Source organism: Bradyrhizobium sp. USDA3010, from assembly GCF_056429065.1.
The window spans coordinates 1-53751 of sequence record NZ_JBWJZD010000039.1 but is presented as its reverse complement, the minus strand read 5'-3'; the positions used below and the strand labels follow the sequence as shown (position 1 = coordinate 53751).

The following is a 53751-nucleotide window of genomic DNA, read 5'->3' as shown; positions in this document are numbered from 1 at the left end:
CGTTGCAAAGTACCGGTCGTCAGGCGGTGAAAAGCCGAAGGCAATCCTGTGCGCCTCGTCAGAGCAGATGTACGGCCGCATCAATCGGGCCCAAAAGCCGCACTCTCACGAATAGGACGGGCTAGATGATTCAACGACGGCACGTCTTCCACATTGGCGGTTATGATCCAATCACCCCAGAAGAGCAGGTCGAACGGTTGCGCCGCTCGCTGTCGAGCTTCGAAAAGGTTTGGGGCGCCTCTTCACGGCTGTCGGAAATCTCGAACACATCTGCAATCAATGCTTCGTGCGACCTGGAAGCATGGGGACCAAACTGGAAAACCGACACCACCTTCGAGATGCTGCGCTGGGACGATCTCATCCGGCGCGATTCGGGAGTTAGGCTGGTGCCTCGCCTCGTTCAGTCCCTGAAAGCGCTATTCAACTTCATCCTTACCGGAACACTATTCAGATATGCGGTCGCAAGCTGGAAATATGCTCTCTTCTTTGTCTTTCCATATTGCTGTTTGCTGTTGATTGCATGCTGCGGCATTGGGCTGTCATATCTGCTTGTCAGGCTCATACCCGCTACATTCTGGGTTGAAGAATTGCTGCTTGGTATTTTCCTATCGCTTGCCATCTTCATCAGCTCGATGCTCTGGATTGGACCCAAGCGTCGGATAAACCACATCCTTGATGATGCCATTTTCTCCTACCAGTTTCTTTACGGGCAAAAAGGCGAGCTTGATAAGCGCCTCGGCGATTTTGCGGCCTTGATATTGAGAACAGCTCGGGCCGCAGATGTTGATGAAATTCTGATTGTTGGCCATTCCCTTGGCGCCGCGCTCTCGATAGCGGCTGTCGCGCGCGCGCTGAAGCTGGATCCTCTGCTTGCAACGCACGGACCGAAGCTATGCATTCTCACAGTGGGCGCCACGATTCCCAAATTCTCATTGCATCCGATGGGCGGCCAGATACGGGAAGCGGCACAACTTGTGGCCGGAACGTCTGCCATCGACTGGGTCGAGTACCAGGCACGAGATGACGCAATCAGCTTCTATCGCTTCGATCCCGTCACGCTGAAACGCACCAGTCGAGACTATTCAGGAGAGCACCCGAAGATTCGGCGCGTCCAAATACATTCAATGATCGATCCGGTCCGCTTCAGACGTCATCGATTCAACTTCATGCAAATTCACTATCAGTTTCTAATGGGAAACGATCAGCGCTCGGTTTACGACTATTGCGTGATTACTTGCGGCCCGCTCGCGTTCAACGTCGCGACTTCACCGTCCGGGGCTGTTGGACTATTCGAGGCAAACGGTTCGGTGATGACAGCCCGAGGTTGCTGAGAAGACCCTTCACCAAGCTCAAACATGGCGCGTTGGCACCGGACGTCAGACGCGTGGTTGCGCACCCCGGTTCGATGCCGGCGCATCGCCCCGAAATGACGCGCCGCCGCGCGCTATCCGGCAGCTTTGAGATCCAGCGGCACCGCGGCCTCATATTTCGAATTGTGCAGCACCAGCGACGTCCTGACGTTGCGCACATGCGGCGCGGCCGTCAGGTGGGTGACGAAGTCCTGGAAGGTCGCCATGTCGGGGGCAACGCATTTGAGGATGAAATCGACCTCGCCGGACAGCATCCAGCATTCCCGCACCAACGGCTCGGCGCGCACGAAATTCTCGAAGGCGCGGAGATCGGCATCGGCCTGGCTCGACAGATGCACCGAGGCGAACACCGTGACGTCGTAGCCGAGGCGGCGCGGATCGAGCAGGCCGCGGTAGCCCTGGATGTAGCCCTCCTCCTCCAGCGCCCGGACCCTGCGCAGGCAGGGCGGCGGCGAGATCCCGACGCGTTTGGCGAGTTCCACATTGGTGATTCGGCCATCGGCCTGGATCTCGGCGAGGATTTTGAGGTCGATCTCGTCAAGGTTCTTCGACACGCGACTTGGGTTCCCTCAGAGTTTGGACGGCTTGGCAGGTCTGCCGGCAACTCTCATAGCGCAGCCGGACTGCATTGCGCAATTTTATTGCGCGTGCAGCGCACGATTTCGCGAATGTGACTTCAGTTCCGGGGAAAAATCGCTGCCATGGATTGCAAATCTTGCATAGCTTCCCAGATATCCTAGACTTGGATTTGACACTTTTGGCGCCGCCGTGACGCGTTTCCGGGGCGCTTCCCGCACAAGTCCTTGATCAAAATCCCCAAAACAGAGGGATCTCACAATGCCCGCGCCTACCCATGCCAAGGTCGTCATCATCGGGTCCGGCCCCGCCGGTTACACCGCAGCGATCTACGCGGCGCGCGCGATGCTCGAACCGATCCTGATCCAGGGCATTCAGCCGGGCGGGCAGCTCACCATCACCACTGACGTCGAGAACTATCCCGGCTTCGCCGATGTGATCCAGGGCCCCTGGCTGATGGAGCAGATGGAGAAGCAGGCGGCCCATGTCGGCACCAAGATCGTCACCGATCTTGTCAACAAGCTGGAACTCGGCCAACGCCCGTTTCGTCTGACCTGCGATTCCGGCGACGTCTATCTCGCCGAGACGGTCATCCTCGCCACCGGCGCCCAGGCGCGCTGGCTCGGACTGCCCTCGGAAGAGAAATTCCAGGGCGGCGGCGTGTCGGCCTGCGCGACCTGCGACGGCTTCTTCTACCGCGGCAAGGACGTCGTGGTGGTCGGCGGCGGCAACACCGCGGTCGAGGAAGCGCTGTACCTGACCAATCATGCCTCGCAAGTCACCATCGTGCATCGCCGCGATCATTTCCGCGCCGAGCGCATCCTGCAGGAGCGGCTGTTCAAGCATCCCAAGATCAAGGTGGTATGGGATTCCGCGATCGACGAGATTTGCGGCACGGAGAACCCGAACAAGGTCACCCATGTGCGGCTGAAGAACGTCAAGACCGGCGCACTGACCAACCTCAAGACCGACGGCGTCTTCGTTGCGATCGGCCATGCGCCGGCGACGGAGCTCGTCAAAGGCCAGATCAAGCTGAAACCGTCGGGCTATGTCGAGGTGGCGCCGAACTCCACGGCGACCTCGATGCCCGGCCTGTTCGCCGCGGGCGACGTGGCGGACGAAACCTTTCGGCAGGCGGTCACCGCCGCCGGCCTCGGCTGCATGGCAGCGCTCGAGGCGGAACGCTTCATTGCTCTTCGCGCGAGCGATCGCGCAGCGGCGGAATAATCATGGCACGCTCTCGCGACGGATTTACGGATATGGATTGGGACAAGCTGAAGGTCTTTCACGCTGCGGCGGAAGCGGGCAGCTTCACGCATGCCGGCGAGCAGCTCGGCCTGTCGCAATCGGCGGTCTCCCGCCAGGTCAGCGCACTGGAGCAGGAGCTCTCGGTGTCGCTGTTTCACCGCCATGCCCGCGGCCTGATCCTCACCGAGCAGGGCGACCTGCTGTTCCGTACCGCGCATGACGTGTTCATGCAGCTGCAAGCGGCGCGCGCAAAGCTCACCGACAGCCGCGAGCGGCCGAGCGGCGATCTCAAGATCACGACGCCGCCGGCGCTCGGCATCAACTGGCTGATCCCGCGGCTCGACGAGTTCGTCGCGCTCTATCCGGACATCCGGATCTCGCTGATCGTCACCGACGAGGACCTCGACCTGTCGATGCGCGAGGCCGACGTCGCGATCCGCACCCGCAAGCCGACCCAGCCCGACCTGATCCAGCGCAAGCTGTTCTCGATCGGCTTCCATGCCTATTGCTCGCCGGAATACATCAAGCGCTTCGGCACGCCGCGGACGCTGGATGATCTCGACTCGCACCGCATCATCATGCTCGGCGACTCGCAGGTGCCGCCGCATCTGCAGAACCGCAGCTGGCTGATCGATGCCGGCCGCAACGGCTCCGGTCCGCGCGAACCCTACTTCAAGGTCAACAACATCCTTGGCCTGGTGCGCGCCTGCCAGCAGGGCCTCGGCATCGCCGCGTTGCCGGACTATCTGGTCGAACAGAACAACCTCGTGCAGCTGTTCGGCGAGTCCGACTCGATCGCGCTCGACACCTACTTCGTCTATCCGGAAGAGCTGAAGACAGTGGCCCGGGTGCAGGTGTTCCGCGACTTCGTGGTCAGCAAGGCGCAGCGCTGGCCGTCCTGATTAAGCTGCCCTTATAGGGCTGGTTTATAGGCTTTCCGCGCTGCCCCAAGAGGCCCCTGAATCTCCGCATGACTGACATGCGACCTGGATAGTTGCTGCAGGGCATCGATGGGGATCATAGTGCTTACACGCTGAGCGGTCGCGTCGCGCATATGTCCCCCTCCTCCAGTGGCGCGGAAGTTCAGTAATCCCTCTTGGAAGGTGATTGTGTCGGCCTCACGTGGCCAATACCTTAAGCCGGGCTCACTCGAGCCCGGCTTTTTTTCATCTCCATGTCTTTCACCTCCATGTCTTTCACCTCCAAGTCTTTCACCTTCAGGTCTTTCGCCTTGATGTCACGCCCGAACGTGCCGCACGTCACGGTCAGCATGTGGATTGACAACAACCTCGCAGCGCAGCATCATTATCCAATGATCACGACTTCGTGCGCCGTTCTGTCGTCGAAAAAAGCTCCCCTCCCGGGGACACGAGATCGCGCGCGATAAGATCACCTTCGCATTCAACCGATCCCGAAACCCCGCCGCCTGGACGGGGTTTTTTGTTGGTCCCGTCTCCGGCCTTGCCCCCTTAGGAGATGGAACATGACTGAGCTACACCAGCAATTGCAGGGCCTCTGGCTGCCCCTGATCACGCCGTTCCGCGACGGCGAACTCGACGTCACCTCGCTGCGTCGCCTGGTGCGGCACTATGCCAGCGGCCCCGTCGACGGCTTCATCCTCGGTGCAACCTCCGGTGAAGGCATGGCGCTCAGCACCGATGAGTGGGAGGGTCTGGTCAGCGTCGTGCTCGACGAGCTCAGTGCCAACTCCCGCCATTTGCCGGTCTGCCTCGGGCTCTCCGGCGCCTCGACGGCCAGGATGAAGGATGCGCTTGACGATACGGCCGACTGGCCGATCAACGGCTACCTGATCGCGAGCCCCTATTACATCAGACCCTCGCAACGCGGGCTTGTGCAGCACTTCAACGCGCTGGCCGATCACGCGTCGTGGCCGGTGGTGCTCTACAACATTCCCTATCGCACGGCGGTGAACCTGACCAATGAGACGCTGCTGGCGCTCGCGGAACATCCCAACATCGCCGGCATGAAGGATTGCTGCGCCGACCGCGCGCAGTCGATCGACTTCCTCAACCGCCGGCCCGCCGGCTTCCGCGTGCTGACCGGCGAAGACGCGCAGACCTTCGACGCGCTCTCGGACGGCGCCGACGGCGCGATCCTGCTCTCAGCGCATCTGCAAACAGACACGTTCGCTTCGATCCGCACATTGCTGAAGCAGGGCAAGCGCGACGCGGCGCTGGCGGCCTGGCAGAGCGTCGTCGGCCTGACCCGGCTGCTGTTCGCGGAACCGAGCCCGGCGCCGGCCAAGCACTGGCTGTGGCGGCAGGGGCTGATCGATAGCCCCGAGGTGCGGCTGCCGATGGTGGAGGTGAGCGAGGATCTCGCGACCTGGCTCGATGCCGAGATGGAGCGGCGTGCGCAGCTTCTGCTGCCGGCGTGAAGAGGGTTGGGGTGAGGGGCCGCTTCCGCAATATCGGAGGGAGATGGATTCGCTGAGAGTCCCCCTCACCCGGATCGCATCTTACGATGCGATCCGACCTCTCCCCGCAAGCGGGGCGAGGTAAGAGACGCCTAATCCAGCTTCACCCTCGCCAATCGCAGCGCGTTGCCGATCACGCTGACCGAAGACAGCGCCATCGCGGCGGCGCCGACCATCGGCGACAGCAGGATGCCGAACAGCGGATACAGCACGCCGGCCGCGATCGGCACTCCGGCGGCATTGTAGACGAAGGCGAACGCCAGGTTCTGGCGGATGTTGCGCATGGTTGCGACCGACAATCGCCGCGCCCGGACGAGGCCCATCAGGTCGCCGGTGAGCAGCGTGATGCCGGCGCTCTCGATCGCGACATCGGTGCCGCCGCCCATCGCAATGCCGACGTCGGCAGCCGCCAGTGCCGGCGCGTCATTGACGCCATCGCCTACCATCGCGACGGTGCGGCCCTCGCCGCGCAGCCGCTGCACGACCTCGCTCTTGCGCTCCGGCAGCACGCCGGCCTCGACCTCGTCGATGCCGAGCGTCTTCGCCACCGCGCGCGCGGTGGTCTCATTGTCGCCGGTCAGCATCACGATGCGCAGGCCCTCGGCACGCAGCGCCTGCAGCGCGCTGGCCGCCGACGTCTTGACCGGATCGGCGATCGCGATCACGCCGGCGACGCGGCCATCGACCGCGACGTAGATCGCCGTCGCGCCATCGCGCCGTGCAGCTTCGGCCGCCTGGTCCAGCGCAGCCGTCGCGATCTTCAGTTCGGCCATCAGCACCGCATTGCCGAGTGCAACCTGCTTGCCTTCGACCGTGCCGGTCGCGCCCTTGCCGGAGGGCGAGGCAAAATTGCTGACGGCCACCGATGCCAGCTTGCGCTCTTTGGCGGACGCGATGATCGCCTGCGCCAGCGGATGCTCGCTGCCCTGTTCGACACTGGCGGCTAGGCGCAGCACGCCGTTCTCGTCGAACCCTTCGGCCGCAATGATGCGCACGACCTTCGGCTTGCCTTCGGTGAGCGTACCGGTCTTGTCGATGACCAGCGTGTCGATCGCCTCCATCCGCTCAAGCGCCTGGGCGTCGCGGATCAGGATGCCGGAATGCGCGCCGCGGCCGACGCCGACCATGATCGACATCGGCGTTGCGAGCCCCAGCGCGCAGGGGCAGGCGATGATCAGCACCGTGACCGCGGCGACCAGCGCAAAAGTCAGGCGCGGCTCGGGGCCGAACATCGTCCAGGCGATGAAGGCGAGCACGGCCGCGGCGATCACCGCCGGCACGAACCAGCCGGCGACGCGGTCGGCAAGCCGCTGGATCGGCGCGCGCGAGCGCTGCGCCTTCGCCACCATGTCGACGATCCGCGACAGCATGGTGTCGCGACCGACCTTCTCGGCACGCATCACGAGGCCGCCGCTCTGGTTGACGGTGCCGCCGATCACGCTGTCGCCTTCGGCCTTCGTGACCGACATCGATTCACCCGTGACCATGGATTCGTCGATGACCGCGCGGCCCTCGATGACGACGCCGTCGACCGGTACCTTCTCGCCCGGGCGCACGCGCAGGCGGTCGCCGACCTTGATCGCGTCGATGTCGATGTCCTCGTCGCCATGATCGGTAATGCGCCGCGCGGTCTTGGGCGCGAGACCAAGCAACGCGCGGATCGCGCCCGAGGTCTGCGCGCGGGCGCGCAATTCCAGCACCTGGCCGAGCAGCACCAGCACCGTGATCACGGCCGCCGCCTCGAAATAGACCGCGACCGCACCATGCATGTCGCGGAACGCCGGCGGGAACAGCTGCGGCGCCAGCGTCGCGACCACGCTGTAGAGATAGGCGACGCCGACACCCATGGCGATCAGCGTGAACATGTTGAGGTTACGCGTGACCACCGACTGCCAGCCGCGCACGAAGAACGGCGCGCCGGCCCACAGCACGACCGGCGTCGCCAACACGAACGAAATCCAGTTCGACCAGGGCTGCGGCACCAGATGCATCAGCCCGAGATGGCTGCCCATCTCGAGCACGAACACCGGCAGCGTGAGCGCCAGCGCGATCCATAACCGCCGCGTCATGTCGATCAGTTCAGGATCCGGCCCGTCGTCGAGCGAGATCTGCTCCGGCTCCAGCGCCATGCCGCAGATCGGGCAGCTGCCGGGGCCGACCTGGCGCACCTCGGGATGCATCGGGCAAGTGTAGATCGTGCCGGCCGGCATTGGCGGCTCGGGCGCGTGCGGCCTGAGGTACTTGTCCGGCTCGGCCTCGAAGCGCTCGCGGCAGCGGCTGCTGCAGAACAGATATTCCTCGCCCCGGTAGCTGAAACGGTGCTTGGCGGTCGCCGGATTGACCTTCATGCCGCAGACCGGATCGATCGCGAACGCTGCTTCCGCCGGCACGGCGTCGTGATCATGCTTGCCGCCGCAGCAGGAATGCGCGGCTGCGCCATGATGGTGATGATCCGCGTGCGAACGATCGTGCTCTGCGTGTGCCACGAGACTCTTCCCGGCCGCTATCCCGGCCTCTTGATTTGTATACCCTAGGGGGGTATATGAGACCTATGAGAGACGAGGTCAAGACATCCTGTTTAAAACGGCTCAAACGGATCGAGGGTCAGATCCGCGGGTTGGCCGCCATGGTCGAGGAAGACCGCTATTGCATCGACGTGGTGACGCAGATCGCGGCCGCGCGCGCGGCGCTGCGCCGCGTCGAGGAAGAGGTCCTGCGCGATCATGTCGCCCATTGCGTCGAACATGCGATTTCGTCCGGCGACAAGGCCGACCAGCGGCGCAAGATCGCCGAGCTGATGGATGTGATCGGCCGCGCGGACCGGTGAGAGCTGTTTCGCTGTGCCCCGTCCGCACACTCGGTGTCGTCCCTGCGAAAGCAGGGACCCACAACCACAGGACGTGGGGATGAAGCGAGCTGGGGCCACAGCGTCGCGCAACAACAGTGCCCTGTGGTTATGGGTCCCGGGTCGCGCTTCCGCCTTCGCTCGTTGAGCTACGGCGGACAAGTCGCTTGCCCGGGACGACGTGGGGATAGAGCGGTGCTTAATTCGCTGCTGCTGCGCGCACGGCTGAACAGCGCGCTCAGGTATTGAAGCGGAAGTGCATGACGTCGCCGTCGGCAACGACGTAGTCCTTGCCTTCGAGCCGCAGCTTGCCGGCGTCGCGCGCGCCGGCTTCGCCGTTGCCGGCGATGTAATCCTCATAGGCGATGGTCTCGGCGCGGATGAAGCCCTTCTCGAAATCGGTATGGATCACGCCGGCGGCGGCGGGCGCCTTGGTGCCGCGGTCGATGGTCCAGGCGCGGGCTTCCTTCGGGCCGACCGTGAAATAGGTGATGAGGTCGAGCAGCTGGTAGCCGGCGCGGATCAAGCGGTCGAGACCGGCCTCTTCAAGGCCCAGCGTTTCCAGGAACTCGGCGCGCTCGGCGCGCGACAGCGTCGCGATCTCGGATTCGATCTTGGCCGAGATCACCACCGCGACCGCGCCTTCCTTCTGGGCTTGCTCGAACACCGCCTTGGAGAAATTGTTGCCGTCCTTGGCCGAGCCTTCCTCGACGTTGCAGACATAGAGCACGGGCTTCGAGGTCAGAAGCCCGAGCATGCGGAAGGCGCGCTCCTCTTCCGGCTTGCGCTCGAGCGCACGCGCCGGCTTGCCGTCGCGCAGCAGCACCAGCGCGCGGTTGACGAGCTCGAGCTGCTCCTTGGCTTCCTTGTCGTTGCCCTTGGCCTTTTTCGACAAATTGTCGACGCGCTTCTCGAGGCTGTCGAGGTCGGAGAGCATCAGCTCGGTCTCGATGGTCTCGATGTCGGCGAGCGGCGCGATCTTGCCTTCGACATGGGTGATGTCGGAGTCTTCGAAGCAGCGCACCACATGGGCGATCGCGTCGACCTCGCGGATGTTGGCGAGGAACTGGTTGCCGAGGCCCTCGCCTTGCGAAGCGCCGCGGACCAGGCCCGCGATGTCGACGAAGGTCAGCCGGGTCGGAATGATCTGCCCGGATTTCGCGACCGTCGCGAGCTTCTCCAGCCGCGGATCGGGCACCGCCACCTCGCCGACATTCGGCTCGATGGTGCAGAACGGATAGTTCGCCGCCTGCGCGGCGGCCGTCTCGGTCAGCGCATTGAATAGCGTCGACTTGCCGACGTTAGGCAGCCCGACGATCCCGCATTTGAATCCCATGTCTTCCTCTGTCCATCTTCGTCATGTCCGGCCTCGCGCCCGGCATGACGACAAGGGAGATCACGGCTTCTCGCCGCCGTTCTCACCCTTGTCGAAAAATCCCTTGGCCTGCATCGTCAGATGCACCTTGTTGGCGAACGAGGCGTCGTGCCCCGCAGCCAGCAGGCCGGCATTGTCGGCGACGGCCTGGCACAAGGCCTCCACCCACGCCCGGTCGCTCTTGGCGAAGTCCGACAACACGTGGCTGTGCACGAGCTCCTTGACGCCGGGATGACCGATCCCGAGCCGCACCCGCCGATATTCGTTGCCGATATGCGCGGAGATCGAGCGCAGCCCGTTATGGCCGGCGATCCCGCCGCCGATCTTGACCCGCACCTTGCCGGGCGGCAGTTCGAGCTCGTCCTGGAACACGGTGATGTCGGCGGGGGCGAGCTTGAAGAAGTTCGCCGCTTCCTGCACCGCGCGCCCGGACTCGTTCATGTAGGTGGCCGGCTTCAGCAGCACGACCTTCTCACGATCGACCACGCCTTCGGACGCCTCGCCCTGAAAGCGACGGCGCCATGGTGCGAAACCATGACGCCGTGCAATCTCGTCGACCGCCAGAAAACCGATATTGTGCCGATTGCTGGCGTATTTCGCGCCAGGATTACCGAGACCGACAAAAAGGCGCATGGCGCGGCATCCCGCGTCGGCGCGCCATCAGACGATCGCGCGCCGACCTGATCGATTACTTCTTCTTGTCGCCACCGCCGGCGGGAGCCTTGGCACCCGCGGCCGGAGCCGCAGCACCCGCAGCCGGAGCCGCCGCAGCGGCCGGAGCTGCAGCACCCGCGGCCGGAGCCGCGCCACCGGCAGCCGCCGCAGCTGCGGCCTTCTGCTCTTCGGCGTAGCCGGACGGCGGCACGATGGTGACCAGCGTCGCGTCCTCACGGGTCAGCGACTTCACGCCCTTGGGCAGCGTGACCTCGGAGAGATGCAGCGAGTAGCTGATCTCGAGGCTGCCGACGTCGACTTCGATGTATTGCGGAATGTTGTCGACCGCGCACTCGAGGTCGAGCGCGTGGGTGACGATGTTCACGGTGCCGCCGCGCTTGATGCCGGGGGCGGTTTCCGCGTTCACGACGTGCAGCGGCACGCTGACGCGGATGGTCGCGCCTTCGCCGAGCCGCATGAAGTCGACATGGAGCGGGAAGTCCTTCACCGGGTCGAGGTGGAAGTCGCGCGGAATCACGCGGTGCTTCTTGCCCTCGAGGTCGATGTCATAGATCGTGGTCAGGAACCGGCCCGCCAGGATGCGCTGGCGCAGTTCACGATCGTCGACCGAGATGGTGACGGGGGGCTGGTTGTCTCCGTAGATCACTCCGGGAACTCTCCCGGCGCGACGCTCTGCCCGGGCGGCCCCCTTGCCGCTCTTCGGACGCGCGGTCGCCTTCAATTCCTTGACGGTCGCCATAGCGTTAAGTCCTTGTATTTAAAAAGTTAAAGGCCGCAGCGCGGCCCATGCTCAGATCCACAGCAAGCCTCCAGGGGTGCGGGGGCCGCGGACGTGGCGGGCTTTTAGCCCCAAAGGGCCGAAATGACAAGGAAATGAAGGGATTTTTCTCACCCTCCCTTTCTCACCCTCCCCTGGAGGGGGAGGGTCGGACCGCATGCTGCGAAGCGGAATGGGGGCCGGGGTGGGGTGATCTCTCAATACGAGCAGAACTCGGGTGGAGGGACCTTCACCCCACCCCGGCTCAAATTTCGCTGCGCTCAATTGTGAGCCGACCCTCCCCCTCCAGGGGAGGGTAAAGAATCAGGTCGCGCCGCCTACGCCGAGCTTGGCTTCCAGCGCGGCGATCCTCGCCTTCAGCGCCTCGTTCTCCTCACGAGCGAGGCGGGCCATGTCCTTGACCGCGTCGAACTCCTCGCGCTTGACCACATCGAGGTCGCGCAGGATCCGTTCGGCCTGGTTGCGCATGACCGTGTCGACCTCACGCTTGACGCCCTGGGCTGCGCCCGCGGCATCGTTCATCAGACGGCCGATCTCATCGAAAAACCGGTTGCTGGTCTGGGTCATCTCGCAAAACTCTCCGCGTTCAATGAATCGCCAGAAGACAATGGCGATCCCCGGCATCCGGTTCAAGTCCGTCGCGAATGGCAGACCTCCCGTGCGCTTGCCTTGTCATGCTCCGGTTTCCTTGCAATCGTATGAACTCACAACAGAAATCGCACACATAACGCGAGCAGAAACGCCATGATCGAGCAGACCGTCGAAATCCCGACCAAGGACGGCAAGACCACCACCTTCATCACCCATCCCGAGCGCGGCGGCCCCTTCCCGGTCGTCATCTTCTACATGGACGCGCCTGGTATCCGCGAGGAGCTGCGCGACATGGCGCGCCGGCTCGGCACGTCAGGCTACTATGTGATGCTGCCCAACATGTATTACCGCGCCGGCGCGATGGAGCTCGGCCCGATCAATCCCGATCCGGAATCCCCCGAGCGCAAGCGCATGTTCGCGCTGATGAACTCGCTCAACATCCCGCTGGTCATGGAAGACACCAGGGGCCTGCTCGCCTACGCCGAGACGCAGAAGGCCGCCGACACCAAAATCATCGGCACCGTCGGCTATTGCATGAGCGGTCGCTACGCGGTGAACGCGGCAACGCATTTCGCCGATCGCGTCAGGGCTGCCGCCTCGATCTACGGCACGCATCTGGCGACCGACCAGCCCGACAGCCCGCATCTTGCCGCGCAAAAGACCAAGGCCGAACTCTATTTCGCCTGCGCCGAGACCGATATCTACGCGCCCGCGGAGATCATCGAGCAGGTGAAGGCCGGCATGAAGGGATCGAACAACGAGGTCGAGATCTATCCCGGCACCCATCACGGCTTTGCGTTCCCCAAGCGTCCGGTCTATGACCGCGACGCCGCCGAACGCCATTGGGAGCGGCTGCTGGCGCTCTACCGCCGCAACCTCGTGAGCTGAGTCTCAAGACACACGATGCCGTTTCTGCTGATCGACTTTCCGGTGTTCAACCCCGTCGCGCTCGCGCTTGGGCCGATCGTGATCCGCTGGTATGCGCTGGCCTATATCGTCGGCATCGTGCTGGGCTGGATCTATGCGCGCTCGCTGATCAAGAAGCAGCGGCTGTGGGGCGGCCCGGCGCCGATCACGCTGCCGCAGCTCGACGATTTCATCCTCTGGGTCACGATCGGCATCATCGTCGGCGGCCGCACCGGCTACGTGCTGTTCTACAACCTGCCCTTCTTTGTCGCGCACCCGTCCGAGATCCTGGAATTGTGGAAGGGCGGCATGTCGTTCCACGGCGGCTTCCTCGGCTGCGTCGCCGCCGTGATGCTGTTTGCCCGCCGCAACAACATCCCGATCCTGTCGCTCGGCGACATCACCACCGCGGTCGCGCCGATCGGGCTGTTCCTCGGCCGGCTCGCCAATTTCATCAACAGCGAATTGTGGGGCCGTCACGCCGATCCAAGCCTGCCCTGGGCCATGATCTTCCCCAATGGCGGACCGCTGCCGCGCCATCCGAGCCAGCTCTACGAGGCCGGGCTCGAGGGCATCGTGCTGTTCACTGCGCTGGCGATCATGATCCGGATGGGCGCGCTCAAGCGGCCAGGCCTCATCCTCGGCAGCTTCATTGCGATCTACGGCATTGCCCGGATCATCGGCGAGCATTTCAGGGAGCCCGATCCGCAGCTCGGATTCCTGTGGGGCGGATTGACCATGGGCATGCTGCTGTCGGTGCCAATGATCATCGTGGGCGCTATCATCATCACGGCCGCCGTTCGCCGCAGGGCGAACGGGCCGGCGCCGAGTTCAACGTAGAGCAAGTGCAAGCCAAGGAAGGCCGTGAGCGAACCCTCCCCACTGCTGGATGAGATCAGGAAACTGATCAAGCTGTCCGGGCCGATGCCGGTCTGGCGCTACATGGAATTGTGCCTGATGCATCCGCGCTACGGCTACTATTTGTCGCGCGATCCGCTCGGCCGCGAGGGCGATTTCACCACGGCGCCCGAGGTCAGCCAGATGTTCGGCGAACTGCTCGGGCTGTGGAGCGCCTCGATCTGGCGCGCGATCGGCTCGCCGGACACGCTCCACCTGATCGAGCTCGGGCCCGGCCGCGGCACCATGATGTCGGATGCGCTGCGCGCGCTGCGCGTGCTGCCGCCGCTCTACCAGTCGCTCAGCATCCACCTCGTCGAGGTCAATCCGGTGCTGCGCGAGAAGCAGCACGCCACGCTGACCGGCGTGCGCAACATCACCTGGCACGACAATATCGACGACGTGCCGGAGGGACCGGCGGTGATCCTCGCCAACGAATATTTCGACGTGCTGCCGATCCACCAGATGGTCCGCCGCGAGACCGGCTGGCACGAGCGCACGGTCGGGATGGATGCCAATGGCAACCTGTATTTCGCTCCCGCGCCCGAGCCTGTACCGCATTTCGAGGTGCTGCTGCCGCCGCTGGTGCGCGCCGCCCCGCTCGGCGCGGTGTTCGAATGGCGGCCTGACAGCGAGATCATGAAGCTCGCAACGCGCCTGCGCGACCAGGACGGCGCCGCACTGATCATCGATTACGGCCATCTGCGCAGCGACGTCGGCGACACCTTGCAGGCGATCGCGCGCCACAGCTTCGCCGATCCGCTGAAGAACCCGGGACAGGCCGACGTGACGGCGCATGTCGATTTTCAGGCCCTGGCGCGGGCCGCCGAGGATGTCGGCGCGCGCGTCCACGGGCCGGTGACGCAGGGCGACTTCCTCAAGCGCCTCGGCGTCGAGGCCCGTGCCGCCGGATTGATGGCGAAAGCCTCGCCCGAGGTCTCCGCCGACATTGCCGGCGCACTGAAGCGCCTGACCGATTCCGGACGCGGCGGGATGGGCTCGATGTTCAAGGTCATGGCCATCTCCGACCCGCACCTCACCTCGATCGCTGGCCTCAGCGATCAGCCTGACGAGACCGAACAATGACACTGGGATCACCGCTGCTGTCGGCCATTCCGGGCCTGCGCCATGCCTTCTTCTCGCGCGAGGGCGGCGTCTCCGAGGGTATCTATGCCGGCCTCAACGGCGGGCTCGGCTCGCGCGACGATCCGGCCAAGGTCGCGGAGAACCGGCGGCGGATGGCAGAGCAGCTCGGCGTACCGTCCGACCACCTGATCAGCGTGCATCAGGTGCACTCGCCCGACGTCGTGGCCGTGACCGGCCCGTGGAATGGCGCTGTGCGCCCGAAGGCGGACGCGCTCGTCACGCGCACCGAAGGCCTTGCGATCTCCGTCACGACAGCCGACTGCGGTCCGATCCTGTTCGTCGATCCCCATGCGCGGGTGATCGGCGCGGCGCATGCCGGCTGGAAGGGCGCGCTGACCGGTGTGCTGGAATCGACCATCGATGCGATGGAGAAACTCGGCGCCGAGCGCGGCGGCATCGTCGCGGCCATCGGCCCGCTGATCCGCAAGGAATCCTACGAGGTCGGAAACGAATTCGTCGAGCGCTTCATCGAGGCCGATGCGGAGAACGGCATGTTCTTCATGCCCGCCGAACGCGACGCCCACGCGATGTTCGATCTCCCGGCCTTCATCCGGATGCGGCTGGAAAATGCCGGCGTGCTGATGATCGACGACCTCGGTATCGACACCTATTCCGACGAGCGCTGCTTCAGCTACCGCCGCTCCGTGCACCGCAAGGAAGGCGATTACGGCCGTCACGTTCACGCCATCGCGCTGGAAGGCTGACGCCGGGCGTCTGGTGGCCAGATGGAGGGCCGGCATTCCGAACCTTGAGTGGGCCCGTCACCAAGGCCCTGCACCATCGTCTGGCCGACTGAGCCAGAGATATCGAGCAAGGAATTCGGTCCTCTCCTCCGCCACGGCCCGCCGGATCGGTTAAGCGCTGTGGCCGTCCTGCCCTAGACGTTAAGCCGTTTTAACGATATCGCAGGACGCAATGAGGGAAGCGTCAAACTACCAGTTTCAAACTGGGACAGTCGTGCGTGCCGCGATCACAGCCACATGGCTGGCGATTGGCTGCGCACTTGGCGGATGCGCGGCCGGCGGCAACGTGGCCGACTCCTACGCAATGGCGACACCTGCGAGCGGCGGCGCAACCGTCGCGTTCGAATCGATCGACGGTCCGCCGCCCCAGGTCTTCGACCGCATGGTCGGAGTGCTCGACAGCGAATCGAAGCTGCGCAGCCTGTCGATCGTGTCGCGCCAGGGCACCGCAGCCTATCGCGTGCGCAGCTATCTCTCGGCGCAGGTGGTGCGCGGCCGCACCATGATCGCGTGGGTCTGGGACGTCTATGACAGCAACCAGCAACGGGCGCTCCGGCTGTCCGGCGAGGAGCCCGCCGGCAAGGCCGGCCGCGACGCCTGGGCCGCCGCCGACGATCTGGTGCTGCGCAAGATCGCCCAGGCCGGCCTCAGCGGCCTGTCCAGCATGATCAATGGCGGCCCGGCGGATGGCCCGGCGCCCGCCGCGGCACCGGAGCTCCGTGGGCCAGCGATGGTCAGCGCCCCGGCCTCCGCCGCGCCAGAGACCGTGGCACTTAGCTATTCCGCCAACTAACCCCCGGAATCTCCCGGGGAAAGGCGTTTTTTGCCCAGGAAAACGTGGGCCGAAGCGCCTAATGGGTTGCCATCGGCGGCGCCTCCCTGATATTCCCTCGCGCACCGAAAACCCGCCGGTTCTGTAAGGACTTGAGATGCTGAACGTCGTATCCAGCAAGGCGCGGGGGGAAGCATCGATGTCGGCAAAGAACGGATCAATCAAGCTCGTCGCCGGCAACTCCAATCCTGCGCTGGCGCAGGACATTGCCAAGGGACTTGGCATCGAACTGACCAAGGCCGTGGTCCGGCGCTTCGCCGACATGGAGATCTTCGTCGAGATCCAGGAGAACGTCCGCGGTTCGGACATGTTCATCATTCAGTCGACGTCGTATCCGGCCAACGACAATCTGATGGAGCTTTTGATCATCACCGACGCGCTGCGCCGTTCCTCGGCGCGCCGCATCACCGCGGTGGTGCCCTATTTCGGCTACGCTAGGCAGGATCGCAGGTCCGGCTCGCGTACGCCGATCTCGGCCAAGCTCGTCGCCAACCTGATCTCGCACTCCGGCGTCGATCGCGTCATGACGCTCGATCTGCACGCCGGCCAGATCCAGGGCTTCTTCGACATCCCGACCGACAATCTGTTCGCCGCGCCCCTGATGGTGCGCGATATCCGCGAGAAGTTCGACCTCGCCAAGGTGATGGTGGTGTCGCCCGACGTCGGCGGCGTGGCGCGTGCCCGCGGCCTCGCCAAGCGCATCAACACCCCGCTTGCGATCGTCGACAAGCGCCGCGAGCGCCCCGGTGAGTCCGAGGTGATGAACGTGATCGGCGACGTCGCCGGCTACAACTGCATCCTGGTCGACGACATCGTGGACTCCGGCGGTACGCTGGTGAACGCGGCCGAGGCGCTGATCGCGCACGGCGCCAAGGAAGTCTCGGCCTACATCACCCACGGCGTGCTGTCCGGCGGCGCCGCCGCGCGGATTGCCTCGTCGCGGCTGAAGGAACTGGTCATCACCGACTCGATCCTGCCGACCGAAGCCGTCAACAAGGCGCCGAACATTCGCCAGATCTCGATCGCCGGCCTGATTGCCGAAGCGATCGGCCGCACCGCGGCGGAAGAGTCGGTCTCCAGCCTGTTCGATTGATGCTCGATATTTGCTGTCGTCCCTGCGAAAGCAGGGACCCAACCACAGGCCGTTGTTGTTGCGAAGGCTGTGGCGCCAGCGTTGTAAATCAATTCGCATTCGTGGTTATGGGTCCCGGCTCAAGGCCGGGACGACAGCGAGTTTATGGTTCGCTCCAACTCAAAACCCGGGCCGCGGCACGTGGCTCATCAGCGTCCGCGCATAGCCGCCATCGACGATGATCTCCTCGCCATTGACGTATGACGCGCGGTCGCTCGCCAGGAACAGTGTCGCGTCCGCCATGTCCTGCGGCGCGCCGATCCGGCGCATCGGCACCACGGCGGTGCGCCGCTCGGTGACCCCCGGCGTATCGTAGAAGGCCTGGCTCATCGGCGTGACGACGAGGCCCGGGCTGACCACATTGCTGCGGATGCCGTGCGGTCCCCATTCGGCGGCGAGTTGCTGCGAGAGCATCACGACGGCGGCCTTGCTGACGCTGTAGGCGCCGCTCTGCCCCTGCGCATTGCTGGCGGCGATCGAGGCGACGTGGATGAGGCTGCCGCGCCCGGCCTTGCGCATCTGGCGGCCGAACGCCTGCGCGCAGATGAAGTAGCCGGTGAGATTGACCGCCAGCACCGCGTTCCATTCGGCGAGCGGCAGCGTGTCGAGCCCGCCAGGGCGCAGCACCGCCGCGGTGTTGACGAGGATGTCGCAAGAACCAAGCGTGCGCGCGACGGCATCGGCCGCAGCCGCGACGTTGTCTTCGCTGGTCGTGTCGCAGCTTGCGACGAGATGACCATCGCCGAACTCGCGAAGCCTTGCCTTGGTCTCCGCCAGCCCGCGCTCGTCGCGATCGAGCGCGGCGACCCTGGCGCCGGCGCGCGCGAAACTGACCGCGGTGGCGCGGCCGATGCCGCCACCTCCGCCGGTGACGACGGCAACGCGGCCAGACAGGCCGAGCCAGTCGGAAGAATGTTGTTCGGTCATGGGCGCCTCCCGCGCGTTCTGATTATGCCGGCAAGCATAACCGAACGCGCTGGCTGCGACAGCGATCCCGGCACGCATGCCGGAATCGCTTTTGCGTTGGGCCTTGAGCTAGCCAGGTATTCCCGCCGCGACCTGGCCGCGCAGACGTTCCAGGCTGAGCAGTGTGTTGGCGCAGGCCTCCGCGACCTCGATCCCCTTGATCACGAAGTGCTTGCGGAAGAAGTCGTAATGCACCTCGGTCTCGTGGAATTGCTGCGGCGTCAGCACCGCCGAGAACACCGGCACTTCGGTGCGCAACTGCACATCCATCAGCGCCTTGATCACGGTGTCGGCGACGAATTCGTGGCGGTAGATACCACCATCGACGACGAGCCCGGCCGCGACGATCGCGGTATAGCGGCGGGTCTTCGCCAGCAGTTGCGCGTGCAGCGGGATCTCGAACGAGCCCGGCACCTCGAACACGTCGACATTGGTGATATGCCGCGCCTCGATCTCCTTCAGGAAGGAGATGCGGCACTCTTCCACCACGTCGCGATGCCAGGACGACTGCACAAAGGCAACGCGCTGCGGCTTGGCGAAGTGCGGATGCTCCGGCGCCGGCGGACGAGCCGGCGTATCGGGAGCGCTTGCTGCTTGGGAGGTCTGGACTTGAGAAGCTTGAACGTCTTGGTCTTGCAACATCTGATTCATGGCTTTCCTCTTTCAGGACCAGAATCAGGGCACACGGACAACGACACAAGCCCGCGCGAAAATCGCGTTGGCTGCCGCAACCGTTCTCTTTCATCCGGACTGTAACCGTCGGCTTCGGAATTGCACCGAATCTGCTGACCCTTCCTCCGGCTTCGCGGAAGAAGGCGCTCGCGGGCTTGGGCTCATCACCCTTTACCGCCGGTGGGGATTTTCACCCCGCCCTGAGAACATCGGCACGCCCGGGATGGACGTGCCTGGGGCGAAATATGACCAAACCGCGACAGCTGGGCAAGCACCTTTGGCATGGGGAAACGGCATGTCCCCATGAGCGCGCTGCGGCCCTTGCAGAGAGAAGTGAGCGCCCGAAAGGCTGATTCACGCGTGCGGCGAGGCGCCCGTAAATGGTTAATAAATCGTTACGCGAACGCCGAGATTCCGATTTGTTCGCCAAATCACAAGTGTGGCGGAGATCAGCTGTGGACGATGCGCGCTTTGGCTGTGGACGGACTCGGCGTGCGGTTGCGCGGATTCCGCAAATCACATCACTTCATCGGCGTCAGGTCCAGGGGCATCCGGAAGCCCGGTCAAGGAACTGCACTCGGCCACGACGCAGTATGTCGCAAGTGCCGGCTTCCGTGTGCGTATCAAGCGATCATAAGAACAAGGTCCGAGACGGCATGTCCCTCCTCGAAAGCATTATCGATTCCCGGAACAACCCGCTTGCGGTGGTCGAAGATATCGCCACCGACAACAACTGGGCGTTCGAGCGTTCCGGCGAAGACGAGGTGACGATCGTCTCCAAGGGAGACTGGATCGATTATCAGCTCTCCTTCACCTGGATGGGAGAGATCGAGGCGCTGCATCTCGCATGCGCCTTCGACATGAAGATGCCGCAGGCGCGGCGCGCCGAGGTGCAGCGGCTGGTCGCCGCGATCAACGAGCAATTGTGGGTCGGCCATTTCGACCTGTGGACCCACACCGGCATGGTGATGCATCGTCAGGCACTGGTGCTGCCCGGCGGCCTCACCGCGTCCACCGCGCAATGCGAGGCCATGGTGGTCAACGCGATCCACGCCTGCGAGCGCTACTACCCGGCGTTCCAGTTCGTGGTGTGGGCCGGCAAGTCGACCGCCGAGGCGATGGCCGCCGCGATGTTCGATACCGAGGGCGAGGCGTAAGGGTTTCGCTCCAGCGTCCACACGTTCGGTGTCGTCCCTGCGAAAGCAGGGACCCATACTCCGCGGCCCCAGTGGTTGCGCAAACTGCTTGTGGCTCGCTTCGCGCTTCTCTAGAACCGCTTGTGGTTATGGGTCCCTGCTTCCGTGCGCAATTGCGCACTAGGCAGGGACGACACAGAGTTTGTGGAGCCACCTGTGAACACAAGCAGCGCACTGAAGAATACGACCGGCACCATCGTGCTTGCGGGCGCGGGCAAGATGGGCGGCGCCATGCTGACCGGCTGGCTCGCGCAGGGCCTCTCGCCCAAGCAGGTCGCGGTGATCGATCCGCATCTTTCGCCCGAGATCTCCGCGCTTGCCGCCAAGGGCGTGCGGCTCAATCCGCAGGCGAAAGATCTCGGCGCGGTCGACACGCTGGTCGTCGCGGTGAAGCCGCAATCGTTCCGCGACGCCGGCGCCGCGCTGAAGGCGCTGGTCGGTCCGTCGACCCTCGTGGTCTCGATCATGGCCGGCACGACGATGTCAGCGCTGGAAGAGGTGATCGGCGGCGCGGTGGTGCGCGCGATGCCGAATACGCCGGCGGCGATCGGCCGCGGCATCACAGTCGCGGTGCCGTCAAAGCGCGTCACCGGCGCGCAGCGCGCCATGACGGATGCGCTGCTGAAGGCGACCGGGCTGGTCGAATGGGTCGACGATGAGAACCTGATGGACGCGGTGACCGCGGTCTCGGGCTCCGGTCCGGCCTATGTCTTCCTGCTCGCCGAGGAACTCGCCCGCGCCGGCGTCGCGGCCGGCCTGCCCGAGCAGCTCGCGACCACGCTGGCGCGCGCGACCGTCGCCGGCTCCGGCGAGTTGCTGCATCGCTCCGATCTGCCGTCGGCGACGCTGCGGCAGAATGTCACCTCGCCCGGCGGCACCACGGCGGCCGCGCTCGAGGTGCTGATGGCGAGCGACGGCATGCAGCCGCTGATGACCCGCGCGATCGCTGCGGCAACCCGGCGCTCGAAAGAATTGGCGAAGTAGTCTCCTGCTGATCCCGTCATCCTGAGGTGCGAGCGGAGCGAGCCTCGAAAGGTTCACGGCCCGTGGCCCATCCTTCGAGACGCGCTACGCGCTCCTCGGGATGACGTCTGAATGTGCGGCCTACGCCGCGCCGAGCCGCCTGTTGAAGCTCTCGACATTGATCAGGCCGCGGGCGTGGCGGCCTTCGCCGAGCCTGCGCGTGCCTTCAAAGGCCTCGACCTCGAAGCGGATCACGCGGCGCTCGACCGCGATCACCCTTGCGGTGGTCCGTACGGTGGCGCCGACAAGAGCGGCGGCGAGATGGCGAATATCGACCTCGGTCCCGACGGTGACCCAGCCGGGCCGCAGCGCGGCACGAATGGCATCGCCCGACGCCATCTCCATGTCGAGGATCATCATCGGCGTCGCGTAGACCATCGGCATGCCGGGCACGAAATGCCCGACCGTGCGCTCCGGCGGCACCACGAGCATGCGCTCGGCGCTCATGCCGATCTTGATGAAGTCGCGTGCGTCCATGTGGCCTCAAAAAGACTGTCGTCCCGGCCTTGAGCCGGGACCCATAACCACGAATGCCTGATGTCACGAAGGCTGGCACCCCAGCGAGCACAACAACAAGCATTGGTGGTTATGGGTCCCTGCTCCAGTGCGCAATTGCGCACAAGGCAGGGACGACGAAGTGAATGTAGTTATTTCTTCGCGGCGGCGGCGCGCTCGACGAAGGTCTTGCCACCCTTCATCTTGTGATGCAGCGGCGCTTCGTTGATCTGGATCACGACCGCATCGGCGTCGACGCCGAGGTTCTTCACCAGCGCCTGGGTGATGTCGCGCATCATGCCGGCCTTCTGTTCGTCGGTGCGACCGGCGGCCATGCTGACTGTGATCTCGGGCATCGGAATAACTCCCTTGTTGTTGTTGACGTGCAAACCGGTCGTCTGCCGGTCTGGCTGGCGCGCCATCTTTTTGAAGATGGATGCGCGGGTCAAGCCCGCGCATGACAAACCAGCTATCCCCAGTTCACGTCGTGCCGCGCGAGCACCTCGCGGACCTTGGAGACCAGATCAGCCTCGGAGCAAGAGAACTGGGCGGGGCGTGTTTCGCGCCATTCCTGATTGGACGCGATCGCAGCCGCCGCCTTGGCGCCCTCGATCAAATCCTTGATCTGCACCTCGCCGCGCGCCTTCTCGTCCGAGCCCTGGATGATCACGCAGGGTGAGTTGCGGCGGTCGGCATATTTGAGCTGGTTGCCCATGTTCTTCGGGTTGCCGAGATAGAGCTCGGCGCGAATGCCGGCCTGGCGCAGCTGCGCGACCATCTTCTGGTAGTCGGCGACGCGGTCGCGGTCGAACACGGTGACGACGACGGGGCCGAATTCGGCCTGCGTGTCGAGCTGGCCGAGCATCGTCAGCGCGGCCTGCAGCCGCGAGACGCCGATCGAGAAGCCGGTGGCAGGCACCGGCTCACCGCGGAAGCGCGAGACGAGACCATCGTAGCGGCCGCCGCCACCGACCGAGCCGAACCGCACCGGACGACCCTTCTCGTCCTTGGTGTCGAGCAGCAGCTCAACCTCGTAGACCGGGCCGGTGTAGTATTCGAGACCGCGAACGACGGAGGGATCGATGCGGATGCGATCCGCACCATAGCCGGACGCCGCGACCAGTTTCGCGATCTCTTCGAGCTCGCTCACACCGGCTTGACCGACTTCACTCTTGGCAAGGTAGGTCTCTGCCGCGGCGATGGCATCTTTCCAATCGTCGCGCTTCTGCGTGACGGCCAGCACGATATCGGCATCCGCCGCACTCAGCTCGGCGCCCTTGGTAAAGTCGCCCTTGCCCTCTTCGCCGCCATCCCATCGCCCGGGACCGAGCAGCTTGCGAACCTCGTCGGCGGGAAACTTGTCGAGCTTGTCGATCGCGCGCAGCACCGTGAGCCTGCGGCCTGCATTGTCGTCGCCGCCGAGACCGATCGCCTCGAGCACGCCGTCGAGCACCTTGCGGTTGTTCACCTTCACGACATAGGAGCCGCGCGGAATGCCGAGCGCTTCCATCGTGTCGGCCGCCATCATGCAGATCTCGGCGTCGGCCGCCGGCGTTGCCGAGCCGACCGTATCGGCGTCGAACTGCATGAACTGGCGGAAACGGCCGGGACCCGGCTTCTCGTTGCGGAAGACATAGCCGAACCGATACGACCGGTAAGGCTTCGGCAGCGCGTCGAAGTTCTCCGCGACATAGCGCGCGAGCGGCGCGGTCAGGTCGTAGCGCAGCGAGATCCACTGCTCGTCATCGTCCTGGAACGAGAACACGCCTTCGTTGGGACGGTCCTGGTCGGGCAGGAATTTGCCGAGCGCATCGGTATATTCCATCGCCGGGGTCTCCACGGGCTCGAAGCCGTAGAGCTCGTAGACGGCGCGGATCTTCTCGACCATCGCTCGCGTGGCATTGATCGCGGCCGGGCCGCGATCTTCCAGCCCGCGCGGCAGGCGCGCCTTCAGTTTCTGGGGTTTTTTGGGTTTCTCGGCCATGTCATACGTCGGCTGCAAGTCAGTATTGACTTTAAGGCCGGGTTATCAGGCAGGGCTCTGTGCCGCAAGCGCCTGGCGCCTTCTTACCTCGCCCCGCTTGCGGGTAGAGGTCGGAATTCAAGCAAAGCTTGAATTCCGGGTGAGGGGGACTCTCCAGTCGTCCCGGTGCGGATAAGGCCCCTCACCCCACCCTCCAAGAGCGAGCTCTGCTCGTCTCGACCCCGCAAGAGCGGGGCGAGCGAGCGATGGAGCGTGCCTACTTTACGCGACGTTCCTGATCCAGTTATGCGGGTCGTTGGTGCGACCGTACTGGATGTCGACCAGCTTCTTGCGCAGGCCCATCGCGACCGGGCCGGCGACGCCGCCGCTGATCTGGAAGTCGCCGCTCGCCGAGCACACCTTGCCGATCGGCGAGATCACGGCCGCGGTGCCGCAGGCGAAGGCTTCCTTCAGCTTGCCGCTGGCGGCGTCAGCGCGCCACTGCTGGATCGTGTAGGGCTCCTCGCGCACGCGCGTGCCGGCATCCTTGGCAAGCGCGATGATCGAGTCGCGGGTGATGCCGGGCAGGATGGTGCCGAGCGGCGGCGTCAGCAGCGAGCCGTCGTCGAAGGCGAAGAAGATGTTCATGCCGCCGAGCTCCTCGATGTAGCGGCGCTCGACCGCATCCAGGAACACGACCTGGTCGCAGCCGCGCTCGATCGCTTCGGCCTGCGCGCGCAAGCTTGCGGCATAGTTGCCGCCGCACTTGACGGCGCCGGTGCCGCCGATCGCGGCGCGCGTATAGTTTTCCGACACCCAGATCGACACCGGTGCGGGACCGCCCTTGAAGTAGGAGCCGACCGGCGAAGAGATAACCGAGAAGATGTATTCCGCCGACGGCTTCACGCCGAGGAAGACCTCGCTCGCGATCATGAACGGCCGCAGATAGAGGCTGCCCTCGCCGCCCGGGATCCAGGCGCGATCGATCCGCACCAATTGCTCGACCGCCTCGATGAACACCTCCTCGGGCAGCGGCGCCATCGCCATGCGTTCGGCCGAATCGTGGAAGCGCCGGGCATTGGCGTCGGGACGGAACAGGTTCACCCCGCCATCGTCGCGCCGGTAGGCCTTGAGACCTTCGAAAATCTCCTGGGCGTAGTGCAGCACCGCGCCAGCCGGATCGAGCGGAAAATTCGCGCGTGCCTCGACGCGGGCGCTGTGCCAGCCCTTGCCCTGGCTGTAGCGGACGATCGCCATGTGATCGGTAAAGACGCGGCCGAAGCCCGGGTCCACGAGCTTCGCCGCGCGATCCTTGTCGGACGTGGCGTTCGGCGAAGGCTGGATGTCGAATTTCAAAGTCATTTTTCTTGCTTTCCGCTGTCGGAACCGGCGCCATACCGGGCGACGGCCTGTTTCCCCCGGAGCCATCAGACTCGGCTGGTGCGAACTTCACCACCGCCGGCAACCCGGCCGGTTTCCATCGCCAACATGCCGTTTAGACATGCTTTTGCGGAGTGCTGAAGTCCAGTATGTTTGCCGAAATGCCGCTCGACAATCGCACGGTAGTCCAATTTGCGGCCCAAACCGCCTCACGGGCTTTTTCAGGCCGCCTCAAACGCTGTCGGGAACGGAACGATCTAATGTTTCGTCGTGACAGGCAGTTTTGTAACATTGAACCCAAGATACGTCAATATGACTGACATAAATATCTCAGGCATGGCTGCCAAGCCCGATTCGCAGGGAGATGATCACACTCCTGCGGCGGGCGGCCGCGACCTGCGCTGGGACATCATCGAGCTCCTGTTCTTCGCCTACCGCGACTTTGTCGGCGACGCCGACCAGGAACTGGAGGCGTTCGGCTTCGGCCGCGCCCACCACCGCGTCATCCACTTCGTCACCCGCTATCCCGGCCTGAAGGTCGCCGACCTGCTCGACGTCCTGCGCATCACCAAGCAGTCGCTCGGACGCGTGCTCAAGCAACTGCTGGACGAAGGCTACATCGTGCAGAAGACCGGCAACAACGACCGCCGGCAGCGCCTGCTCTACGCAACGCCGAAGGGCGAGGCGCTGGTCGCCAAGCTCGCAGGGCTGCAGACCGACCGCATCAACCGCGCCATCGCCGGCATCGATCCGGCCGGCGTCGAGACGGTTCGCCAATTCCTCCGCGCGATGATCGACCGCGACGATCCCGACAAGGTGCTCGAAGCGATCTTCGGCGGCGGCAGAAAAACAAGGGAGTGAACCTGGTGCAGGCTGCAACCCTGGTGCGCACGCCGGTCGAGCCGGCCGACGATGCGCCGCATCTCCTGCTGGTCGACGACGACCGGCGCATTCGCGACCTGTTGTCGCGCTTTCTCTCCGGCGAAGGCTATCGCGTCACGACGGCGATGAGCGCCACCGACGCGCGCGCCAAGCTGCTCGGGCTGCATTTCGACCTGCTCATCCTCGACGTGATGATGCCCGGCGAGAACGGCTTCGACCTCGCCCGCTTCATCCGCACCTCCTCGACGGTGCCGATCATCATGCTGACCGCCCGCCATGAGGCGGAAGCCCGCATCGAGGGCCTGCAGATCGGCGCCGACGACTATGTCGCCAAGCCGTTCGAGCCGCGCGAGCTGGTGCTGCGCATCGGCAACATCCTCAAGCGCACCGCGCCACCGCAAGTCACTGTCGTCGAGCAGATCGCGTTCGGCCCCTACATCTTCCACATTGAGCGCAGCGAGCTGCGCCAGGGCGAGGAGATCATCCATCTCACCGACCGCGAGCGCGAGATGCTGCGTATCCTCGCAAGCGCACCCGGCGAGACCGTGCCGCGCGGCGAACTGACCAGCGGCGGCACCGTCAACGAGCGCGCGGTCGACGTCCAGATCAACCGCCTGCGCCGCAAGATCGAGCATGATCCCGCCAATCCGCTGTTCCTGCAGGCAGTACGCGGCATCGGCTATCGCCTGGTCGCCTCGCCCTGAAGCGCGATGAGATCGGGATGAATCGTCATCGCGCTTCAGATCCTTATTTGAGCATGATCTTGTCGGAAAACCGCTGCGCACTTTTCCGGATCATGCTGTAGAGCATCCGCATGAGCACGCTCGACACCGGCCTGACCCTGATCAAGAACGCCTCGCAGCGCGTCTCGAAGGCGAACGGCTGGATGGGCAATGCGTTCAAGAGCTGGATGCCGACCGGCCTCTACGCCCGCGCGCTGCTGATCATGATCGTGCCGATGGTGATCCTGCAGACCGTGGTCGCGTTCGTGTTCATGGAGCGGCACTGGAACACGGTGACGCGGCGCCTGTCGGCCGCGGTGGTCTCCGACATCGCGGCGCTGATCGACGTCTACAAGAGCTATCCGCAGGACAAGGACCGCGCGCAGCTGCGCGGCATCGCCCAGAAGCTGCAGCTCGTGGTCGACTTCCTCCCCGCCGGCGACATGCCGCCGCCGGGACCGAAGCCGTTCTTCTCGCTGCTCGACCAGACCCTGTCGGTGCAGCTCGGCCGCCAGATCAGCCGTCCGTTCTGGATCGACACCGTCGGCAAGTCCAACGTGGTCGAGATCCGCGTCCAGCTCGACGATTCCGTGATGCGTATCTTCGCCCAGCGCAGCGCGGCCTACGCCTCCAACTCGGAGATCTTCATCTTCTGGATGGTCGGCACCTCGTCGATCCTGCTGATCGTCGCCGTGCTGTTCCTGCGCAACCAGATCAAGCCGATCCTCAGACTGGCCGATGCCGCCGAAAGCTTCGGCAAGGGCCGTGAGGCGCCGAACTTCCGGCCGCGCGGCGCGCGCGAGGTGCGACGCGCGGCACAGGCCTTCATCGAGATGAAGGCGCGTGTCGAGCGTTCGATCGAGCAGCGCACCGCGATGCTCGCCGGCGTATCGCATGATCTGCGCACCATCCTGACCCGCTTCAAGCTCGAACTCGCCTTGATCGGCGAAGGCCCCGAGATCGACGCGATGCGCAAGGACGTCGACGAGATGTCGATGATGCTGGAGGACTACCTTGCCTTCGCGCGCGGCGATTCCGGCGAGGTTGCGCAGCCGACCGACATGGCGATGGCGCTGGAGGAATTGCGCAGCGACGCCGAACGTCACGGCCACACCGCGACCGTCGCGTTCCACGGCCTGCCCGTCGTCACGGTGAAACCGGCCTCGTTCAAGCGCTGCCTCGCCAACCTCGTCTCCAATGCGGCGCGCCACGCCAACACGATCTCGATCACCGGCCAGCGCGACCATCGCTATCTCAACATCACGGTCGACGACGACGGGCCCGGCATCCCCGCCGACATGCGCGAGGAAGTGTTCAAGCCCTTCCTGCGGCTCGACGACGCCCGCAACCAGGACGAAGGCGGCAGCGGCCTCGGACTTGCGATCGCGCGCGACATCGCCCGCTCCCATGGCGGCGACATCATGCTTGGCGAAAGCCCGATGGGCGGCCTGCGCGCGGCGGTGCGGGTGCCGGTGTAGCTACCAGCGGTAAGACAAGGTGCCGATCACCTGACGCCGCTCGCCGGCATAGCAGTAGCCGGACTGGCAGGTCTGGTAGTGCGTGTCGAACAGATTGGTCGCGTTCAAGCGCGCGGTGGCACCGAGCAATCGCCGATCCAGCTTGCCGAGATCGTAGTCGATCACGGCATCGAACAACGTTCTCGCCGCATTCTGGAACGTATTCTGGTCGTTGCCGAAGCTGGTCCCGATATAACGGACACCGACACCGAGTCCGAGCCCTTCGACGGGGACGCCGGACTGGAACGTGTATTTGCCGAAGGCGGCGAAGGAATTCCTCGGAATGCCGGAGAGCTCGTTGCCGGTCGTATCGGGATTGCCCTGCGTGATCACGACGTTGAGATGGGTGCAGGCCGCGGTGAGATCAAATCCCTGCTTGAGCGCCAGCTTCGCCTCGAGCTCCACGCCCTTCGATTCGACCTGCCCGGTTGCCGCCTGGAAGGCCATGTTGCTGGGATCGGTGCGCAGCACATTGTCCTGCGTGATGTCGAACACCGCGGCGGTCAACAGCACTGGCACCTGCGGCATCTGGTATTTGATGCCGATTTCCTTCTGCTCGCCGATGGTCGGCCTGAACGGCGATCCCGATGCGTCGACGCCGACCTGTGGGGCGAATGCCGTCGCGTAGCTGACATAAGGCGCAACGCCATTGTCGAAGACGTAAGCGAGGCCCGCGCGGCCCGTGAAGGCGGTCGCCTTCTGCGTTGACGGCACGCCGTCGAGACCTGCGGTCGTCGTCTGCGAGACCCAGCTCTGGCGGCCATTGAGCGTCAGGATGAAGCCGCCGAGCCTGGCCTGCTCCTGCGCATAGACCCCGACCTCGTCGGTCGACTGCTTGTTGAAGATCGAGAATGCCGGCGCAGCGATCGCCTGGGCACCGTAATTCATCGTCAGCAGATTGAGATCGGGGGCCGGCCCATAGCCGATCTTGTCGTTGTAGGAGGAATGCCCGTAGTCGACGCCGAACAGCGCCGTGTTCTTGATCGCGCCGAGCATGAACCTGGCTTCGGCCTGGTTGTCGAGGGTCACGGTATTGAAGCTATCCAGGATCCGCCAGGCGGACCGCGACGCGAGATTGGTGCTGCTGTCGATGGAATCGATCTGGGTGTATTTGGCGTCGGTGTCGACCTGATAGAAGCGGACGTTCTGCCGCACCGTCCAGACGTCGTCGACATTGCGCTCGAACGCGTAACCGATGCGATTTTGCTTCTGATCCATGGCGCTGAAGGCCGGATCATTCGAATAGATGTTGGTCAATTGTCCGTCGGGCGTGCGGAAGTTGCCGATGCTCGCGGCGGTTCGGCTGCTTTGATACTCGCTGAGGATCGTGAAGGACGTATCGACGTCGGGCCGCCAGGTCAGCGCAGGCGCGATATAGGTGCGATCGTCGTCGTTGCCGGGATACCAGGTCTTCGCGTCACGGAGCAAACCCGTCAGCCGGTAGTACAGCTGATCGCTGCCGGGCACCGGACCACCGATGTCGAAGCTGCCCTGGTAACGGTCGTAGGTGCCACCCTGCAGCTGTACCTCACCGAATGTGGTCAACGGCGGCCGCTTGGTGGTGACGTCCACGATGCCCCCTGGAGAGCCGAGGCCGTAGAGGCCCGAGGCCGGGCCGCGGAGGATCGACACGCTGTCGAGACCGTAAGGTTCGATCTTGGGAATGGCGAAGTTGCCGCCGCCCTGGCGCAGGCCGTCGCGATAGATCCCCGTATAGGTCGCATCGAAGCCGCGGATGTAGAAACTATCGAACCGGGGATCATAGCCGAACGCCGTGGTCGTGACGCCGGGCGTGTAATTGACGGCGTCCTTGAGCGTCTGAACGTTACGATCCCTGAGCTCCTTTTGCGTGACGACCGAAAGCGACTGCGGCGTCTCGATCAGTGCGGTGTTGGTCTTGGTGCCGGCCGTGCTGCCGGTCGCAACGTAACCGGTCGTCGTACTGATATTGCCAGCTGTGCCCTGCGATCGCGGAGCCTGGCTCTGAGCGGATGTAGCGACACGACTGCGTCGGTTCGCCGCGACTGTGCGCGAAGACCTGCTGTTCTGACTTGAAGCGGCGGCAGCACGCTTCTTCGTCGCGCCGGGCTGATCCACCGTCACTGCCGGAAGCACGCTGACATTGTTCGGGGGAGGACTGGTTTGCGCCCGAGCGCTGGCGACGTTTGCCCCCGCTGCTCCAAGCATGACCGAACCAAGAAATGCTGCATTGATCGCAGCCGTTGATCCAAGCAAGTCGCGCTTGCTTCGATACGAAGTCATTCCCACCGAACAATTCCCCACACGCCCAGACCGATCTTGATCGAACCGCGCCGTCTTCATAACGCGACATCGATTGGGGCGGACTTCTATCGGCGGGGTTTGCGAAATTCCACACGCGCAAAATAGAATCGCTTGAAGCGCGCACGATGCGAAACACTGGAACGATTCAAGATGCACGACACCGGAATGATTCGAAGCGAGACGCTGTAGCAGCAGGCATGCATCGTGACGTCTTCGATGCGCGTCAACGTTCACTCGGATTATCTTGAGCGTGAGGTGCGCAGCGATCGTTCAATGATGTTGATTCCATCTGCGGTGGCCGACGGGCGTCGCGCTTGCAACGCGCGCCGCTACATCATCGCGCGCCAATTGGTCGCACCGACGCGCGGCGAAGACCCGTCATCCTGAGGAGCGCATAGCGCGTCTCGAAGGATGCACGGCCCGGCTATTTCCGCGCATTGCTTCTCCGCCAATGGAGAGTGGGGCCGTCGACCCTTCGAGACGCGCTACGCGCTCCTCAGGGTGACGGGGAGAGAGAGCGGATGGATTGCGCGCCGCCTCCGTGCAAAATTGCTCCGCAATTTTGTCGCAGCTTCTCGCAATAAAGGTGAAGCAAGGTCTCGCGGCCTCTCGGCGTGAGAGGCCGTCGCGCGTGGCAGCAATCGAAGGCGCTCCGCCTACTTCTGCTTGGGCAGAAGGCCCTTCAGCTTTTCCATATCCTTGACATTCATCTTCATGCCGCCGGGCATGATGATGTCACCGGGCTTCTGGTCGCTCTTGCAGGCGCCGAGCCATTTCGCCTCGATGGTCATCGTGGTGTCGCGGGAGCCGGCCGCGCCGCCTTCCGCTTGCGAGGTGCTCTTGACCGTGTAGGCGGAATTGAAATCGCCGACGATCTCGGCATGGCTCTTCATCGACATGCCGGCGACGCTGCACACGCTGTCGCTGACATAGCCGGTGGCGGTCTTCTGGATGTCCTGCTTGGAGCAGACTTCCTTGGCCATCGGCGAGGCCGCCGCGCTCATCTCCTTGTCGGTGGTCTCGTCGGTGCAGTGCTGCATGGTGATTTCCGGCATCGGCCCGCCGGTGCGCACCATTTTCATCTCCCACAGACCGGCCTTGCGGATCGGCAGGTCGACAGCGCTGGCCGCGCCAGTGGACAGGACAAGGCAAACAGCAGAACCAAGCAAGGCAAGCTGTCGGGTCATGCGGTGAGCTCCCGGCTGAACGATCGAAGGATTTGGAGTGCGCTCAGTAGAGTGTGCGCACCGGCCTCTGGGCCGAACCGTAGGGCACCCAGCGGCAGGCGAACGAGAGATAGCCACCCGGGTAGCGCTGCACCGCAAGGAACTTGACCACCTTGCCGTAGGAAGCGCAGTGATCGACGGCGAGCTGCCGCGCGTCGGTCTGGGCCGCCAGCGTATAGGCGATGATACCGCCGGTATCATTGCCCTTGAACGGCGGCACCGGCTGCATCCAGTCGGCTCGCGCCGGACCAACGGCCAGCATCCCGCAAACGGCAACCAGGCACGCAGCCAATTTCCTTCGCATCGCAGACTCCATTTCGCTTGCGACCAACATAGAGTGCGACGGCGACCATGGAAAGAACGAGCCCGCTGCTGGAGGTGGACTTCTCCGCAGGTGTTGCCGCGCTGCACTTGACCTTGCCGGGGCTTCACGGCACCGTCCGCCGCATCTGATCATCGGGTGGATTCCCATGCGCAACCTGTTCAACTCCCCCACTAAACTCAGCCACACGCTTGGCCTCGGCGCCGCGCTCGTGGTCGGCCTTCTGGCGTTCGGGGGCACGGCTCAGGCCGCCAATCCGTTCGAACTGAATTTCTGGCTGTCCGGCCCGCGCTATGACGGCAATGTGGCACCCTGCGAGAGGGCCCTGAACGTCATCAGCGATCAATTCCACGAAAAGGAAGCCACTTTCTGGAATTCGCCGCTCGTGATCACCGGTTTCAGCCGGATCCATGAGACCGCGTTCCGCCCCTGGCAGTCCGATAACATTCCGCGCCGCTATTGCTCGGGTGATGCGATGTTGAGCGACGGCAAGGTGCGCAAGGTGCACTATTCGATCATCGAGGACGGCGGCTTTGCCGGCCTTAGCCAGGGCGTCGAATGGTGCGTCGCCGGGCTTGACCGCAACTGGGCCTATAACCCGTCCTGCAAGGCCGCCCGGCCCTGATCTCCGACCAGTTTGGTCAAAACGGAAGCCGCCGCCGCTCAGCCGGCGGCTTTTTGTTCTTGAAATGTTCTAGCGGCCTGCTAGGTTCTGAATGGTCGCGTGAGGGAGCGTTTGATGCCTCGGTTGGTCACAATTTCCCGATTTCTGATTTCAATTGCCTTTGTTCTGTGTGGTGCGATGGGGGCCTCGGCCCAGGATCGCCGGCAGAATGCGCCCGGCGAGTTCGATTTCTATGTGCTGTCGCTGTCGTGGTCGCCTTCGTTCTGCGAGGCGGCGAGCGAGCGCGGCAACAATGGCCGCGGCACCCAGGCGCAATGCGGCGGACGGCCGTACTCGTTCGTGGTGCACGGGCTGTGGCCGCAATATGAGCGGGGCTTTCCGGAATACTGCCAGCGCCCCTCGCCCCGCCTCGCCCGCAGCATCATGACCTCGATGCTCGACCTGATGCCGGCGCCCGGGCTGATCTACAACGAGTGGGACAAGCACGGCACCTGCTCCGGCCTCGGCGAACGCGCCTATTTCGAAGCCATCCGCAAGGCCCGCGCCGCGGTGAAGATCCCCGAGGAATTCCTGCAATTGACGGAGCCGAAGACGATCGCGCCCGACGAGCTGGAGACGGCGTTCATCAAGACCAATCCGGGGCTCAGCAACTCCGCGATCTCGGTGACCTGCGACAGCAAGCGGCTCAGCGAGGTGCGGATCTGCCTCAGCAAGGATCTGCAATTCCGTTCCTGCGAGGAAATCGATCGCCGCGCCTGCCGCCGCGATCAGGTGCTGATGCCGCCGGTTCGCGGCGGCTGAAGTCCCGTCCGCGTCAAGCCGGGCAGACGCACGTCGTCGCGCCGAGTGTCCCGGCCATGGACGCCATCACGAAACTAACGAGATAAGGCATAGATGCCCGGGACAGGCCGGGCATGACGCAGTACAACATGCGCACCCTCTGGAGCGCAGCGTCATCGCATGAACTATCGTCACGCCTTTCATGCCGGCAGCTTTGCCGACGTCATCAAGCACATCGTGCTGGTGCGCATGCTCACCTATCTGCAGGAGAAGCAGGCGCCGTTCCGCGTCATCGACACCCATGCCGGCGCCGGCCTGTATGATTTGACGTCGAGCGAAGCGCAGCGCGGCGGCGAATGGCTGACCGGCATAGCGCGGCTGATGCAGGCGCGGCTGTCCGACAAGGCGTTGCCGCTGATCGCGCCCTATCTCGACATCGTCAGAGCATTCAATCCGAGAGGCGAGCTGAAAGCCTATCCCGGCTCGCCGTTGATCGCGCGGGCGCTGCTGCGTCCGCAAGACCGCATGACGGCCTGCGAGATCGAGCCCGTGGCGCGCAAGCAATTGATCGATGCATTGCGACGCGATGCGCAGGCGCGCGTCGTCGATCTCGACGGCTGGATGGCACTGCCCGCATTCGTGCCGCCGAACGAACGGCGCGGCCTGGTGCTGATCGATCCGCCATTCGAAGCGAAGGACGAGTTCGAGCGGCTGGCGAGTGCCTTCACCGAAGCGTTCGCGAAGTGGCCGACCGGCACGTATCTTTTGTGGTACCCCGTAAAAACCCGGAGAGCTACCGACGAGCTCGCGCGCAGCGTCGCTGCAGCGACAGCAAGCAGTCGGCCCGCGGGCAAATGCTTGCGTTTGGAATTCAGTGTGGCGCCGCAAGAAACCGGCGCAGGCCTCGTTTCCACCGGGCTTTTGATGGTGAATCCGCCGTGGACGCTGGCGGGCGAACTGAAGATCATCCTGCCCGAACTCGAGAGACCGCTTGGTCAAGGCGGCGCCGGACGCTTCAGACTCGAAACGCCTAAACCTTGATCGGTAGCACCACTGAAAAGTTCTATTTGAGCATAGGCAACGCGCGCGGAACCGTATTATGCTCATCCTGTTACGACTGGCTTTACGTTCCGCTTCCGCGAATGGTTGCGGCGGAGTGACAAGGCCGAAATAAATCCAGGCGGACCGGCGGCGTGACGCCGGCCTGTTCAGGTGGCCAAGCTTCCGACAAGCGAATGTCGGTCAACCGCTACGCGGCGTGCGCGTAGCGGTGGAGCAATACGGGGGAGGAGTTTCCCGATGGCCATGACTGGGACAGTCAAGTTCTTCAACGGAGAGCGTGGCTACGGCTTCATCAAGCCTGATGATGGCGGCCGCGATGTGTTCGTTCACATCACAGCTGTCGAGCGCGCAGGGTTGAAGGACCTGACTGAAGGACAGCGCATTACGTTCGAGGTTGAACCCGACAAGAAGGGCAAGGGCCCGAAGGCGGTCAACCTGGTGGTTTCATGACGGGCGCGCGCGGTGCGTAGCTCGCGATGAACGGCGAATGAAGCGTTGCGTGTGAGTTGATTGCCGGGCGCGTGGCTCGCGCCCGCTGCATGATCCTCTGCATGATGCGGACGCGATTGGCGGTGCCCGCATATCAGCTGCGTGCGGCTCACCGACTGGATTCGCGGACGCTGCCGCGCGCACGCTCCACGCGTCATGTCCAAGCGATCAGCACAAAAGAAAAACCCGGCCGCGCGAGGCGCGGCCGGGAGTTGATGTCAGACGTTTTCTTGTTCTCAGAAGTGATAGTTGATGCCGGCGCGAACCAGACTGAAGCTGTAGCCGTTCGGCGCGCCGCCGGTGATCGTGAAGTTGCTGTTGGCGAGATCGACGTAGAGATATTCGATCTTGGCGCTCCAGTTCGGGGCAAAGCCCATTTCGGCGCCGGCGCCGACGGTGAAGCCCGCATTGGTATGCGACTCCGATATGCCAAACGTCTCGCCGCGCAGTTCGCCGAAGGCGAGACCGCCGGTCGCGTAGAACAGCACGTTGTTGACCGCATAGCCGGCGCGGCCGCGCACGGTGCCGAACCATGGGTTGGAGAACTTCCAGGGCGCGAACCGATCGTCGGCGGTGGTGCCCTGGATATCGGCCTCGATGCCGAACACCCACGGCGAGCCGTTCTGGAAATTGTAGCCGGCCTGCACGCCGCCGACGAAGCCGGACGGCTTGGTCGGGTTGTTCTCGACCGAACCCCAGCCGTAGCCGACGTTGCCGCCGAGATAGGGCCCGGCCCAGCTGTAGGCATTGAGCGGCTGATAGACGGTATAGGGTGAGCCGTAGTTGAGGTCGGCCGACGCCGCCGAGGTCGTCCAGCCTGCGACGATCAGTGCCAGCGCACGCGCAACAAACCGGGTCATGGGTACTCTCCACACGCAACTGCCGCAGCCCGCAGGCCCAGGGCCGGCGTGGTTACGGAATTCCACTTTTTTCGCTAAGGTTTATCGAGAGTTTTAAGTTAAAGGGTTGTTAAGCCCGGTTAGCGGCCCGCTCATCAGTCTTAACAATGTGTTACCGACCCGGCCCGGCCGGCCGCGCTGGGCCGGTAACGCCCTGCAATCGGGGTTGTTTTCCTGCGCCGCCAGCGCTGGCGACCGGTCGCCCAAGCGCTTAATTTACGGCCCATGGTTCACGATTCTCCCGAGCGTCCGACGCCGGCCCCCAAGGCTGATCCCAAGGCGCGGCGCAGTGCAAAGTCCAATCTGCCTCAGGACGACCTGACGCTCGACACGAGCGACGTCGATCCGGAAACCTCCGCCACCGAGGAGGAGGATGACGCGCGTCTTCCCGAGGCATCGGAGGACGCCACCGAGACAATCGCCGAGGGGACGCTCTCGATCGGGCATGAGGCGATCGAGAACGCGGTCCGCCTCGCCCCGACCTCGCCCGGCGTCTACCGCATGCTCAATGCCGCCAACGACGTGCTCTATGTCGGCAAGGCGAAGAACGTCAAAAAGCGACTGTCGTCCTATGCGCGGGCCAACGCGCCGCTGCCGGCGCGCATCCTGCGCATGATCGCGGCGACCACGCATGTCGAGATCGTCTCGACCACGACCGAGACCGAGGCGCTGCTGCTCGAAGCCAATCTGATCAAGCAGCTCCGGCCGCGCTTCAATGTGCAGCTGCGCGACGACAAGTCGTTTCCCTATATTCTGATCACCGGCGACCATTGGGCGCCGCAGATTCTCAAGCATCGCGGCGCGCAGTCGCGGCCCGGACGCTATTTCGGCCCGTTCGCCAACGCCGGCGCGGTCAACCGCACCATCACGGCGCTGCAGCGCGCGTTCCTGATCCGCTCCTGCACCGACGGCTTCTTCGAAAGCCGCAGCCGGCCCTGCCTGCTCTATCAGATCAAGCGCTGTGCCGGCCCCTGCACGCGCGAGATCGATTTCCCCGGCTATGGCGAGCTGGTGCGCGAGGCGACCGAATTCCTCTCCGGCCGCAGTCACGCCGTGAAGCAATTGCTCGCAGCCGAGATGGAGAAGGCCTCCGGCGAGCTTGAATTCGAGACCGCGGCGCTGTACCGCGACCGCCTCGCGGCACTGTCGGCGATCCAGTCGCAGCAGGGCATCAACCCGCGCACCGTCGAAGAGGCCGATGTGTTCGCGATCCACCAGGAAGGCGGCTATTCCTGCGTCGAGGTGTTCTTCTTCCGCACCGGCCAGAACTGGGGCAACCGCGCCTATTTCCCGCGCGCGGAAAAGAGCTTCACGCCCGAGGAGGTGCTGTCCTCATTCCTTGCGCAATTCTACGACGACAAGCCGCCGCCGAAGCTGATCCTGCTGTCGCACGAGATCGAGGAAAGCGCGTTGCTCGCCGACGCGCTGTCGGTGAAGGCCGGATCCAAGGTCGAGGTTTCCGTGCCCAAGCGCGGCGAGAAGAAGGAATTGATCGGCCACGCGCTCACCAACGCGCGCGAGGCGCTCGGCCGCAAGCTCGCCGATACCGCGACGCAAAGCCGGCTGCTGGAGGGCATGGTCACGACGCTCGGCCTGCCGCATACGCCGAAGCGCATCGAGGTCTACGACAACAGCCATATCCAGGGCACCAACGCGGTCGGCGCGATGATCGTGGCGGGACCCGACGGGTTCATGAAGAACCAGTACCGCAAGTTCAACATCAAGTCCGAAGGGCTGACGCCCGGCGACGATTACGGGATGATGCGCGAGGTGCTGGAGCGCCGCTTCAAGCGGCTGCTGAAGCCGCCGGAAGGCGACGCCGCCAAGGCAAAAGACAAGGCGGACGACGAGTCGTTCCCGCAATGGCCCGATCTCGTCATCATCGACGGCGGCCGTGGCCAGCTCAACGCGGTCCGGGAGATTTTCGAGAATCTCGGGCTGACCCAGGTCTCGCTGATGGCGGTGGCCAAGGGGCCGGAGCGCGATGCGGGGCGCGAAACCCTGTTCATGCCGGACCGCGAGGCCATCAAGCTGGAGCCGCGCGACCCGGTGCTCTATTTCATCCAGCGGCTGCGCGACGAGGCCCACCGCTTCGTGATCGGCTCGCACCGCAAGCTGCGCAAGAAGGACATCCGCGAGGCCGGGTTGCAGGAGATCCCGGGCATCGGCCCGTCGCGCAAACGTGCCTTGCTGCACCACTTCGGAACGCTCAAGGAGATCGAGCGGGCCTCGATCGCCGACCTCGGCAAGGTTCCCGGCGTCAGCGCCGAGAGTGCCCGCAAGATTTTCGAGTTTTTCCACGCCCAGCCGGGTTAAACCAAAGGCGAGTCATCAGGGCGTCGCCTGCGACAGGGCATCTGGGGCATGATGCGGAAAAGTGGCAAGCAACGTTCCGAAAAGAACATGCATAAACAAGGGGCTAAGGTGCCATGACGATTCAGCCTAATCTCGCCGTGCTTTGGCGCCCGCACGGTTGACCTTCTGGCTTCAGCGGTATTGGTAGAACGGATGAACATCGCGACGACCCGGGGACAGACCAAGACCATGTCCCTCCCGAATATCCTCACCTACGCCCGGATCGCCGCGATCCCGGTGGTGATTGGCTGCGTCTACTGGCAATCGATCCTGGACGGCCCGTTGTGGCTGCGCTGGGTGGCGCTGGCCGTGTTCATTGCGGCCGGGATCACCGACTATCTCGACGGCTATTACGCCCGGATGTGGGACCAGCAGTCCGCCTTCGGCCGGATGCTCGATCCGATCGCCGACAAGCTCCTGGTCGCCTCCAGCCTGCTGATGCTGGCCGCCGACAATTCGATCCATGGCTGGACGCTGTGGGCGGCGATCGTGATCCTGTGCCGCGAGATCCTGGTCTCGGGCCTGCGCGAATATCTCGCGGGGCTGCGGGTCAGCGTTCCCGTCACCAAGCTTGCGAAATGGAAGACGACGATCCAGCTGGTGGCGATCGGCTTTCTGATCGCCGGCGAAGCCGGCGAGCAGGTGTTCCCGGCGACGACCCTGATCGGCATCGTGCTGCTGTGGATGTCGGCGATCTTCACGATCTACACCGGCTGGGATTACTTCCGTGCCGGCATCCATCACCTCATCAAGGAGGATGAGGGATGAAGCTGAAGTATTTCGCCTGGGTGCGTGAACGCATCGGCAAGGCCGAAGAGATCGTCGAGCCGCCGGCCGAGGTGCACACGGTCGCCGAGCTGATCGGCTGGCTTGCCGCGCGCGACGACGGCTACGCCCACGCCTTCGAGAAGCCCACGGTGATCCGCGCCGCGATCGACCATGCCCATGTCAAACCGGACGCTGTGATCTCCGGCGCCCGCGAGATCGCGTTCTTCCCGCCGATGACCGGCGGTTAAATCTCCCATGACGGTGACAGCGACCATCCGGATCCAGGAAGCCGACTTCGACGTCGCAGAGGAGATCGCCGGCTTGAGCAAGGGCCGCACCGATGTCGGCGCGGTCGTCAGCTTCAGCGGCATCTGCCGCGGCAGCGAGCAGGGCGAGCCGATCGCCGCGCTGACGCTCGAACATTACCCGGGCATGGCGGAAGCCGAGATTGCGCGCCACGCAGACGAGGCGCTGGCGCGCTGGCCGTTGCAGGGCCTCACCATCATCCATCGCTTCGGCCGCATCGCGCCGGGCGAGAACATCGTGCTGGTCGTGACCGCCTCGGCGCACCGGCAGGCCGCGTTCGAGGCAGCCGAGTTCCTGATGGACTATCTCAAGACCAACGCTCCGTTCTGGAAGCGTGAGGAAAGCGCGCGCGGCACGAGCTGGATCGAGGCGCAGGGCCATGACGACGCGGCCGCCGCGCGCTGGACCAAATCCTGATGGCGAAGCGCAGCAAAGTGCCGCCCAGGCGCAGCCCCGCCGCGCCGAAAGCGCCGAAGGTGGGTGCCGGCGAGCTTCACACCCTGTTCGATTTCCTGCGCTACGCGGTCAGCCGCTTCAATGCGGCCAAGCTCGTGTTCGCGCACGGCACCACCGATCCGGTGGCGGAAGCCGCGTTCCTGATCTGCGAGACGCTGCATCTGCATCCCGACCAGTTCGAGACCTTCGCGACCGCGCGCGTCACCGTCGCCGAAGGCAAGCAGATCCTCGATTTGATCGAGCGGCGGATCGCGATGCGAAAGCCGGCCGCCTATCTCGTCAACAAGGTCTATATGCGCGGCCTGCCGTTCTATGTCGACGAGCGCACCATCGTGCCGCGCTCCTTCATCGGCGAATTGCTGGATTCGCATTTCGGCGGCGACGAGGACGGCACCTCGCTGATCGGCGACCCCACCGAGGTCGAAAGCGTGCTCGACCTCTGCACCGGCTCCGGCTGCCTTGCGATCCTGGCCGCGCGGCATTTTGCCAACGCTACGGTCGACGCGGTGGATATCTCAAAGGATGCGCTCGAAGTCGCCGCGCGCAACGTCGCCGACCATGGTCTCGACGATCGCCTGGCGCTCTATCGCGGCGACCTGTTCAAGCCGCTCGGCGACAAGCGCTACGATCTGATCATTTCGAACCCGCCCTATGTCGATGCTAGAGGCATGGCGGCACTGCCGCGCGAGTGCCGCGCCGAGCCGAAGATCGCATTCGACGGCGGCGCCGACGGGCTCGACATCGTCCGCCGCCTGCTCGATGAGGCCAAGCGACATCTGACCCCGCAAGGCGGGCTACTCTGCGAGATCGGCCGCGGCCGCGACAATCTCGAGGCCGCCTATCCCAACCTGCCGCTGCTCTGGCTCGACACCGAGGACTCCGAGGGCGAGGTGTTCTGGATCGCTGCCGCTGACCTCTGACCGACGCGCCGCGGCCGGCTCCGGCCGATTACGGAGCCCGACTTCGAGGCCGACCAAGACGAAGCGAAAATCGTGTGCAGTTCCAGCCGGTTCGGAAGATCGCAGGCCCGTCGAATCAACAATGGTGCTAAGCTTGCGCTCCGGGGACGTTCGGAGAGAGGGCGCGGGCGCGCGACATGATTCGCATTTCGACGATCTTCATCGCCATCTGCATGGTGCTGGTCGCAGCCTCGCTCGGCTTCGTCCTGTATTCGGTGGCGGGCATCAGCGGATCGGAATCGGCGATCGTGGCGCTCACCGCCCTCACCTGCCTGATCCTCTACAACGCGGTGTCGATGCGGTTGCGCGACCGCAGCGATGTCGGCGGCCAGATCGCGGATCTGTCGCGCGGCACCGCCGACCTCGCCCGCCAGGTCGCCGAATTCGGCCGCCGGCTGGCTGCAGTCGAAGGCCGCGTCGCCTCAGCGAACTCCACCGGCGCCGACCGGATCCAGGGCATGGCCGGCGAGATCAACGAACTCGGCGGCCTGGTGCGGCAGCTTGCGGCGTCCGTCGCCCATCATGAGGATGTGCTGGCGGCCGCTCCCGTGGCGCAGCCGGTCGCCGCGCCGCGCGACGATCTGCTGCAACCGGTCCCGCCGGCTCCGACCGTCGTGTTTGCGCCCCCGCCGTCGGCTGCGCCCCCGGCAGCGGTCTCACGCAGCCAGACCCAGCTCATTGCCGCGGTCAGGCATGCCATCGACGAGAACCGCCTCGACATCTACCTGCAGCCGATGGTGACGCTGCCGCAGCGCAAGGTGCGCTACTACGAGGCGGTGACGCGGCTGCGCGACGAGCGCGACCAGGTCCTTGCCGCCGACGATTTCATCGAGGCGGCCGAGGTGGGCGGCCTGATCGGTCGGATCGACCACATGGTGATGCTTCGCTGCGTCCAGGTGCTGCGCCGCCTGATGATCCGCAGCAAGGATGTCGGCGTGTTCTGCAACGTCTCGGCGGCGACACTGTCCAGCCCGCAGCACTTCACCCAGTGTCTCGACTTCCTCGAGGCCAACCGCGCGCTGGCCCCATCCTTCGTGCTCGAGTTCAAGCAGGCGACCTTCCGCAATCTCGGCCCGGTTGAAAGCGAGAATCTCGCGGCGCTGTCGCAGCGCGGCTACCGGTTCTCGATCGACCACGTCAGCGACCTTCGCCTCGAGCCGCGCGAGCTCGCCGATCGCGGCGTCCGCTTCATCAAGGTGCCGGCCGCGCTGCTGCTCGACGCCAGGCAAAGCGCGACCGCCGATATCGATCCCTCCGATCTGTCCGACCTGCTCGGCCGCTTCGGCATCGACCTGATCGCCGAACGGATCGAGGGCGAGCGCTCGGTGGTCGACCTGCTCGACTACGATGTCCGGTTCGGCCAGGGCTTCCTGTTCGCGCCGCCGCGGCCGTTGCGGCCGGAAGGGGCATCTGCTACCGCCGAGGCTCCGCAGACCAAGCCCCAGGACCTCAATGGCGCCGGCACTTCCGCACCCGTCTCCAGCCCCGCAGCGCCACCGCGCACGACCGGCAGCGCCGCATTGGCGCGCCGCGCGCTCGGGCCCAACTAACCGGCAGTTCGCATCATGACATCGCTGCGTTTCGTGGAGCGGCTGCGCGACCTCACTGGCGACGTCGACGTCGTGCTGTCGGACATCTGGGGCGTCGTGCACAACGGGCTCGAATCCTTTCCCGAGGCCTGCGAGGCGCTGCACACCTTCCGCCAGCAGGGCGGCACCGTCATCCTGATCACCAACGCGCCGCGTCCGGCCGATTCCGTGCAGCGCCAGCTGCGCAAGCTCGGCGTCGCCGACGAGACCTATGACGCGATCGTCTCCTCGGGCGACCTGACGCGCCATTTTGTTTCTGATCATCCCGGTCAGAAAATATTCTGGATCGGCCCGGAGCGCGACAGCTCGATCCATCGCGGCCTCGACGCCACCTTGGTGCCGCTGGAGCAGGCCGACTACATCATCTGCACCGGCCTGTTCGACGACGAGACCGAATCCGCCGAGGATTATCGCGACACGCTGATGAAGGCGCTCGAGCGCAGGCTGACGCTGGTCTGCGCCAATCCGGACATCGTGGTCGAGCGCGGCGACCGGCTGATCTATTGCGCCGGCGCGATTGCCGAACTGTATCGCGAGCTCGGCGGCGAGGCGGTCTTCTACGGCAAGCCGCACCGGCCGATCTACGAGCGCGCGATGGCGCTGGCCGCGGAACGCCGCGGGCGTCCGACCGAACTCAGCCGCGTGCTCGCGATCGGCGACTCCGTGCGCACCGACCTCGCCGGCGCCCACGGCTTCGGCATCGATCTGCTGTTCGTCACGCGCGGCATCCATTCCGAGCAGTTCGAGGGCATCGAGCAGCTCGATCCGGCCTCGGTGAAGGAATTGTTCGGCCATCCACCGCGCGCGCTGATGCGCGAGCTGAAGTGGTAGCGGGCAACCCCGCAGAGGCGCGCTGCCAAAATATCGAAAACAACCCCATGCAAAGTAGCCCACGGCGCGCGGTGTTCGCCCAGTCGCCTTGACACGTCGGGCAACTCAGGGGCAAACTTCCAATATTCCGAAATCGCGCGCTTCCGCTCGCTTTGCCGTCAACCCCAAAGACGTGAATGCCCGGGACGAGCCCGGGCATGACGTGAATGTCAGTTGATGCGAGCGTCTTACGCGGTCGCCATGTCCGGGAAGACCGCCTCGATCTTGGTCTTCAGCGTCGCCGCGTTGAACGGCTTGACGATGTAGTTGTTCACGCCGGCCTTCTTGGCCGCGATCACGTTCTCGGTCTTGGATTCCGCCGTGATCATGATGAAGGGCGTGGTCGCGAGATTGGGATCGGCGCGGACTTCCTTGAGCAGGTCGTAGCCGGTCATCGGCTCCATGTTCCAGTCGGAAATCACCAGGCCATACTTCTTGCCGCGCATCTTGTTGAGCGCCGCAGAGCCGTCGGAGGCATCGTCGATATTTTCGAATCCAAGCTGCTTGAGAAGATTCCGGATGATGCGGATCATGGTGCTGTAATCATCAACCACCAGAACCGGCATGGACAAATCAACCGCCATCTTTCCCCCCAAAACCACTCACGCAACTTGGCTTCTGCACAAACGCAGCTTTCCGCCAACGACTAACAGCAGGCGTTAAACAGCGCGTTAACCGGCTGAATCCGGATTGTTACGGATTTGACGCGATTTTCGCTATGCTTGACTTCCACGCCGCCGCCGCGTCACGGTCCGGCCCCAACAATCATGCTTAAGAATCCTTGAAGAATCCCTGAGATGAGCACCGGCTTTACCGTTATCCGCGACAACACGCCCGAAAGCGCCATTCCGAAGGGCGCCGTGGTCGCGATGGGAAATTTCGACGGCGTCCACCTCGGTCACCGCGCCGTGATCGGCGCGGCGCTGGCGATGGGCAAGTCGCACGGCGTGCCCGCGCTCGCCGTGACCTTCGAACCGCATCCGCGCAGTTTCTTCAGCCCGAACACCCCGCAATTCCGTCTCACGGACGAGACCAACAAGCTGCGGCTGCTCGCGGCCACCGGGCTCGCCGGCGCCGTCGTCATGACCTTCGACAAGGCGCGCGCCGGGACCACGGCACAGGACTTCATTCACCATGACCTGATCGGCCGGCTCGGCATCAGCGGGATTGCGGTCGGCTACGACTTCCATTTCGGCAAGGGCCGGGTCGGCTCGCCGAGCCTCTTGGTCAGCGAGGCGCCGCGGCTCGGCATCGAGGTCGATGTGCAGGCCCATGTCGACATCGAGGAGCGCCCGGTCTCCTCCAGCGCCATCCGCATGGCGCTCGCCGAAGGCCAGGTCGACGATGCCACCACGATGCTGGGCGGACCGTGGTTCGTGACCGGCAAGGTGATCCATGGCGAGAAGCGCGGCCGCGACCTCGGTTACCCCACCGCCAACATCCGCCTCGACAAGCATTGCGGCTTGAAGCACGGCATCTATGCAGTGCGGGTCGGCAAGGCCCAGGGAAATGACAAGGTGCGGTTCGACGGTGTCGCAAGCTTCGGACGCCGGCCGACCTTCGACAACGGCGCGCCGCTGCTCGAAGTGTTCCTGTTCGACTTCAAGGGCGATCTCTACGACACGGTGCTCGATGTCGCCTTCATCAGTTTCATTCGCGAAGAGCTGAAATTCGACACCATCGAGGCGTTGATACGCCAGATGGATGACGACAGCGCCAAGGCGCGCGCGGCATTGGCCGCAGCACCGGACGCGTTCCCGCAGCTCGGAGTGATTGGTTGAAGACGGAGAAAGAGAAAATGCTGGCGGGCGAGCTCTATCGCCCGGATGCCGAGCTCGCCGCCGACCATACCGCGGCGGAACAGTGGATGGCGCGCTACAACGCATCAGGCGCATCGTCCGCAGCCGAGCTGCACGCCCTGCTCTCCGCGCGCTTCCGCAAGGTCGGCAAGGACACCGTGATCCGGCCGCCGTTCTTCTGCGACTACGGCAGCAATATCAGCCTTGGCGACGGCGTGTTCCTCAACTTCAATTGCGTCATCCTCGACGTCGTCGAGGTCGTGATTGGCGATCGCACCCAGATCGGACCCGCGGTGCAGGTCTATACCGCCGACCACCCGCGCGATGCCGCGACCCGGCGCGCCGGGCTTGAATTCGGCCGCCCGATCCGGATCGGCAGCGACGTCTGGATTGGCGGCGGTGCCATCATCCTGCCCGGCGTCACGATCGGCGACGGCGCCCTGGTCGGGGCCGGCAGCGTGGTGACGCGGGACGTCGCCCCCGGCGCGATCGTGGCAGGAAACCCGGCCCGGCCGCGGCCGGCCTAGAGGCATACGGCTCTTGATCCGTCACCCTGAGGAGCGCGTAGCGCGTCTCGAAGGGCCGACGGCCACCAGCCGGGCCGATTCATCCTTCGAGACGCGCTACGCGCTCCTCAGGATGACGGGATAGGCTCTGCAGGTCCCCCGGAACGGTCTCCCGGCCAACCGGGGCTTTGCGATTTCCCCGTCTGGCTGCTATGGAAACCCCATGTTTTCGCGGCGCATCATACGGATTAGCGGCCCGGCTTCCGCCTGAGCCTGAAGGCTCGGCGCAAGACCGGGACTTCGTCGTTTCACCCGCGATTGATCGCGTTTCCGCGCCCGCACCTGCCAAATCAGAGCTTTCATGTCCGACAAGCCGCAAAAGACCAACGCCCAAAAGACCGACGCTAACGACTATTCCAAGACCCTTTACCTGCCGCAGACGGAATTCCCGATGCGCGCCGGCCTGCCCCAGCGCGAGCCGGAAATCCTGAAATACTGGAACGACATCGGCCTCTACGACAGGCTCCGCCGGGAAGCCGAGGGCCGCGCCAAATTCGTGCTGCATGACGGGCCGCCCTACGCCAACGGCAACATCCATATCGGGCACGCGCTGAACAAGATCCTCAAGGACGTCGTGACCAAGAGCCAGCAGATGCTCGGCTTCGACTCCAACTACGTGCCGGGCTGGGACTGCCACGGCCTGCCGATCGAATGGAAGATCGAGGAGGAGAACTACCGCTCCAAGGGCAAGCAGAAGCCCGACTTCCGCGACTCGGCCGCGATGGTCGCGTTCCGCAGGGAATGCCGCGCCTATGCGACGCACTGGATCAACGTGCAGCGCGAGGAGTTCAAGCGGCTCGGCATCATCGGCGACTGGGACCATCCCTACGAGACGATGAGCTATCCAGCCGAGGCGCAGATCGCCCGCGAGCTGATGAAGTTTGCCGCCAACGGCACGCTGTATCGCGGCTCGAAGCCGGTGATGTGGAGCGTGGTCGAGAAGACCGCGCTCGCCGAAGCCGAGGTCGAATACGAGGACTACACCTCCGACATGGTGTGGGTGAAATTCCCGGTCACCTCGCCGGCGCATGGCGCGCTGGCCAATGCCTCGGTGGTGATCTGGACCACCACGCCGTGGACGCTGCCCGGCAACCGCGCGATCTCGTTCTCGCCGAAGATCGCCTACGGCCTTTACAAGGTGACCGATGCGCCCGCGGACAATTGGGCGAAGACCGGCGATCTCCTGATCCTGGCCGATGCGCTCGCCGCGGAAGTGTTCAAGCAGGCGCGCGTCACGTCCTATGAGAAGGTCCGCGATATTCCCGGCGACACGCTGGACGCCGTGGAATGCGCCCATCCGCTGCGCGGCTTCGGTGGCGGCTACGAATTCACCGTGCCGCTGCTATCAGGCGAGCACGTCACCGACGACACCGGCACCGGCTTCGTGCACACCGCACCGAGCCACGGCCGCGAGGACTTCGACGTTTGGACGGCCAACACCCGCGAGCTCGATGCGCGCGGCATCCCGACCGCGATCCCCTACACGGTCGACGAGAACGGTGCCTACACCGCGCAGGCGCCGGGCTTCACCGGCAAACGCGTGCTCAACGACAAGGGCGAGAAGGGCGACGCCAACGAGGCCGTGATCAAGGCGCTGATCGAGGCCGGCAAGCTGCTCGCGCGCGGCCGCCTCAAGCACCAGTATCCGCACTCCTGGCGCTCCAAGAAGCCGGTGATCTTCCGCAACACGCCGCAATGGTTCATCGCGATGGACAAGGACATCGCGGAGAACGGCCATGCGAAGAAGGGCGACACGCTGCGCGCCCGCGCGCTGCAGGCGATCTCGGTCACGCAATGGGTGCCGCCGGCCGGTGAGAACCGCATCAACGGCATGATCGCCAATCGCCCGGACTGGGTGATCTCGCGTCAGCGCGCCTGGGGCGTGCCGATCGCCGTGTTCGTGCGCGAGAATAGCGACGGCTCGGCCGAGATCCTGCAGGACGAGGTCGTCAACCAGCGCATCACCGAGGCGTTCATGGAGGAAGGCGCCGACGCCTGGTACATGGACGGCGCCCGCGAGCGCTTCCTCGGAAGCCGCGCGTCGGAGAACTGGAAGAAGGTCGACGACATCTGCGACGTCTGGTTCGATTCTGGCTCGACGCACGCCTTCGTGCTGGAAGACCGCCAGAACTTCCCGCAGCTCGGCAACATCGTCCGCAAGATCGATGGCGGCAACGACACCGTGATGTACCTCGAAGGCTCTGACCAGCATCGCGGCTGGTTCCACTCATCGCTGCTGGAGAGCGCCGGCACGCGCGGGCGGGCGCCGTACGACATCGTGCTCACCCACGGCTTCACGCTCGATGAGAACGGCCGCAAGATGTCGAAGTCGCTCGGCAACACGGTCGAGCCGCAGAAGGTGATCAAGGATTCCGGCGCGGATATCCTGCGCCTGTGGGTCTGCGCCACCGACTATGCCGACGACCAGCGCATCGGCCCGGAGATCCTGAAGAACACCATCGAGACCTATCGCAAGCTGCGCAACTCGATCCGCTGGATGCTCGGCACGCTGCATCACTTCAAGCCGAGCGAGAAGGTCGCCTTCGCCGAGATGCCCGAGCTCGAGCGGCTGATGCTGCACGAACTGGCCGGCCATACCGAGACCATCCGCAAGGCCTATGCGGCGTTCGACTACAAGACCGTGGTCGCAACTCTCGCGGCCTTCATGAACTCCGAGCTGTCGGCGTTCTACTTCGACATCCGCAAGGACACGCTGTATTGCGATCCGCCGTCCTCGGTGGCGCGCAAGGCGGCGCTGACCACGATCGACCTGCTCTGCGACGCGATCCTGAAATGGCTGGCGCCGATCCTGAGCTTCACCACTGACGAAGCCTGGCGGATGTACCGGCCGAACGCCGAGCCCTCGGTGCATCTCACGCTGTTCCCCGAGGGTCTCGAGCAGTTCCGTGACGAGGCGCTCGCCGCGAAGTGGGAGACGATCCGCAACGTCCGCCGCGTCGTCACCGGTGCGCTCGAGCTCGAGCGCGCCGCCAAGCGGATCGGCTCGTCGCTCGAGGCCTCGCCGGTGATCTACATCGCCGACCGACAGATGCTGGCCACGTTGTTCGACATCGATCTCGCCGAGGTCTGCATCACCTCGAATTACGAGGTGCGCGAGGGCGAGGCGCCGGCGGACTCCTTCCGCCTCGATGCCGTGCCCGGCGTCGCCGTGGTGGTCGAAAAGGCGGTCGGCACCAAATGCGCGCGCTCGTGGAAGATCCTGCCGACGATCGGCGAGGATCCCGAGTATCCCGACGTCTCGCCGCGCGACGCGCAAGCGCTGCGCGAATGGAAGGCGCTGGGGGTCTCGGCCTAAAGCGCGATGAGATTAGGTTGAATTGTCATCGCGCATTAGCTCTTTGTCTGAGCATGATCTTTTCGGAAAACCGCTTCGCACTTTTCCGGATCATGCTTTAGCCGTCGTCCCTGCCTAGTGCGCAATTGCGCACGGGAGCAGGGACCCATAACCACCGCTGTCTAGAATGGACTGAGGTTGATGACTCCCTGTCATTCAAACAACACCCGGCACGGCGTATGGGTCCCGGCTCCGTCCGCAACGGCGCACTCGGCCGGGACAACGCCTTTGGTGGCAAGCCGATGACGCCTGCTGTCCGCACGGGCGTGATCACGGCGATCGCGACGTTGATCGCCGACCAGGCCTCCAAGCTCTGGCTGCTCCATGTCCTCGACATCGCGCGCCACGCCCCGGTGACGGTGACGCCGTTTTTCGACCTGGTGCTGGCCTGGAATCCCGGCATCAGCTTCGGCTGGTTCCAGAGCGAGACCCCGGCGGCCCAGATCCTGCTGATGGTGATCAAGGCCGCTGCCGTGATCGCGCTGGCGATCTGGATGGCGCGGTCGCGCACATGGCTTGCGACAATATCGCTCGGCCTGATCATCGGCGGCGCCATCGGGAACGGGATCGACCGCTTCGCCTATGGTGCCGTGGTCGATTTTGCCCTGTTTCATATCGAGATCGGGGGAAAAACCTTCAATTGGTACATCTTCAACGTCGCCGATGTGGCGATCGTTGCTGGCGTGGCGGCCCTATTGTATGATTCCGTCATGGGGACCCCCGCCGTAAAAGCGCCCTGATCCCGGCCGATACGAGCCGGTCGGCGGCCGACCTGCACCCAGCGGAACTGAGCGCTAAGCCAGTGATCGCTTTGGCGAATTTTGAGATGGGAATAGCGCGATGCGCAACACCAAAGTCCGCGGTTACCTGATCGAGACGTCCCGGCTGCCACTGCTACGCGGCCTGCGTCTGGCGTTCGTTGCGGCCGGGATCGGCCTGGTGATGACGGCAGGCCCCGTGCGTGCCGGTGACGATGACGATGACGGCGATGACGGCCTGACCTTCGAAGAGCGGATCATCGACAATCTCATGACCGGGCTCGGCGCCAAGAGCGCCGCCAGCAAGGGCATCGACTATCGCGAGCGCTCGCCGCTAGTGGTGCCGCCGAAGCTCGACCTGCCGCCGCCTGCCACAGCCGCCCAGGTCAACGCGCCGAACTGGCCGAAGGACCCCGATATCGCGGCGCGCAAGGCTGCGATCGCGGCGCGCAAGAAGGAAGTCAAGAAGGAGCCGTGGCAGTCAGCGGTGGCGTTGACGCCGGCCGAGATCGAGGCGGGCCGCAAGCAGCAGACGGCCACCCAGGGCCGCAGGGAGCCGCTCGAGCCGGGCACCAACACCAATCCGTCGCTGATGCCGAGCCAGCTCGGCTACAGCGGTGGTCTGCTCGGCATCTTCAAGGGGAACAGCAGCGAGTCCAAGCCATTCCCGGGCGAGCCGACGCGCGAATCCCTGACCGAGCCCCCTCCGGGCTACCAGACGCCGTCCTCTGGCTTTGACTATGGCACAGGCCCGATGAAGCCGAAGGTGAACGAGGGCCAGTACGACGTCATGACCGGAAAACCGATCCAGTGACGCTTGGCCTGTTTGGGCGAAGGCTGACATGAGCAAAGCTTAATGCGGAGGGACGTCCGTCTCTCCGCTTCGTGACGACTGGCACGGACTGCACCGTGTACGATGGCGTCTTTCATGCCCGGCCATCCGTTCAGGCTTCCATAAGGACCATGATGCCCTCACGCCGATCGATTGCCCTGTTCGCTGCCGCCTTTGTTTCAACCATCCCGCTGTCGGGCAGCAGCCTCCGCGCCCAGACCACCGTCACCTCGGAACGCCCTGCGAGCTTCACGCTCGACAACGGCCTGCAGGTCGTGGTGATCCCCGATCACCGCACGCCGGTCGTCACGCAGATGATCTGGTACAAGGTCGGCTCCGCCGATGAGACGCCGGGCAAATCGGGCCTCGCGCATTTCCTCGAGCATCTGATGTTCAAGGGCACCGCCAAGCACCCGGCCGGCGAGTTCTCGCAGACCGTGCTGCGCGTCGGCGGCAACGAGAACGCCTTCACCTCCAACGACTACACCGGCTATTTCCAGCGCGTGCCGCGCGAGCAGCTGCCCACCATGATGGAGTTCGAGGCCGATCGCATGACCGGCCTGATCCTGAAGGATGAGAATGTGCTGCCCGAGCGCGACGTCGTGCTCGAGGAGTTCAACATGCGGGTTGCCAACAACCCGGATGCCCGGCTCACCGAGCAGATCATGGCCGCGCTCTATCTCAACCATCCCTATGGCCGGCCGGTGATCGGCTGGCATCAGGAGATCGAGAAGCTCGACCGCGAGGATGCGCTCGCCTTCTACCGCCGCTTCTATGCGCCGAACAACGCGATCCTGGTCATCGCCGGCGACGTCGACGTCAAGGACATCCGCCCGCTGGTCGAGAAAAATTTCGGCCCGATCCCGGCGCAACGCGCGATCCCCGAGAAGCGGGTCCGGCCGCAGGAGCCGACCCCGGCCGCGCCGCGCACCGTGACGCTGTCGGATCCCCGCGTCGAACAGCCGAACCTGCGCCGCTACTATCTGGTGCCGTCCGCGACCACGGCGGCGGCAGGCGAGAGCCAGGCGCTCGATGTGCTCGCGCAATTGATGGGCGGCGGCGCCAACTCCTACCTCTATCGCTCGCTGGTGATCGACAAGGGCCTCGCGATCTCGGCCGGCGCCGGCTATCAGGGCACCGCGCTCGATCCGTCGCAATTCTCGATCTCGGTGACGCCCAAGGCCGGCGTCGAGTTCGCGCAGATCGAGGACGCGATCGACAAGGTGATCGCCGATCTCGCGCAGAACCCCGCACGCGCCGAGGATCTCGAACGGGTCAAGACCCAGCTGATCGCGGAGGCGATCTACGCCCAGGACAACCAGGCGACGCTGGCGCGCTGGTATGGCGGCGCGCTGACCACCGGGCTCAGCATCGACGACATCAGGAGCTGGCCGGATCGCATTCGCACCGTCACCGCCGAGCAGGTGCGCGCAGCAGCCGCCACCTGGCTCGACAAGAAGCGGTCGGTGACCGGCTATCTGATCAAGGATACTGCGCCGAAACGCGAGGAGAAGCGCTCGTGAGCTATTCCATCACCCGCCGCGCGGCGCTGATCGGCGGCGCCTGTGCCGCGATGCTGACGCTGACATCGGCGCCCTCGCAGGCCGCGGCCAAGATCCAGCGGCTGGTGTCGCCCGGCGGCATCGAGGCGTGGTTCGTGCAGGACGCCACCGTGCCGCTGATCGCGATGGAATATGCCTTCGGCGGCGGCGCCAGCCAGGATCCGCCCGGCAAGCCCGGCGTCGGCAATCTGGTCGCCGACCTGCTCGACGAGGGCTCCGGCGATCTCGATTCGAAAACCTATCATGAGCGGCTCGAGCGCCGCGCCATCGAGCTCAGCTTCCAGTCCAGCCGCGATCAGTTCCGCGGCTCGCTGCGCATGCTCAAGGACAACGAGGACGAAGCCTACGACCTGTTGCGGATGGCGCTGACCTCGGCGCGGTTCGAGCCGAAGGACGTCGAACGCATCCGCGCCCAGGTGATCTCGAACCTGCGGCGCGAATCGACCAATCCGTCCTCGCTGTCCGGCCGCAAGTTCCTCGAGCTCGCCTTCGGCGACCATCCCTATGGCAGGACGGCGACCGGCACGCTCGAGAGCGTGCCGACGATCGAGATCGCCGATCTGAAGGACTATGTCCGCCGCATCATCGCCAAGGACACGCTGCGGATCGCCGTGGTCGGCGATGTCGATCCCGATACGCTCGGCAAGCTCCTGGACAACACCTTTGGCGGCCTGCCGGCCAAGGCCGAATTGACGGCGATTCCCGACGTCGTCGCGACCAAGCCGCCGCAGCGCGCCTTCGTCCCGCTCGACGTGCCGCAGACCGTCGTCACCTTCGGCGGCCCCGGTATCAACCGGCATGATCCGGACTTCATGGCCGCCTATGTGGTGAACCACATTCTCGGCGGCGGCGGGCTGTCGTCGCGGCTCTACAAGGAAGTGCGCGAGAAGCGCGGGCTGGCCTATTCGATCTATGAGGCGCTGCTCTGGATGGATCACTCCGCGCTGTTCATCGGCAACACCGGTACCCGCGCCGACCGCGCCGGCGAGACCGTCGATGCGATCGAGGCGGAGATCCGCCGCATCGCCGAGGAAGGCCCGACGCAGCAGGAGCTCGACGAGGCGAAGTCGTATCTGAAGGGCTCGCAGATGCTGGCGCTCGACACCTCCTCCAAGCTCGCGCAAGCGATGCTGCAATACCAGCTCGACAAGCTGCCGATCGACTACATCGAGAAGCGCAGCGCCATCGTCGATGCGGTGACGCTCGACGACGTCAAGCGGGTCTCCAAGAAGCTGTGGGGCAACGGCCTGCTCACCGTGATCGTCGGCCGCGCCCCGCAAGCCGCAGCGCAGCCGGCATCGGCGCCACCGAAGGCGAACTGACGCGGTTACGCGCGCCGCTTCTTCATACACACCACCGTTGTGGCCACCCCTCTCCCCAACCCTCCCCCGCAAGGGGGCAGGGCTATCGCATGTGGCCGAGGAGTTCGAAGAGGAATGCATCGTTCCATCCGGCGCGCTTGAGCTTGCCGCGCAGGGAGACTGTCGTGTCCGGGTGGGCTTGGGCGACGTTGAGAGCCAGAC

At 64.6% G+C, this 53751-nt stretch carries 53 protein-coding genes, 1 pseudogene and 1 riboswitch; of the genes and pseudogenes, 35 read left to right on the top strand and 19 right to left on the bottom strand.

Features of this window, described 5'->3' with window-relative positions; all coding sequences use genetic code 11:
- Nucleotides 1-125: 125 nt before the first annotated feature.
- On the top strand, nucleotides 126-1331 hold the full coding sequence (locus AC066Y_RS36650; protein WP_478278104.1) for a hypothetical protein: 1206 nt from the start codon (nucleotides 126-128) through the stop codon (nucleotides 1329-1331).
- A gap of 113 nt (nucleotides 1332-1444) precedes the next feature.
- Here the strand turns inward: AC066Y_RS36650 and AC066Y_RS36645 are convergent, their stop codons facing one another.
- Nucleotides 1445-1924, bottom strand: coding sequence for an Lrp/AsnC family transcriptional regulator (locus tag AC066Y_RS36645; RefSeq protein ID WP_092124130.1), 480 nt, complete (start codon nucleotides 1922-1924; stop codon nucleotides 1445-1447).
- A 283-nt stretch (nucleotides 1925-2207) separates the two neighbouring features.
- Here AC066Y_RS36645 and trxB point away from each other — a divergent pair, with 283 nt between their 5' ends.
- Together trxB and AC066Y_RS36635 are read left to right on the top strand one after the other, a co-directional pair.
- Nucleotides 2208-3173 (top strand): thioredoxin-disulfide reductase, encoded by a 966-nt coding sequence (gene trxB / locus AC066Y_RS36640; protein ID WP_478278103.1) that lies wholly within the window; start codon nucleotides 2208-2210, stop codon nucleotides 3171-3173.
- Between the two features lie 2 nt (nucleotides 3174-3175).
- Nucleotides 3176-4096 (top strand): LysR family transcriptional regulator, encoded by a 921-nt coding sequence (locus tag AC066Y_RS36635; protein ID WP_029081982.1) that lies wholly within the window; start codon nucleotides 3176-3178, stop codon nucleotides 4094-4096.
- Between the two features lie 232 nt (nucleotides 4097-4328).
- Here the strand turns inward: AC066Y_RS36635 and AC066Y_RS36630 are convergent, their stop codons facing one another.
- Entirely contained in the window at nucleotides 4329-4466 is a 138-nt protein-coding gene (locus AC066Y_RS36630; protein ID WP_478278102.1) for a hypothetical protein, read from the bottom strand.
- A gap of 211 nt (nucleotides 4467-4677) precedes the next feature.
- On the opposite strand from AC066Y_RS36630, the gene AC066Y_RS36625 reads away from it, so the two are divergent.
- Nucleotides 4678-5592 (top strand): 4-hydroxy-tetrahydrodipicolinate synthase family protein, encoded by a 915-nt coding sequence (locus AC066Y_RS36625; protein ID WP_478278101.1) that lies wholly within the window; start codon nucleotides 4678-4680, stop codon nucleotides 5590-5592.
- A gap of 131 nt (nucleotides 5593-5723) precedes the next feature.
- Here the strand turns inward: AC066Y_RS36625 and AC066Y_RS36620 are convergent, their stop codons facing one another.
- Nucleotides 5724-8117, bottom strand: a complete 2394-nt coding sequence (locus AC066Y_RS36620; protein WP_478278100.1) for a heavy metal translocating P-type ATPase — start codon at nucleotides 8115-8117, stop codon at nucleotides 5724-5726.
- A 65-nt stretch (nucleotides 8118-8182) separates the two neighbouring features.
- Here AC066Y_RS36620 and AC066Y_RS36615 point away from each other — a divergent pair, with 65 nt between their 5' ends.
- Entirely contained in the window at nucleotides 8183-8458 is a 276-nt protein-coding gene (locus tag AC066Y_RS36615) for a metal-sensitive transcriptional regulator (RefSeq protein WP_092124125.1), read from the top strand.
- Between the two features lie 256 nt (nucleotides 8459-8714).
- Here the strand turns inward: AC066Y_RS36615 and ychF are convergent, their stop codons facing one another.
- The 4 genes from ychF to AC066Y_RS36595 all read right to left on the bottom strand — a co-directional run bounded on the left by ychF (nucleotide 8715) and on the right by AC066Y_RS36595 (nucleotide 11871).
- Nucleotides 8715-9812, bottom strand: coding sequence for a redox-regulated ATPase YchF (ychF, locus tag AC066Y_RS36610; protein WP_478278099.1), 1098 nt, complete (start codon nucleotides 9810-9812; stop codon nucleotides 8715-8717).
- 60 nt (nucleotides 9813-9872) lie between these two features.
- Nucleotides 9873-10484, bottom strand: a complete 612-nt coding sequence (gene pth, locus AC066Y_RS36605) for an aminoacyl-tRNA hydrolase (RefSeq protein WP_478278098.1) — start codon at nucleotides 10482-10484, stop codon at nucleotides 9873-9875.
- Between the two features lie 55 nt (nucleotides 10485-10539).
- Complete coding sequence (locus AC066Y_RS36600; protein ID WP_176529303.1) at nucleotides 10540-11265, bottom strand: 50S ribosomal protein L25/general stress protein Ctc; 726 nt, start codon at nucleotides 11263-11265, stop codon at nucleotides 10540-10542.
- A 342-nt stretch (nucleotides 11266-11607) separates the two neighbouring features.
- A complete protein-coding gene (locus AC066Y_RS36595) occupies nucleotides 11608-11871 on the bottom strand; it encodes an accessory factor UbiK family protein (RefSeq protein WP_173640580.1) in 264 nt (87 codons plus the stop codon).
- Between the two features lie 177 nt (nucleotides 11872-12048).
- Here AC066Y_RS36595 and AC066Y_RS36590 point away from each other — a divergent pair, with 177 nt between their 5' ends.
- From AC066Y_RS36590 to AC066Y_RS36565, 6 genes are all read left to right on the top strand, one after another.
- Nucleotides 12049-12783 carry a dienelactone hydrolase family protein gene (locus tag AC066Y_RS36590; protein WP_478278097.1) on the top strand — a complete coding sequence of 245 codons (735 nt, stop codon included), beginning with the start codon at nucleotides 12049-12051 and terminating at the stop codon, nucleotides 12781-12783.
- Between the two features lie 15 nt (nucleotides 12784-12798).
- Nucleotides 12799-13641, top strand: a complete 843-nt coding sequence (gene lgt / locus AC066Y_RS36585) for a prolipoprotein diacylglyceryl transferase (RefSeq protein ID WP_478278096.1) — start codon at nucleotides 12799-12801, stop codon at nucleotides 13639-13641.
- Between the two features lie 84 nt (nucleotides 13642-13725).
- Entirely contained in the window at nucleotides 13726-14784 is a 1059-nt protein-coding gene (locus tag AC066Y_RS36580) for a class I SAM-dependent methyltransferase (RefSeq protein WP_478278108.1), read from the top strand.
- Nucleotides 14781-15548, top strand: a complete 768-nt coding sequence (gene pgeF, locus AC066Y_RS36575; RefSeq protein WP_478278095.1) for a peptidoglycan editing factor PgeF — start codon at nucleotides 14781-14783, stop codon at nucleotides 15546-15548. The genes AC066Y_RS36580 and pgeF overlap by 4 nt, the downstream gene beginning before the upstream one ends.
- 211 nt (nucleotides 15549-15759) lie before the next feature.
- Nucleotides 15760-16380 (top strand): hypothetical protein, encoded by a 621-nt coding sequence (locus AC066Y_RS36570; protein WP_478278094.1) that lies wholly within the window; start codon nucleotides 15760-15762, stop codon nucleotides 16378-16380.
- A 178-nt stretch (nucleotides 16381-16558) separates the two neighbouring features.
- Nucleotides 16559-17512, top strand: coding sequence for a ribose-phosphate pyrophosphokinase (locus AC066Y_RS36565; protein ID WP_171948021.1), 954 nt, complete (start codon nucleotides 16559-16561; stop codon nucleotides 17510-17512).
- 159 nt (nucleotides 17513-17671) lie between these two features.
- On the opposite strand, the gene AC066Y_RS36560 is transcribed toward AC066Y_RS36565, so the two are convergent.
- Together AC066Y_RS36560 and AC066Y_RS36555 are read right to left on the bottom strand one after the other, a co-directional pair.
- Nucleotides 17672-18478, bottom strand: a complete 807-nt coding sequence (locus AC066Y_RS36560; RefSeq protein WP_478278093.1) for an SDR family NAD(P)-dependent oxidoreductase — start codon at nucleotides 18476-18478, stop codon at nucleotides 17672-17674.
- A 108-nt stretch (nucleotides 18479-18586) separates the two neighbouring features.
- Nucleotides 18587-19168, bottom strand: a complete 582-nt coding sequence (locus tag AC066Y_RS36555) for a 6,7-dimethyl-8-ribityllumazine synthase (protein ID WP_478278092.1) — start codon at nucleotides 19166-19168, stop codon at nucleotides 18587-18589.
- Nucleotides 19169-19246: 78 nt separating this feature from the next.
- A riboswitch (FMN riboswitch) is annotated at nucleotides 19247-19401 on the bottom strand.
- A gap of 444 nt (nucleotides 19402-19845) precedes the next feature.
- Between AC066Y_RS36555 and AC066Y_RS36550 the strand changes: the two genes are divergently transcribed.
- Nucleotides 19846-20346: a type III secretion system chaperone family protein gene (locus AC066Y_RS36550; RefSeq protein WP_016844492.1), complete on the top strand. Its 501-nt coding sequence runs from the start codon at nucleotides 19846-19848 to the stop codon at nucleotides 20344-20346.
- Nucleotides 20347-20541: 195 nt separating this feature from the next.
- Nucleotides 20542-21369 (top strand): pyrroline-5-carboxylate reductase, encoded by an 828-nt coding sequence (gene proC, locus AC066Y_RS36545; RefSeq protein ID WP_478278091.1) that lies wholly within the window; start codon nucleotides 20542-20544, stop codon nucleotides 21367-21369.
- Nucleotides 21370-21489: 120 nt separating this feature from the next.
- Here proC and AC066Y_RS36540 read toward each other — a convergent pair whose 3' ends face one another.
- From AC066Y_RS36540 to AC066Y_RS36525, 4 genes are all read right to left on the bottom strand, one after another.
- Nucleotides 21490-21885: a thioesterase family protein gene (locus AC066Y_RS36540; RefSeq protein WP_478278090.1), complete on the bottom strand. Its 396-nt coding sequence runs from the start codon at nucleotides 21883-21885 to the stop codon at nucleotides 21490-21492.
- A gap of 170 nt (nucleotides 21886-22055) precedes the next feature.
- Nucleotides 22056-22259, bottom strand: coding sequence for a tautomerase family protein (locus AC066Y_RS36535; protein ID WP_044538952.1), 204 nt, complete (start codon nucleotides 22257-22259; stop codon nucleotides 22056-22058).
- Between the two features lie 113 nt (nucleotides 22260-22372).
- Complete coding sequence (hisS, locus tag AC066Y_RS36530) at nucleotides 22373-23887, bottom strand: histidine--tRNA ligase (RefSeq protein ID WP_478278089.1); 1515 nt, start codon at nucleotides 23885-23887, stop codon at nucleotides 22373-22375.
- A 261-nt stretch (nucleotides 23888-24148) separates the two neighbouring features.
- Complete coding sequence (locus AC066Y_RS36525; protein WP_478278088.1) at nucleotides 24149-25228, bottom strand: branched-chain amino acid aminotransferase; 1080 nt, start codon at nucleotides 25226-25228, stop codon at nucleotides 24149-24151.
- Nucleotides 25229-25582: 354 nt separating this feature from the next.
- Here AC066Y_RS36525 and AC066Y_RS36520 point away from each other — a divergent pair, with 354 nt between their 5' ends.
- From AC066Y_RS36520 to AC066Y_RS36510, 3 genes are all read left to right on the top strand, one after another.
- Nucleotides 25583-26107 (top strand): MarR family winged helix-turn-helix transcriptional regulator, encoded by a 525-nt coding sequence (locus AC066Y_RS36520; protein WP_478278107.1) that lies wholly within the window; start codon nucleotides 25583-25585, stop codon nucleotides 26105-26107.
- Nucleotides 26108-26109: 2 nt separating this feature from the next.
- Nucleotides 26110-26832, top strand: a complete 723-nt coding sequence (locus AC066Y_RS36515) for a response regulator (protein WP_171948219.1) — start codon at nucleotides 26110-26112, stop codon at nucleotides 26830-26832.
- 110 nt (nucleotides 26833-26942) lie between these two features.
- Nucleotides 26943-28328, top strand: a complete 1386-nt coding sequence (locus tag AC066Y_RS36510; protein ID WP_478278087.1) for an ATP-binding protein — start codon at nucleotides 26943-26945, stop codon at nucleotides 28326-28328.
- Here the strand turns inward: AC066Y_RS36510 and AC066Y_RS36505 are convergent, their stop codons facing one another.
- Nucleotides 28329-30482, bottom strand: a complete 2154-nt coding sequence (locus AC066Y_RS36505) for a TonB-dependent siderophore receptor (RefSeq protein WP_478278086.1) — start codon at nucleotides 30480-30482, stop codon at nucleotides 28329-28331. It abuts the gene before it with no gap.
- A gap of 384 nt (nucleotides 30483-30866) precedes the next feature.
- On the opposite strand from AC066Y_RS36505, the gene AC066Y_RS36500 reads away from it, so the two are divergent.
- Nucleotides 30867-31037, top strand: a complete 171-nt coding sequence (locus tag AC066Y_RS36500; protein ID WP_478278085.1) for a hypothetical protein — start codon at nucleotides 30867-30869, stop codon at nucleotides 31035-31037.
- A gap of 269 nt (nucleotides 31038-31306) precedes the next feature.
- Here the strand turns inward: AC066Y_RS36500 and AC066Y_RS36495 are convergent, their stop codons facing one another.
- Both AC066Y_RS36495 and AC066Y_RS36490 read right to left on the bottom strand, forming a co-directional pair.
- Nucleotides 31307-31837 carry a DUF3617 domain-containing protein gene (locus AC066Y_RS36495; RefSeq protein ID WP_478278084.1) on the bottom strand — a complete coding sequence of 177 codons (531 nt, stop codon included), beginning with the start codon at nucleotides 31835-31837 and terminating at the stop codon, nucleotides 31307-31309.
- A gap of 43 nt (nucleotides 31838-31880) precedes the next feature.
- Nucleotides 31881-32180 (bottom strand): hypothetical protein, encoded by a 300-nt coding sequence (locus tag AC066Y_RS36490; RefSeq protein WP_456720810.1) that lies wholly within the window; start codon nucleotides 32178-32180, stop codon nucleotides 31881-31883.
- Between the two features lie 166 nt (nucleotides 32181-32346).
- On the opposite strand from AC066Y_RS36490, the gene AC066Y_RS36485 reads away from it, so the two are divergent.
- The 4 genes from AC066Y_RS36485 (at nucleotide 32347) to AC066Y_RS36470 (ending at nucleotide 35115) form a co-directional block, all read left to right on the top strand.
- Nucleotides 32347-32823, top strand: a complete 477-nt coding sequence (locus tag AC066Y_RS36485; protein ID WP_478278083.1) for a hypothetical protein — start codon at nucleotides 32347-32349, stop codon at nucleotides 32821-32823.
- A 114-nt stretch (nucleotides 32824-32937) separates the two neighbouring features.
- Nucleotides 32938-33624: a ribonuclease T2 family protein gene (locus AC066Y_RS36480; RefSeq protein ID WP_478278082.1), complete on the top strand. Its 687-nt coding sequence runs from the start codon at nucleotides 32938-32940 to the stop codon at nucleotides 33622-33624.
- Between the two features lie 159 nt (nucleotides 33625-33783).
- Entirely contained in the window at nucleotides 33784-34644 is an 861-nt protein-coding gene (locus AC066Y_RS36475) for a 23S rRNA (adenine(2030)-N(6))-methyltransferase RlmJ (protein WP_478278081.1), read from the top strand.
- A gap of 258 nt (nucleotides 34645-34902) precedes the next feature.
- Nucleotides 34903-35115: a cold-shock protein gene (locus AC066Y_RS36470; protein WP_016844477.1), complete on the top strand. Its 213-nt coding sequence runs from the start codon at nucleotides 34903-34905 to the stop codon at nucleotides 35113-35115.
- A gap of 275 nt (nucleotides 35116-35390) precedes the next feature.
- Here AC066Y_RS36470 and AC066Y_RS36465 read toward each other — a convergent pair whose 3' ends face one another.
- Nucleotides 35391-36014: an outer membrane protein gene (locus AC066Y_RS36465; RefSeq protein WP_212313441.1), complete on the bottom strand. Its 624-nt coding sequence runs from the start codon at nucleotides 36012-36014 to the stop codon at nucleotides 35391-35393.
- 264 nt (nucleotides 36015-36278) lie between these two features.
- Between AC066Y_RS36465 and uvrC the strand changes: the two genes are divergently transcribed.
- The 7 genes from uvrC to AC066Y_RS36430 all read left to right on the top strand — a co-directional run bounded on the left by uvrC (nucleotide 36279) and on the right by AC066Y_RS36430 (nucleotide 43317).
- Complete coding sequence (gene uvrC, locus AC066Y_RS36460; protein ID WP_478278080.1) at nucleotides 36279-38369, top strand: excinuclease ABC subunit UvrC; 2091 nt, start codon at nucleotides 36279-36281, stop codon at nucleotides 38367-38369.
- 192 nt (nucleotides 38370-38561) lie between these two features.
- Nucleotides 38562-39176: a CDP-diacylglycerol--glycerol-3-phosphate 3-phosphatidyltransferase gene (gene pgsA, locus AC066Y_RS36455; RefSeq protein ID WP_016844474.1), complete on the top strand. Its 615-nt coding sequence runs from the start codon at nucleotides 38562-38564 to the stop codon at nucleotides 39174-39176.
- Nucleotides 39173-39424, top strand: coding sequence for a molybdopterin converting factor subunit 1 (gene moaD, locus AC066Y_RS36450; RefSeq protein WP_478278079.1), 252 nt, complete (start codon nucleotides 39173-39175; stop codon nucleotides 39422-39424). Before pgsA ends, moaD begins: the two co-directional genes overlap by 4 nt.
- A 7-nt stretch (nucleotides 39425-39431) precedes the next feature.
- Nucleotides 39432-39899: a molybdenum cofactor biosynthesis protein MoaE gene (locus AC066Y_RS36445; RefSeq protein ID WP_478278078.1), complete on the top strand. Its 468-nt coding sequence runs from the start codon at nucleotides 39432-39434 to the stop codon at nucleotides 39897-39899.
- Nucleotides 39899-40858 (top strand): 50S ribosomal protein L3 N(5)-glutamine methyltransferase, encoded by a 960-nt coding sequence (gene prmB / locus AC066Y_RS36440; protein ID WP_478278077.1) that lies wholly within the window; start codon nucleotides 39899-39901, stop codon nucleotides 40856-40858. Before AC066Y_RS36445 ends, prmB begins: the two co-directional genes overlap by 1 nt.
- Before the next feature lie 176 nt (nucleotides 40859-41034).
- Nucleotides 41035-42447, top strand: a complete 1413-nt coding sequence (locus AC066Y_RS36435; RefSeq protein WP_478278076.1) for an EAL domain-containing protein — start codon at nucleotides 41035-41037, stop codon at nucleotides 42445-42447.
- A 15-nt stretch (nucleotides 42448-42462) separates the two neighbouring features.
- Nucleotides 42463-43317 carry a TIGR01459 family HAD-type hydrolase gene (locus tag AC066Y_RS36430; RefSeq protein WP_478278075.1) on the top strand — a complete coding sequence of 285 codons (855 nt, stop codon included), beginning with the start codon at nucleotides 42463-42465 and terminating at the stop codon, nucleotides 43315-43317.
- A 227-nt stretch (nucleotides 43318-43544) separates the two neighbouring features.
- On the opposite strand, the gene AC066Y_RS36425 is transcribed toward AC066Y_RS36430, so the two are convergent.
- Nucleotides 43545-43940, bottom strand: coding sequence for a response regulator (locus AC066Y_RS36425; RefSeq protein WP_016844467.1), 396 nt, complete (start codon nucleotides 43938-43940; stop codon nucleotides 43545-43547).
- A 213-nt stretch (nucleotides 43941-44153) separates the two neighbouring features.
- On the opposite strand from AC066Y_RS36425, the gene AC066Y_RS36420 reads away from it, so the two are divergent.
- The 7 genes from AC066Y_RS36420 to AC066Y_RS36390 all read left to right on the top strand — a co-directional run bounded on the left by AC066Y_RS36420 (nucleotide 44154) and on the right by AC066Y_RS36390 (nucleotide 53550).
- Entirely contained in the window at nucleotides 44154-45137 is a 984-nt protein-coding gene (locus AC066Y_RS36420; RefSeq protein ID WP_478278074.1) for a bifunctional riboflavin kinase/FAD synthetase, read from the top strand.
- 17 nt (nucleotides 45138-45154) lie between these two features.
- A complete protein-coding gene (locus AC066Y_RS36415; RefSeq protein WP_478278106.1) occupies nucleotides 45155-45682 on the top strand; it encodes a sugar O-acetyltransferase in 528 nt (175 codons plus the stop codon).
- A 340-nt stretch (nucleotides 45683-46022) separates the two neighbouring features.
- Entirely contained in the window at nucleotides 46023-49037 is a 3015-nt protein-coding gene (gene ileS / locus AC066Y_RS36410; protein ID WP_478278073.1) for an isoleucine--tRNA ligase, read from the top strand.
- 281 nt (nucleotides 49038-49318) lie between these two features.
- Nucleotides 49319-49816 (top strand): signal peptidase II, encoded by a 498-nt coding sequence (lspA, locus tag AC066Y_RS36405; RefSeq protein ID WP_478278072.1) that lies wholly within the window; start codon nucleotides 49319-49321, stop codon nucleotides 49814-49816.
- A gap of 100 nt (nucleotides 49817-49916) precedes the next feature.
- A complete protein-coding gene (locus AC066Y_RS36400; protein WP_478278071.1) occupies nucleotides 49917-50648 on the top strand; it encodes a hypothetical protein in 732 nt (243 codons plus the stop codon).
- A gap of 149 nt (nucleotides 50649-50797) precedes the next feature.
- A complete protein-coding gene (locus AC066Y_RS36395) occupies nucleotides 50798-52189 on the top strand; it encodes a M16 family metallopeptidase (RefSeq protein WP_478278070.1) in 1392 nt (463 codons plus the stop codon).
- 50 nt (nucleotides 52190-52239) lie between these two features.
- A complete protein-coding gene (locus AC066Y_RS36390; protein ID WP_478278105.1) occupies nucleotides 52240-53550 on the top strand; it encodes a M16 family metallopeptidase in 1311 nt (436 codons plus the stop codon).
- Nucleotides 53551-53632: 82 nt separating this feature from the next.
- Here the strand turns inward: AC066Y_RS36390 and AC066Y_RS36385 are convergent.
- Nucleotides 53633-53751: pseudogene (locus tag AC066Y_RS36385) on the bottom strand (ISAs1 family transposase); the annotation flags it as partial.

Bases quoted from the DNA above. Each gene is read 5' to 3' on its own strand.
- ychF (WP_478278099.1), bottom strand. From the start codon at position 9,812: ATGGGATTCAAATGCGGGATCGTCGGGCTGCCTAACGTCGGCAAGTCG.
- pgeF (WP_478278095.1), top strand. From the start codon at position 14,781: ATGACACTGGGATCACCGCTGCTGTCGGCCATTCCGGGCCTGCGCCAT.
- uvrC (WP_478278080.1), top strand. From the start codon at position 36,279: ATGGTTCACGATTCTCCCGAGCGTCCGACGCCGGCCCCCAAGGCTGAT.
- AC066Y_RS36590 (WP_478278097.1), top strand. From the start codon at position 12,049: ATGATCGAGCAGACCGTCGAAATCCCGACCAAGGACGGCAAGACCACC.
- AC066Y_RS36570 (WP_478278094.1), top strand. From the start codon at position 15,760: ATGAGGGAAGCGTCAAACTACCAGTTTCAAACTGGGACAGTCGTGCGT.
- lgt (WP_478278096.1), top strand. From the start codon at position 12,799: ATGCCGTTTCTGCTGATCGACTTTCCGGTGTTCAACCCCGTCGCGCTC.
- AC066Y_RS36600 (WP_176529303.1), bottom strand. From the start codon at position 11,265: ATGGCGACCGTCAAGGAATTGAAGGCGACCGCGCGTCCGAAGAGCGGC.
- AC066Y_RS36490 (WP_456720810.1), bottom strand. From the start codon at position 32,180: ATGCGAAGGAAATTGGCTGCGTGCCTGGTTGCCGTTTGCGGGATGCTG.
- AC066Y_RS36595 (WP_173640580.1), bottom strand. From the start codon at position 11,871: ATGACCCAGACCAGCAACCGGTTTTTCGATGAGATCGGCCGTCTGATG.
- AC066Y_RS36420 (WP_478278074.1), top strand. From the start codon at position 44,154: ATGAGCACCGGCTTTACCGTTATCCGCGACAACACGCCCGAAAGCGCC.
- AC066Y_RS36485 (WP_478278083.1), top strand. From the start codon at position 32,347: ATGCGCAACCTGTTCAACTCCCCCACTAAACTCAGCCACACGCTTGGC.
- AC066Y_RS36500 (WP_478278085.1), top strand. From the start codon at position 30,867: ATGCGCGTCAACGTTCACTCGGATTATCTTGAGCGTGAGGTGCGCAGC.
- AC066Y_RS36535 (WP_044538952.1), bottom strand. From the start codon at position 22,259: ATGCCCGAGATCACAGTCAGCATGGCCGCCGGTCGCACCGACGAACAG.
- AC066Y_RS36465 (WP_212313441.1), bottom strand. From the start codon at position 36,014: ATGACCCGGTTTGTTGCGCGTGCGCTGGCACTGATCGTCGCAGGCTGG.
- hisS (WP_478278089.1), bottom strand. From the start codon at position 23,887: ATGGCCGAGAAACCCAAAAAACCCCAGAAACTGAAGGCGCGCCTGCCG.
- AC066Y_RS36475 (WP_478278081.1), top strand. From the start codon at position 33,784: ATGAACTATCGTCACGCCTTTCATGCCGGCAGCTTTGCCGACGTCATC.
- AC066Y_RS36630 (WP_478278102.1), bottom strand. From the start codon at position 4,466: ATGCTGACCGTGACGTGCGGCACGTTCGGGCGTGACATCAAGGCGAAA.
- AC066Y_RS36400 (WP_478278071.1), top strand. From the start codon at position 49,917: ATGCGCAACACCAAAGTCCGCGGTTACCTGATCGAGACGTCCCGGCTG.
- AC066Y_RS36415 (WP_478278106.1), top strand. From the start codon at position 45,155: ATGCTGGCGGGCGAGCTCTATCGCCCGGATGCCGAGCTCGCCGCCGAC.
- AC066Y_RS36565 (WP_171948021.1), top strand. From the start codon at position 16,559: ATGTCGGCAAAGAACGGATCAATCAAGCTCGTCGCCGGCAACTCCAAT.
- AC066Y_RS36650 (WP_478278104.1), top strand. From the start codon at position 126: ATGATTCAACGACGGCACGTCTTCCACATTGGCGGTTATGATCCAATC.
- lspA (WP_478278072.1), top strand. From the start codon at position 49,319: ATGACGCCTGCTGTCCGCACGGGCGTGATCACGGCGATCGCGACGTTG.
- AC066Y_RS36555 (WP_478278092.1), bottom strand. From the start codon at position 19,168: ATGAATCAGATGTTGCAAGACCAAGACGTTCAAGCTTCTCAAGTCCAG.
- AC066Y_RS36540 (WP_478278090.1), bottom strand. From the start codon at position 21,885: ATGGACGCACGCGACTTCATCAAGATCGGCATGAGCGCCGAGCGCATG.
- ileS (WP_478278073.1), top strand. From the start codon at position 46,023: ATGTCCGACAAGCCGCAAAAGACCAACGCCCAAAAGACCGACGCTAAC.
- AC066Y_RS36470 (WP_016844477.1), top strand. From the start codon at position 34,903: ATGGCCATGACTGGGACAGTCAAGTTCTTCAACGGAGAGCGTGGCTAC.
- AC066Y_RS36510 (WP_478278087.1), top strand. From the start codon at position 26,943: ATGAGCACGCTCGACACCGGCCTGACCCTGATCAAGAACGCCTCGCAG.
- moaD (WP_478278079.1), top strand. From the start codon at position 39,173: ATGAAGCTGAAGTATTTCGCCTGGGTGCGTGAACGCATCGGCAAGGCC.
- AC066Y_RS36395 (WP_478278070.1), top strand. From the start codon at position 50,798: ATGATGCCCTCACGCCGATCGATTGCCCTGTTCGCTGCCGCCTTTGTT.
- AC066Y_RS36390 (WP_478278105.1), top strand. From the start codon at position 52,240: ATGCTGACGCTGACATCGGCGCCCTCGCAGGCCGCGGCCAAGATCCAG.
- AC066Y_RS36430 (WP_478278075.1), top strand. From the start codon at position 42,463: ATGACATCGCTGCGTTTCGTGGAGCGGCTGCGCGACCTCACTGGCGAC.
- prmB (WP_478278077.1), top strand. From the start codon at position 39,899: ATGGCGAAGCGCAGCAAAGTGCCGCCCAGGCGCAGCCCCGCCGCGCCG.
- pth (WP_478278098.1), bottom strand. From the start codon at position 10,484: ATGCGCCTTTTTGTCGGTCTCGGTAATCCTGGCGCGAAATACGCCAGC.
- pgsA (WP_016844474.1), top strand. From the start codon at position 38,562: ATGAACATCGCGACGACCCGGGGACAGACCAAGACCATGTCCCTCCCG.
- AC066Y_RS36560 (WP_478278093.1), bottom strand. From the start codon at position 18,478: ATGACCGAACAACATTCTTCCGACTGGCTCGGCCTGTCTGGCCGCGTT.
- AC066Y_RS36525 (WP_478278088.1), bottom strand. From the start codon at position 25,228: ATGACTTTGAAATTCGACATCCAGCCTTCGCCGAACGCCACGTCCGAC.
- AC066Y_RS36635 (WP_029081982.1), top strand. From the start codon at position 3,176: ATGGCACGCTCTCGCGACGGATTTACGGATATGGATTGGGACAAGCTG.
- AC066Y_RS36520 (WP_478278107.1), top strand. From the start codon at position 25,583: ATGGCTGCCAAGCCCGATTCGCAGGGAGATGATCACACTCCTGCGGCG.
- AC066Y_RS36435 (WP_478278076.1), top strand. From the start codon at position 41,035: ATGATTCGCATTTCGACGATCTTCATCGCCATCTGCATGGTGCTGGTC.
- AC066Y_RS36580 (WP_478278108.1), top strand. From the start codon at position 13,726: ATGCCGGTCTGGCGCTACATGGAATTGTGCCTGATGCATCCGCGCTAC.
- AC066Y_RS36480 (WP_478278082.1), top strand. From the start codon at position 32,938: ATGCCTCGGTTGGTCACAATTTCCCGATTTCTGATTTCAATTGCCTTT.
- AC066Y_RS36445 (WP_478278078.1), top strand. From the start codon at position 39,432: ATGACGGTGACAGCGACCATCCGGATCCAGGAAGCCGACTTCGACGTC.
- AC066Y_RS36625 (WP_478278101.1), top strand. From the start codon at position 4,678: ATGACTGAGCTACACCAGCAATTGCAGGGCCTCTGGCTGCCCCTGATC.
- AC066Y_RS36425 (WP_016844467.1), bottom strand. From the start codon at position 43,940: ATGGCGGTTGATTTGTCCATGCCGGTTCTGGTGGTTGATGATTACAGC.
- AC066Y_RS36495 (WP_478278084.1), bottom strand. From the start codon at position 31,837: ATGACCCGACAGCTTGCCTTGCTTGGTTCTGCTGTTTGCCTTGTCCTG.
- trxB (WP_478278103.1), top strand. From the start codon at position 2,208: ATGCCCGCGCCTACCCATGCCAAGGTCGTCATCATCGGGTCCGGCCCC.
- AC066Y_RS36550 (WP_016844492.1), top strand. From the start codon at position 19,846: ATGTCCCTCCTCGAAAGCATTATCGATTCCCGGAACAACCCGCTTGCG.
- AC066Y_RS36615 (WP_092124125.1), top strand. From the start codon at position 8,183: ATGAGAGACGAGGTCAAGACATCCTGTTTAAAACGGCTCAAACGGATC.